The organism is Streptomyces sp. STAM6 (assembly GCF_054963715.1).
On record NZ_JBUEFZ010000004.1, the window covers coordinates 346,029 to 402,290 of the forward strand.

The 56,262-nt window shown below is 72.0% G+C and carries 49 protein-coding genes, 3 tRNA genes and 1 pseudogene (2 of these 53 running past the window's edge); 21 read left to right on the plus strand and 32 right to left on the minus strand.

Features of this window, described 5'->3' with window-relative positions; all coding sequences use genetic code 11:
- A protein-coding gene (locus ACY34K_RS08240; RefSeq protein ID WP_462745346.1) for a class F sortase crosses the window boundary here: on the minus strand, nt 1–316 show its 5' portion. Its footprint begins 305 nt before the window's first position; the window shows 316 of its 621 coding nt (coding positions 1–316); it begins with the start codon at nt 314–316; the stop codon falls past the left edge of the window.
- A 129-nt stretch (nt 317–445) separates the two neighbouring features.
- The gene (locus tag ACY34K_RS08245; RefSeq protein ID WP_462745349.1) at nt 446–955 is read right to left on the minus strand and encodes a hypothetical protein; all 510 of its coding nucleotides are present in this window, start codon (nt 953–955) and stop codon (nt 446–448) included.
- Between the two features lie 295 nt (nt 956–1,250).
- Here ACY34K_RS08245 and ACY34K_RS08250 point away from each other — a divergent pair, with 295 nt between their 5' ends.
- From ACY34K_RS08250 to ACY34K_RS08260, 3 genes are all read left to right on the plus strand, one after another.
- The gene (locus ACY34K_RS08250; RefSeq protein WP_462745352.1) at nt 1,251–1,844 is read left to right on the plus strand and encodes an NADPH-dependent FMN reductase; all 594 of its coding nucleotides are present in this window, start codon (nt 1,251–1,253) and stop codon (nt 1,842–1,844) included.
- Nucleotides 1,845–2,397: 553 nt separating this feature from the next.
- The gene (gene cutA / locus ACY34K_RS08255; protein WP_462745354.1) at nt 2,398–2,721 is read left to right on the plus strand and encodes a divalent-cation tolerance protein CutA; all 324 of its coding nucleotides are present in this window, start codon (nt 2,398–2,400) and stop codon (nt 2,719–2,721) included.
- On the plus strand, nt 2,718–3,155 hold the full coding sequence (locus tag ACY34K_RS08260; protein ID WP_462745357.1) for a gamma-glutamylcyclotransferase family protein: 438 nt from the start codon (nt 2,718–2,720) through the stop codon (nt 3,153–3,155). Before cutA ends, ACY34K_RS08260 begins: the two co-directional genes overlap by 4 nt.
- Here ACY34K_RS08260 and ACY34K_RS08265 read toward each other — a convergent pair.
- The 3 genes from ACY34K_RS08265 to ACY34K_RS08275 form a co-directional block, all read right to left on the minus strand.
- The gene (locus tag ACY34K_RS08265; RefSeq protein ID WP_462745360.1) at nt 3,106–5,190 is read right to left on the minus strand and encodes a molybdopterin oxidoreductase family protein; all 2,085 of its coding nucleotides are present in this window, start codon (nt 5,188–5,190) and stop codon (nt 3,106–3,108) included. The two genes, ACY34K_RS08260 and ACY34K_RS08265, sit on opposite strands and share 50 nt — an antisense overlap.
- Nucleotides 5,191–5,653: 463 nt before the next feature.
- Nucleotides 5,654–6,298 (minus strand): SanA/YdcF family protein, encoded by a 645-nt coding sequence (locus ACY34K_RS08270; protein ID WP_462745363.1) that lies wholly within the window; start codon nt 6,296–6,298, stop codon nt 5,654–5,656.
- Nucleotides 6,299–6,355: 57 nt separating this feature from the next.
- Nucleotides 6,356–7,069, minus strand: a complete 714-nt coding sequence (locus ACY34K_RS08275; protein WP_462745366.1) for an aquaporin — start codon at nt 7,067–7,069, stop codon at nt 6,356–6,358.
- Nucleotides 7,070–7,165: 96 nt separating this feature from the next.
- Between ACY34K_RS08275 and ACY34K_RS08280 the strand changes: the two genes are divergently transcribed.
- The 6 genes from ACY34K_RS08280 (at nt 7,166) to ACY34K_RS08305 (ending at nt 14,871) form a co-directional block, all read left to right on the plus strand.
- Nucleotides 7,166–7,852: a hypothetical protein gene (locus tag ACY34K_RS08280; RefSeq protein WP_462745369.1), complete on the plus strand. Its 687-nt coding sequence runs from the start codon at nt 7,166–7,168 to the stop codon at nt 7,850–7,852.
- Between the two features lie 89 nt (nt 7,853–7,941).
- Nucleotides 7,942–8,808 carry a sirohydrochlorin chelatase gene (locus ACY34K_RS08285; RefSeq protein WP_462745372.1) on the plus strand — a complete coding sequence of 289 codons (867 nt, stop codon included), beginning with the start codon at nt 7,942–7,944 and terminating at the stop codon, nt 8,806–8,808.
- A gap of 37 nt (nt 8,809–8,845) precedes the next feature.
- The gene (locus tag ACY34K_RS08290; RefSeq protein WP_462745375.1) at nt 8,846–10,123 is read left to right on the plus strand and encodes a deoxyguanosinetriphosphate triphosphohydrolase; all 1,278 of its coding nucleotides are present in this window, start codon (nt 8,846–8,848) and stop codon (nt 10,121–10,123) included.
- A 98-nt stretch (nt 10,124–10,221) separates the two neighbouring features.
- Nucleotides 10,222–11,490, plus strand: a complete 1,269-nt coding sequence (locus tag ACY34K_RS08295; protein WP_462745377.1) for an NAD(P)/FAD-dependent oxidoreductase — start codon at nt 10,222–10,224, stop codon at nt 11,488–11,490.
- Between the two features lie 48 nt (nt 11,491–11,538).
- Complete coding sequence (dnaG, locus tag ACY34K_RS08300) at nt 11,539–13,437, plus strand: DNA primase (RefSeq protein WP_462745380.1); 1,899 nt, start codon at nt 11,539–11,541, stop codon at nt 13,435–13,437.
- Nucleotides 13,438–13,623: 186 nt separating this feature from the next.
- On the plus strand, nt 13,624–14,871 hold the full coding sequence (locus ACY34K_RS08305) for an RNA polymerase sigma factor (RefSeq protein WP_462745383.1): 1,248 nt from the start codon (nt 13,624–13,626) through the stop codon (nt 14,869–14,871).
- Nucleotides 14,872–14,875: 4 nt separating this feature from the next.
- Here the strand turns inward: ACY34K_RS08305 and ACY34K_RS08310 are convergent, their stop codons facing one another.
- The 5 genes from ACY34K_RS08310 to ACY34K_RS08330 are packed head-to-tail and all read right to left on the minus strand — an operon-like array spanning nt 14,876 to nt 20,609.
- On the minus strand, nt 14,876–15,079 hold the full coding sequence (locus tag ACY34K_RS08310) for a hypothetical protein (protein ID WP_462745386.1): 204 nt from the start codon (nt 15,077–15,079) through the stop codon (nt 14,876–14,878).
- Between the two features lie 33 nt (nt 15,080–15,112).
- Nucleotides 15,113–17,047 carry an ABC transporter ATP-binding protein gene (locus ACY34K_RS08315; protein ID WP_462745390.1) on the minus strand — a complete coding sequence of 645 codons (1,935 nt, stop codon included), beginning with the start codon at nt 17,045–17,047 and terminating at the stop codon, nt 15,113–15,115.
- Nucleotides 17,047–18,780 carry an ABC transporter ATP-binding protein gene (locus ACY34K_RS08320; RefSeq protein WP_462745393.1) on the minus strand — a complete coding sequence of 578 codons (1,734 nt, stop codon included), beginning with the start codon at nt 18,778–18,780 and terminating at the stop codon, nt 17,047–17,049. Before ACY34K_RS08320 ends, ACY34K_RS08315 begins: the two co-directional genes overlap by 1 nt.
- Before the next feature lie 57 nt (nt 18,781–18,837).
- Nucleotides 18,838–20,277 (minus strand): FGGY family carbohydrate kinase, encoded by a 1,440-nt coding sequence (locus ACY34K_RS08325; protein ID WP_462745395.1) that lies wholly within the window; start codon nt 20,275–20,277, stop codon nt 18,838–18,840.
- A 32-nt stretch (nt 20,278–20,309) separates the two neighbouring features.
- Entirely contained in the window at nt 20,310–20,609 is a 300-nt protein-coding gene (locus tag ACY34K_RS08330) for a YtxH domain-containing protein (RefSeq protein ID WP_462745398.1), read from the minus strand.
- Nucleotides 20,610–20,803: 194 nt separating this feature from the next.
- On the opposite strand from ACY34K_RS08330, the gene ACY34K_RS08335 reads away from it, so the two are divergent.
- From ACY34K_RS08335 to ACY34K_RS08345, 3 genes are all read left to right on the plus strand, one after another.
- Nucleotides 20,804–20,876: transfer RNA gene (locus tag ACY34K_RS08335), tRNA-Asn, on the plus strand.
- 5 nt (nt 20,877–20,881) lie between these two features.
- Nucleotides 20,882–20,954, plus strand: a tRNA-Asn gene (locus ACY34K_RS08340).
- 175 nt (nt 20,955–21,129) lie between these two features.
- Nucleotides 21,130–21,203: transfer RNA gene (locus ACY34K_RS08345), tRNA-Ile, on the plus strand.
- An 89-nt stretch (nt 21,204–21,292) separates the two neighbouring features.
- Here the strand turns inward: ACY34K_RS08345 and ACY34K_RS08350 are convergent.
- The 5 genes from ACY34K_RS08350 to ACY34K_RS08370 all read right to left on the minus strand — a co-directional run bounded on the left by ACY34K_RS08350 (nt 21,293) and on the right by ACY34K_RS08370 (nt 26,134).
- A complete protein-coding gene (locus ACY34K_RS08350; protein WP_462745401.1) occupies nt 21,293–22,126 on the minus strand; it encodes a class II glutamine amidotransferase in 834 nt (277 codons plus the stop codon).
- A gap of 6 nt (nt 22,127–22,132) precedes the next feature.
- Nucleotides 22,133–22,552, minus strand: coding sequence for a DUF7144 family membrane protein (locus tag ACY34K_RS08355; RefSeq protein ID WP_462745404.1), 420 nt, complete (start codon nt 22,550–22,552; stop codon nt 22,133–22,135).
- Between the two features lie 36 nt (nt 22,553–22,588).
- Complete coding sequence (locus tag ACY34K_RS08360) at nt 22,589–23,005, minus strand: SHOCT domain-containing protein (protein ID WP_462745407.1); 417 nt, start codon at nt 23,003–23,005, stop codon at nt 22,589–22,591.
- Nucleotides 23,006–23,240: 235 nt separating this feature from the next.
- Nucleotides 23,241–23,438, minus strand: coding sequence for a hypothetical protein (locus ACY34K_RS08365; RefSeq protein ID WP_462745409.1), 198 nt, complete (start codon nt 23,436–23,438; stop codon nt 23,241–23,243).
- Nucleotides 23,439–23,530: 92 nt separating this feature from the next.
- The gene (locus tag ACY34K_RS08370) at nt 23,531–26,134 is read right to left on the minus strand and encodes a helix-turn-helix transcriptional regulator (RefSeq protein WP_462745412.1); all 2,604 of its coding nucleotides are present in this window, start codon (nt 26,132–26,134) and stop codon (nt 23,531–23,533) included.
- Nucleotides 26,135–26,396: 262 nt separating this feature from the next.
- On the opposite strand from ACY34K_RS08370, the gene istB reads away from it, so the two are divergent.
- Nucleotides 26,397–27,563 carry an IS21-like element helper ATPase IstB gene (gene istB / locus ACY34K_RS08375; protein WP_462745496.1) on the plus strand — a complete coding sequence of 389 codons (1,167 nt, stop codon included), beginning with the start codon at nt 26,397–26,399 and terminating at the stop codon, nt 27,561–27,563.
- A 64-nt stretch (nt 27,564–27,627) separates the two neighbouring features.
- Here istB and ACY34K_RS08380 read toward each other — a convergent pair whose 3' ends face one another.
- Nucleotides 27,628–28,044, minus strand: a complete 417-nt coding sequence (locus tag ACY34K_RS08380; RefSeq protein WP_462745415.1) for an organic hydroperoxide resistance protein — start codon at nt 28,042–28,044, stop codon at nt 27,628–27,630.
- A 106-nt stretch (nt 28,045–28,150) separates the two neighbouring features.
- Here ACY34K_RS08380 and ACY34K_RS08385 point away from each other — a divergent pair, with 106 nt between their 5' ends.
- On the plus strand, nt 28,151–28,645 hold the full coding sequence (locus tag ACY34K_RS08385) for a MarR family winged helix-turn-helix transcriptional regulator (RefSeq protein ID WP_462745418.1): 495 nt from the start codon (nt 28,151–28,153) through the stop codon (nt 28,643–28,645).
- A 70-nt stretch (nt 28,646–28,715) separates the two neighbouring features.
- Here ACY34K_RS08385 and ACY34K_RS08390 read toward each other — a convergent pair.
- A pseudogene (locus ACY34K_RS08390) lies at nt 28,716–29,282 on the minus strand (MBL fold metallo-hydrolase); the annotation flags it as partial.
- Between ACY34K_RS08390 and ACY34K_RS08395 the strand changes: the two are divergent.
- Nucleotides 29,188–29,577, plus strand: coding sequence for a GNAT family N-acetyltransferase (locus ACY34K_RS08395; protein WP_462745420.1), 390 nt, complete (start codon nt 29,188–29,190; stop codon nt 29,575–29,577). The pseudogene ACY34K_RS08390 and the gene ACY34K_RS08395 sit on opposite strands and share 95 nt — an antisense overlap.
- Before the next feature lie 56 nt (nt 29,578–29,633).
- Here ACY34K_RS08395 and ACY34K_RS08400 read toward each other — a convergent pair whose 3' ends face one another.
- The 4 genes from ACY34K_RS08400 to ACY34K_RS08415 all read right to left on the minus strand — a co-directional run bounded on the left by ACY34K_RS08400 (nt 29,634) and on the right by ACY34K_RS08415 (nt 34,606).
- Nucleotides 29,634–30,989, minus strand: coding sequence for a carboxyl transferase domain-containing protein (locus ACY34K_RS08400; RefSeq protein ID WP_462745421.1), 1,356 nt, complete (start codon nt 30,987–30,989; stop codon nt 29,634–29,636).
- Nucleotides 30,982–32,442, minus strand: coding sequence for an acyl-CoA synthetase (locus ACY34K_RS08405; protein WP_462745422.1), 1,461 nt, complete (start codon nt 32,440–32,442; stop codon nt 30,982–30,984). The genes ACY34K_RS08400 and ACY34K_RS08405 overlap by 8 nt, the downstream gene beginning before the upstream one ends.
- Nucleotides 32,443–32,632: 190 nt before the next feature.
- Nucleotides 32,633–33,676, minus strand: coding sequence for a rod shape-determining protein MreB (gene mreB / locus ACY34K_RS08410; RefSeq protein WP_462745423.1), 1,044 nt, complete (start codon nt 33,674–33,676; stop codon nt 32,633–32,635).
- Nucleotides 33,677–34,018: 342 nt separating this feature from the next.
- On the minus strand, nt 34,019–34,606 hold the full coding sequence (locus ACY34K_RS08415) for a hypothetical protein (RefSeq protein WP_462745424.1): 588 nt from the start codon (nt 34,604–34,606) through the stop codon (nt 34,019–34,021).
- 122 nt (nt 34,607–34,728) lie between these two features.
- On the opposite strand from ACY34K_RS08415, the gene ACY34K_RS08420 reads away from it, so the two are divergent.
- On the plus strand, nt 34,729–35,544 hold the full coding sequence (locus ACY34K_RS08420; protein ID WP_462745425.1) for an SCO2400 family protein: 816 nt from the start codon (nt 34,729–34,731) through the stop codon (nt 35,542–35,544).
- 519 nt (nt 35,545–36,063) lie between these two features.
- Here ACY34K_RS08420 and ACY34K_RS08425 read toward each other — a convergent pair.
- Nucleotides 36,064–36,483, minus strand: coding sequence for a MarR family winged helix-turn-helix transcriptional regulator (locus tag ACY34K_RS08425; RefSeq protein WP_462745426.1), 420 nt, complete (start codon nt 36,481–36,483; stop codon nt 36,064–36,066).
- Nucleotides 36,484–36,568: 85 nt separating this feature from the next.
- Here ACY34K_RS08425 and ACY34K_RS08430 point away from each other — a divergent pair, with 85 nt between their 5' ends.
- Both ACY34K_RS08430 and ACY34K_RS08435 read left to right on the plus strand, forming a co-directional pair.
- Nucleotides 36,569–37,588, plus strand: coding sequence for an NADP-dependent oxidoreductase (locus ACY34K_RS08430; RefSeq protein ID WP_462745427.1), 1,020 nt, complete (start codon nt 36,569–36,571; stop codon nt 37,586–37,588).
- A 65-nt stretch (nt 37,589–37,653) separates the two neighbouring features.
- Entirely contained in the window at nt 37,654–38,076 is a 423-nt protein-coding gene (locus tag ACY34K_RS08435; RefSeq protein ID WP_462745428.1) for an organic hydroperoxide resistance protein, read from the plus strand.
- Nucleotides 38,077–38,117: 41 nt separating this feature from the next.
- On the opposite strand, the gene ACY34K_RS08440 is transcribed toward ACY34K_RS08435, so the two are convergent.
- A complete protein-coding gene (locus ACY34K_RS08440; protein WP_462745429.1) occupies nt 38,118–40,625 on the minus strand; it encodes a M14 family zinc carboxypeptidase in 2,508 nt (835 codons plus the stop codon).
- Between the two features lie 92 nt (nt 40,626–40,717).
- On the opposite strand from ACY34K_RS08440, the gene ACY34K_RS08445 reads away from it, so the two are divergent.
- Nucleotides 40,718–41,548: an EI24 domain-containing protein gene (locus tag ACY34K_RS08445; RefSeq protein ID WP_462745430.1), complete on the plus strand. Its 831-nt coding sequence runs from the start codon at nt 40,718–40,720 to the stop codon at nt 41,546–41,548.
- Between the two features lie 78 nt (nt 41,549–41,626).
- Here ACY34K_RS08445 and ACY34K_RS08450 read toward each other — a convergent pair whose 3' ends face one another.
- From ACY34K_RS08450 to ACY34K_RS08465, 4 genes are all read right to left on the minus strand, one after another.
- The gene (locus ACY34K_RS08450; RefSeq protein WP_462745432.1) at nt 41,627–43,192 is read right to left on the minus strand and encodes a phospholipase D-like domain-containing protein; all 1,566 of its coding nucleotides are present in this window, start codon (nt 43,190–43,192) and stop codon (nt 41,627–41,629) included.
- Nucleotides 43,189–46,956: an AAA domain-containing protein gene (locus tag ACY34K_RS08455; protein ID WP_462745433.1), complete on the minus strand. Its 3,768-nt coding sequence runs from the start codon at nt 46,954–46,956 to the stop codon at nt 43,189–43,191. The genes ACY34K_RS08450 and ACY34K_RS08455 overlap by 4 nt, the downstream gene beginning before the upstream one ends.
- A gap of 109 nt (nt 46,957–47,065) precedes the next feature.
- Nucleotides 47,066–48,304 carry a pyroglutamyl-peptidase I gene (locus ACY34K_RS08460; RefSeq protein ID WP_462745435.1) on the minus strand — a complete coding sequence of 413 codons (1,239 nt, stop codon included), beginning with the start codon at nt 48,302–48,304 and terminating at the stop codon, nt 47,066–47,068.
- Nucleotides 48,305–48,363: 59 nt separating this feature from the next.
- A complete protein-coding gene (locus ACY34K_RS08465) occupies nt 48,364–48,927 on the minus strand; it encodes a TetR/AcrR family transcriptional regulator (RefSeq protein WP_462745436.1) in 564 nt (187 codons plus the stop codon).
- 119 nt (nt 48,928–49,046) lie between these two features.
- On the opposite strand from ACY34K_RS08465, the gene ACY34K_RS08470 reads away from it, so the two are divergent.
- Entirely contained in the window at nt 49,047–51,518 is a 2,472-nt protein-coding gene (locus tag ACY34K_RS08470) for a beta-glucosidase (protein ID WP_462745437.1), read from the plus strand.
- A 74-nt stretch (nt 51,519–51,592) separates the two neighbouring features.
- Here ACY34K_RS08470 and ACY34K_RS08475 read toward each other — a convergent pair whose 3' ends face one another.
- Nucleotides 51,593–52,552 carry an aldose epimerase family protein gene (locus tag ACY34K_RS08475; RefSeq protein ID WP_462745438.1) on the minus strand — a complete coding sequence of 320 codons (960 nt, stop codon included), beginning with the start codon at nt 52,550–52,552 and terminating at the stop codon, nt 51,593–51,595.
- Between the two features lie 11 nt (nt 52,553–52,563).
- Entirely contained in the window at nt 52,564–53,460 is an 897-nt protein-coding gene (locus tag ACY34K_RS08480; RefSeq protein ID WP_462745439.1) for an SGNH/GDSL hydrolase family protein, read from the minus strand.
- A gap of 250 nt (nt 53,461–53,710) precedes the next feature.
- Between ACY34K_RS08480 and ACY34K_RS08485 the strand changes: the two genes are divergently transcribed.
- The gene (locus ACY34K_RS08485; protein WP_462745440.1) at nt 53,711–54,205 is read left to right on the plus strand and encodes a DUF3145 domain-containing protein; all 495 of its coding nucleotides are present in this window, start codon (nt 53,711–53,713) and stop codon (nt 54,203–54,205) included.
- A gap of 308 nt (nt 54,206–54,513) precedes the next feature.
- Here the strand turns inward: ACY34K_RS08485 and fabF are convergent, their stop codons facing one another.
- The 3 genes from fabF to ACY34K_RS08500 all read right to left on the minus strand — a co-directional run.
- Nucleotides 54,514–55,776 carry a beta-ketoacyl-ACP synthase II gene (gene fabF, locus ACY34K_RS08490; RefSeq protein ID WP_462745441.1) on the minus strand — a complete coding sequence of 421 codons (1,263 nt, stop codon included), beginning with the start codon at nt 55,774–55,776 and terminating at the stop codon, nt 54,514–54,516.
- A gap of 64 nt (nt 55,777–55,840) precedes the next feature.
- Complete coding sequence (locus tag ACY34K_RS08495; protein ID WP_462745442.1) at nt 55,841–56,089, minus strand: acyl carrier protein; 249 nt, start codon at nt 56,087–56,089, stop codon at nt 55,841–55,843.
- A gap of 80 nt (nt 56,090–56,169) precedes the next feature.
- On the minus strand, nt 56,170–56,262 hold the final stretch of the coding sequence (locus tag ACY34K_RS08500; protein ID WP_462745443.1) for a beta-ketoacyl-ACP synthase 3. It continues 909 nt past the right edge of the window; 93 of the gene's 1,002 nt are visible here — the last part of the coding sequence; the start codon falls outside the window, past its right edge; its stop codon occupies nt 56,170–56,172.

Sequence of the window (56,262 nt, forward strand, 5' to 3'; positions counted from 1 at the left end):
CCGGCGGAGTCCCGTCCTTGTACCAGCCGGCGATGTTCGGGTTCCCCGAGGGCGGCACGTCCAGGCTGCCGTCGGGAGCCAGGCCGAGCCGCATGACCGGGGCGTCGACGTCGATCGGAGGGATGCGCACGCGGACCGGCGCGGACGGCGGGAGCGGGTCGGCGGCCGCGTCCGTGTACGCCTCGGGGCCGGCCGCGAAGGCCTCGGCGGCCGACGGCACCGGCGGAGTGACGTCCGCCGAACCGTTCTGCACGAGCCACACGCCGACGCACGCCGCGATCGCCAGCCCCCAGCCCTTGCTCTTGCCCATGCCCATGCGCTTGCCGAGCCTCCTGCGCAGCGGTCCACGAAGGTGTGGTCTCCCCGCCCCCGCGGCGGTCCCTCGAAGGACGCAGGCGGCGGGGGCGGGGAGGGGACGGCGGAGTCGCCGGGGAGAGAGCCCCCGTCAGCTGCCCTGCGCGCCGCTCGCCCGACGGCGCAGGAGCCAGACCCCGCCGACGGCGGTCGCGGCAAGCACCGCCACGCCCGCCGTGACCTGGGTGGTGTCCGGGCCGACGCTGCCGCCGACGCCCGTCCTCACATGGCCGCTCGGGCCGGTGTGGTGTTCGACCACCAGATCCCCGGTGGCCGTCTTGCCGTTGTCGCAGGCGACACTGATGGTGTAGGTGCCCGGCTTGGCGTGCGACGGCACCATGAACCGGCCGACCACGACATCCTTGTGGGTGCCGGGCGACAGCTGGAACTCGCCCGCGCCGAGCGACTCCGCGTCGCCCACACCGTGCCCGTCCTTGCCGCAGGCCGTGGTGTTCACCGTGACCGTCTCGCCCGGGGTGGCGGGGGACGGATGGACCTCCAGCGTGCCGTAGTCGCCCGCGTACGCGCCCGGGGCGGCCAGGGCGCCCAGCGAGAAGACCGTCAGCGCGGTGGCGGTGAGCAGGCGGGCAGTGGTGCGCATGGGGTCCTCCGAGGCGCGCTTCGGGCGGGTGTCCTGTCATCGAGGTAAGAGCCCGCCCGCCACGTCCGCCTGCTGAAAGCCCATCAGATTAGCCCGTCCGGGTCGGCTCGCCGCCCTGAACGGCGATCGTCGCCGCAGGTCAGATCAGGTGCGGGCGCAACAGCGGGCGCGCCGGTGCGAACGGGTGACAGCACGGTCCCACCTCCGGGTGCGCCCCGGGACTTCGCGGTGATCCACATCACGGCGGCGGAAGCCGCTTGACCTCAAGCTTGGTTCAGGTACGAGGCTCTCCGGCATGGACATCAACAACGCCGGGCCGCTCCGTCTCGCCCTCATCGTCGCCAGCAACCGTGAGGGCCGCTTCGGCCCCGTCATCGCCGACTGGTTCCTCGCCCACGCGGGACAGCACACCGACTTCACCGTCGACGTCGTCGACCTGGCCGACATCGACCTCCCCACCGCACTCTCCCACCGCCCCGGCGCCGAGGTCCGCGCCGAACTCGCCAAGGTCGGCCCCACACTGGCCGACGCCGACGCCTTCGTCGTCCTCACCCCCGAGTACAACCACTCCTTCCCCGCCGCCCTCAAGAACCTCATCGACTGGCACTTCACCGAATGGCAGGCCAAGCCCGTCGGCTTCGTCTCCTACGGCGGGATCTCCGGCGGCCTGCGCGCCGTCGAACACCTCCGGCAGGTCTTCGCCGAACTCCACGCCGTCACCGTCCGCGACACCGTCTCCTTCCACGGCGCCCACGCCCACTTCGACGAGAACGGCCGGCACAAGGACCCCACCGCCCCCGACGCCGCCGCCAAATCGATGCTCGACCAGCTCGCGTGGTGGGCCCACGCCCTGCGCGACGCGAAGGCGGTCCGCCCCTACGCCGCCTGACGCCCATCCCTGCCGCCGGCGCTGCCGCCGCCCTCCGCCCGGCGGGAGGGGCGCAGGTGGCACTCTCGGCCCGTCCGAACGCCGCGGACCAGACGCAAGGCGGACCGAACGCCGGCCGGAGGCCGCCTCGGCCGCGGCGCCGGCCGGCCACCGCGGTGGCCGAACCGCGCGGGGATCGGACGCCCGTGCTGGTTGGCCGTCGTGCTGGTCGGCCGCCGGCCGGGTCGGACGGCGCGCCGGCCGTCGCCACGGTGACCGCTCGTCGACGGGGGTCGGACGCGGTGCTTGCCGGACGGGTCGGCGCGCTGCTGGACGCGGCGGGGACAGGAACGCCGCGATGACCGAGACCCCCGGCCGGGTCGGCGCGCTGGGCGGCCACGGTCGGCCGCCCGCCGCGCACGGGCGCACGCCGGGCTGTACACGGCCCGGTTCGCCGCCGTGGCGCGGGCGGACCGCACGGCCGTACGGTGGCCGTGACCGGCGAGCGCCGGCGACCGGGCGCCGGTGCGGGCCGGCGGTACCGCGCCGGCGGACGGGACTTCGAGGAGGCAGCGTGACCCTGGCCCTGACCGTACTGACCACGACCGACAGCGCCGAGAAGGCCGAGGAGCTGGCGCGTGGCGCGGTGGAGGCGCGACTCGCCGCGTGCGCCCAGATCTCCGGCCCCGTCACCTCCGTCTACCACTGGCAGAACGCCATCGAGACGAGCGAGGAGTGGCAGGTGTTCTTCAAGACCACCGAAGCCTGCTACGACACGCTGGAAGCCCACATCGCCGCCGCGCACGACTACGACACACCCGAGATCATCGCCCTGCCGGTGGTCCGCGGCAGCGCCGCCTACCTCGCCTGGATGGGCAAGGAGACCACGGCCCCGTGAACGAGCTGCCCTTCTTCGTCTACGGGACGCTGCGGCCCGGCGAGTACAACCACGCGCGCTTCCTCCGCGGCCGTACGGCCGCCGAGGAGCCGGCCAGGCTGGCCGGCGCCCTGCTGCACCACGGCCCCGGCTACCCCTATCTGGTGCGGGGCGCCGGGGAGGTCGTCGGTGACCTGGTGACGGCCGCGCCCAACGAGTACGGCGCCGTCCTCTCCGTACTCGACCGGCTGGAGGAGTACGCCGGCCCCGGTCATCCGCTCAACGTGTACGAGCGGGAGGCCTGCGACGTGGTGCGCACCCGGGACGGGGCGCGGGTACGGGCCTGGGTGTACGTCGCCGCCACCACGGCCGCGCTCGGCGCGCCGATCCCCGGCGGCGACTGGCTCAGGGCGTCGCCGCCGGTGCTGCTTCCAGACGCACCGCGCACACCTTGAACTCCGGCATCCGTGACGTCGGGTCCAGCGCCGGATTGGTGAGCGTGTTCGCCCGGCCCTCGCCCGGCCAGTGGAACGGCATGAACACCGTGTCCGGCCGGATCGCCGTCGTGATCCGGGCGGGCGCCACCGCCCGCCCCCGCCGCGACACCACCGCGACCGGCTGGCCCTCCGCGACACCCAGGCGCTCCGCCAGCCGCGGATGCAGCTCCACGAACGGCCCGGGCGCGGCGGCGTTCAGCTCCTCGACACGCCGGGTCTGCGCACCCGACTGGTACTGCGACACGACCCGCCCGGTCGTCAGCACCACCGGGTACTCCTCGTCCGTCTCCTCAGCCGCCGCCCGGTGCGTCACCGGCACGAACCGGGCCAGTCCGTCCGGTGTGGCGAACCGGTCGAGGAACAGCCGCGGCGTGCCCGGGTGCGCGGGCTCCGGGCAGGGCCAGAACACGCCGTCCTCCTCGGCGATACGGCGATAGCTGATGCCGGCGTAGTCGGCCGGGCCGCCCGCCGACGCGCGGCGCAGCTCGTCGAAGACCTCCTCCGGATCGGTCGGGAATCCCTTCTCCCAGCCGAGCAGCTCGGCGAGCCCGTGCAGGACCTGCAGATCGCTGCGGACACCGTCGGGCGGTGCGACCGCCTGCCGGCGCAGCAGGACCCTGCCTTCGAGGTTCGTGGTCGTGCCGGTCTCCTCCGCCCACTGCGTGACGGGCAGGACCACGTCCGCGAGTTCGGCCGTCTCGGAGAGGACCACATCGGCGACGGCGAGGAAGTCCAGCGACTCCAGCCGCTCCTGGACGTGCGCGGCCCGCGGCGCCGAGACGACGGGGTTGGACCCCATGAGCAGCAGCGCCTTGATGTCCCCGCCCAGCGCGTCGAGGAGCTCGTAGGCGCTTCGGCCGGGGCCCGGCAGCGTGTCCGGGTCCACGCCCCACACGCCCGCCACATGGGCGCGGGCCGCGGGGTCGTCGAGCTTGCGGTAGCCGGGCAGCTGATCGGCCTTCTGGCCGTGCTCGCGGCCGCCCTGCCCGTTGCCCTGCCCGGTCAGACAGCCGTACCCGGACAGCGGCCGCCCGGCCCGCCCCGTCGCCAGGCACAGGTTGATCCAGGCGCCCACGGTGTCCGTGCCCTTCGACTGCTGCTCGGGCCCCCGTGCGGTCAGCACCATCGACTCGGGCGCGTCGCAGAACATCGCCACGGCCTCACGCAGCTGCGGCACCGGCACCCCGGTGATCCGCTCGACGAGCGTGGGCCAGTGCGACATGGCCGCCGCCCGGGCGTCCGCCCAGCCGGTCGTCCGCGTCTCGATGAACTCCTCGTCCGTCCGCCCCTCCGCCACCACCAGGTGCAGCAGCCCGAGCGCGAGCGCCAGATCGGTGCCGGGCCGGGGCGCGAGATGCAGATCCGCCTGCTCGGCGGTGCGGGTGCGGCGGGGGTCGACGACAATCAGCCGGCCGCCGTTCTCCTTCAGCTCGGTGAGGTACCGCAGCGCCGGCGGCATGGTTTCGGCGAGGTTCGAACCCACCAGGATCACGCACCCGGTGCGCGGAATGTCCTCCAGCGGGAACGGCAGGCCCCGGTCGAGCCCGAACGCCCTGGTGTGCGCGGCCGCGGCGGACGACATGCAGAAGCGGCCGTTGTAGTCGATCTGCGAGGTTCCCAGCACCAGCCGGGCGAACTTCCCCAGGCTGTACGCCTTCTCATTGGTGAGCCCGCCGCCCCCGAACACCCCGACACTGTCCGGCCCGTGCCCGTCCCTGGACCGCCGCAGCCCCTCCGCCACGGCACCCAGCGCCTCCTCCCAGGTGGCCGGTTCCAGCCTGCCCGAGGCGGGACGCCGGACCAGGGGCCCGGTCAGCCTGACCCGGGAGGAGAGCACCGCGGGTGCGGTACGTCCCTTACCGCACAAGGCACCCCGATTGACGGGGAAGTCCGTGCGCTCCACCACTTCGACGCCCTGGTCAACGGGACGGAGGTTCATCCCGCACTGCAGGGCGCAGTACGGACAGTGCGTGGGGGTGGTGACTGGGAGCATGCCATCGAGGGTGCGGTCCGCGTGTTACGGCCGTGGGCACGCCGGATTACAGGCCAGGTACGTCACCCTCCGGCACCGCGCGCTTTCCCGGTGAGGCGGGTGCGATGGGGGTGCGGCCACCTCCGGTGGGTGGGCCCGCCTCGTCGCGGGTGCGGGTGCGGCGACCTCCGGTGGTTGGGCCCGCCCTCTTCCTGGTGCGGGTACGTCACCTGCCGGTGGGTGGGGGTGTGGGCCCCTCCGGGCTCGACTCTCCCCCCAGAGGGGGCACCCCCACGGGGCCGGCGGCCTGGGCTGCCTTGCAAGGGAGCCGTTTCCCGGCCGCCATCCCCTGCGGGGACGACCCTGCACGGCCCCACCCCGGGCCGGTATGCCGCGTGGGCTTGTGCTCGGTTGTGGGCACAACCGGACCACGGTCCGCAGACGAAAGGCGTTCCGGGGCGGAGCCCCGGAACGTGGGCTGGGCTCAGCCCCGGGGGGAGGCCAGCGCGTCGGCGACGCCCCGCTCCCGGGGGCCCAGGAAGCGGGGATCCGGCTTCAGCACCACATCCACCGCCGCCTTGCTCGCCGCGAACAGCTCCCGCACACCCCCGTAGTACCAGACCGAGTCGTGCGGCTCCTGCACCCCGACCCCGTACGAGTCGACTCCCGCCGCCCGGCAGAGGGTGACGGCCCGGCGGATGTGGAAGCCCTGGGTGACCAGCACCGCGCGGTCCACGCCGAAGATCTTCTTCGCGCGGACGCACGAGTCCCAGGTGTCGAACCCGGCGTAGTCGCTGACGATGTGGCCGTCCGGCACGCCCCGGGCCGTGAGGTACGTACGCATGGCGTCGGGCTCGTCGTACTCGGCCCGGCTGTTGTCGCCGGTGACGAGGACGACCTTGACCTTGCCGTCCCGGTACAGCGCCGCAGCGGCGTCGAGCCGGTGCGCCAGGTAGGGGGTGGGGCGGCCGTCCCAGAGCCCGGCGCCGAACACGACGGCCACGTCGCGTGCCGGGACGTCGGCCACCGTGCGCAGCCGGCTGTCCGCGGTGGCGTGCATCCACGTCGCCGGCGCGAGCGCCAGGACGCACCCGAGCATGACCGCCTGCACCAGCCGTCGCCGCCGCATTGACCGCCCCTCCGTCGTGATCCCTGCACTGTCGGACGCGGATCCGGGCGCCGTGGTTCAGTTCGGCACGCGGGAAGCCGGCCGGCCTCCGTACAGGAGGGCGGCCAGCGCCGCGCCCAGCAGGCCGCCGAGCAGTTGGGCCGCGATGAAGCCGGGCAGGGAGACGGGCGCGATGCCCGTGAAGGAGTCGGTGAACGACCGCCCCACCGTCGCCGCCGGATTGGCGAACGACCCGGAGGAGGTGAACCAGATCGCGGCGGCGATGTAGGCGCCGACCGCGAGCGGGGTGAGCCGGGCGCGGCCGATCCGGTCCAGACCCTGGATCAGCAGGACGAGCCCGGCGGTCGCGACGATCTCGCCGAGCAGCAGATGGCCGGCCGACCGCACCTGCGTGGACCAGGTCCCGGGTGCCCGGCCGAACATCGCCTCGGCGAGCAGCGCCCCGGCGACCGCGCCGGTCAGCTGGGCGCCGATGTAGAGCGCGACCTCGCCGGCGGCCTGCCGGTCGCCTTCCCGGCGGCGGGTCCACCAGACGGAGAGGGAGACGACCGGGTTGAGGTGGGCGCCGGAGACCGGTGCGAGCAGGGCGATGAGCAGGCCGACCCCGATCGCGGAGGCGAGGGAGTTGGCCAGCAGCCGCACGCCGACGTCCTGGCTGAGCCCGGCGGCCTGGAGGCCGGAGCCGACGATGACGGCGACCAGCGCGGCGGTGCCGACGAGTTCGCCCGCGGCCCGCCGCGGCAAGGAGGTGATGTCCGGACGCCTGCGCATATGCCCCCCAAGTTTTCCCACTAGTGGAAATCTGATTCCGATGCGCGGAAATATTAAGGGGTCGCCGACAAGATCGGTTCTTGACAGGATGCGCGCATGACAGCCGCACGGGCCGCTGCCCGCAACAACGCCGAATGGTGCGACACGCTCTGCCGCGCACACGCCCTGGGCGGGACGTTCGGCGACCGGGCCTGGACGCATGCCCGCCGCACCCCGCCCTACTACCCGGACGCGGTCACCCTCGGCGAGGACGCCTCCGTACGGGACGTGCTCGACGGTGTCGACCTGGACACCCCCGGCTGCTCGGTCAAGGACAGCTTCGCCGCGCTCGACCTCACGGCCCACGGCTTCGACGTCCTGTTCGAGGCCCGGTGGATCCACCGCACCGCCGGCCTCCCCGTACCGGCGCACACCACCGACTGGCAGCACGTCACCACCCCCGACGGCCTCACCGCCTGGGAGTACGCCCAGAGCGACGGCGACCCCCTGGACCTGTTCCGCCCCGCCCTCCTGGCCGACCCCGCCACCGTCGTCCTCGCAGGGCACGACCCGGACGGCCGTGTCGTGGCAGGAGCCGTGGCGACCCACGGCGCCGGAGTCGTCGGCGTCTCCAACCTCTTCGGCCCGGACGACGAGGCCTGGCCCGGCTGCCTCGCCGCCGTCGCCGAGCGGTGGCCCGGCGTACCCGTCGTCGGATACGAACACGGCGACGACCTCGCCACCGCCCTCCACCACGGCTTCTCGGCCACCGGCCCCCTGCGCGTCTGGCTCGCCACCGGCTGACAGCGCCCGCCCCCAATCCGTGAGTGCGTGGAAAACACCCGTCACCGCCGTGCAACGACCCTGCAATGTGCGACCGCGACGATCGGTCCATGACGGAGCCGGCACACCTTCCCGACGGCACTTTCGACAGCACCGCCCAGCTGCTCACCCGCATCACCACGCAACTGGGAAGTCAGCTGACCCATCTCCACCACCACGGAACGCGCAGGCCCATGAGCACACCCACCCTCGTCGCCGTCGCCCACGGCAGCCGCGACCCCCAGGCGCTGCCCGCCGTGACCGCGCTGCTCGACCTCGTCCGCGAACTGCGGCCCGGACTGCCCGTCCGGCTCGCCCACATCGAGCTCAACGCGCCGCTGCTCGACGACACCCTCGCCGAGCTGGGCGACGGCGACGCCGTCCTCGTACCCCTGCTCCTCGGCCGCGGCTACCACGTCAAGCACGACATCCCCGGCAAGGCCGCGGCGGCCCCGCGGCTGCGCACCCGGGTCACCGCCCCCCTCGGTCCCCACCCCCTGCTCGTCGAGGCGCTCTGCGCCCGGCTCGCCGAGGCCGGCTGGAGCGCCGCCGACAACGGCAGCCGCGGCGCGGCCGTGGTGCTCGCCGCGGCCGGTTCCCGCGACCCCGAATCGGCCGAGGACACCCGCCGTACCGCCCGCATGCTCTCCGAGCGCCTCGGTGGCGTCCCCGTCGTCCCCGCCTACGCCTCCGCCGCGGCGCCCACCGTCACCGAAGCCGTCCGCTCCCTGGCCGCCCGGGGCCGCCACCGCATCGCCGTCGCGTCCTACTTCACGGCGCCCGGCCTCTTCGCCGCCCGCAGCGCCGCCGCCGCACCCTGGATCGCCGCCGACCCCCTCGGCCCCCACCCGGCCCTCGCCCGGCTCGTCCTGCGCCGCTACGACGAGGCCCTCGCCACCCGCCCCGCGACCCTCCCGCTGGATCTCGTCTCCGTGTGACCGGTTCGCTGTCAGCGCTTGGGGTTACCTTCAGGGCATGGAAGGTACGTACGACGCGTCCGCCACCGAGCGCTTCGCCCCCGAGCCGGACAAACGACCCGGCCGCACCGCGTTCCAGCGGGACCGCGCGCGCGTGCTGCACTCCGCCGCGCTGCGCCGGCTGGCCGGCAAGACCCAGGTCGTCACACCCGGCACCAGAGGACCCGCCTGGGACGCCAGCCCCCGCACCCGGCTCACCCACTCCCTGGAATGCGCCCAGGTAGGGCGTGAGCTCGGCGCCGCCCTCGGCTGCGACCCCGACCTCGTCGAGGCCGCCTGCCTCTCCCACGACATGGGCCACCCGCCTTTCGGCCACAACGGCGAACAGGCCCTCAACGACTTCGCCAAGGACTGCGGCGGCTTCGAGGGCAACGCCCAGTCACTGCGCCTGCTGACCCGGATCGAGCCCAAGCGTTTCGTCCGTGACGAGCACGGCGAGCCCGTCAGCGTCGGCCTCAACCTCACCCGCGCCGCGCTCGACGCCGCCACGAAGTACCCCTGGGCCCGCGGCGACCACCCCGGCGATCCCGACTCGCCGAAGTTCGGGGTGTACGAGGACGACCTGCCCGTCTTCGCCTGGGTCCGGCAGGGCGCCCCCGAGCTGCGCAAGTGCTTCGAGGCGCAGGTCATGGACTGGGCCGACGACGTGGCGTACTCGGTGCACGACTTCGAGGACGGCCTCCACGCCGGGCACATCGACCCCAACCTGCTCCTCGCCGAGCCCGAGCGCGCCGACATCTGGCGCGTCGCCATCGGTCGGTACGTGCCCCACGACACCGACCCCCAGGAGCTCGCCGACGCCCTCGACCGGCTCATCGAGCAGGACTGGTGGCCACACGGGTACGACGGCACCGCCGTGGCCCAGGCCCGCCTCAAGGACGCCACCAGCCAGCTCATCGGCCGGTTCTGTCTGGCCGCCGAAGGCGCCACCCGGGCCGCGTACGGCGGCGGACGCCTCACCCGGTACGCCGCCGAACTCGCCGTCCCGCGCGAGGCCCGCAACGAGTGCGCGGTCCTCAAGGCCGTCGCCGACCGGTACGTGATGCAGCGCGCCGAGCAGGAAGCCCTCCGGGCCGACCAGCGCATCGTCCTCGCCGAACTCGCCGAGGCACTCACCGCCCGGGCACCCGAGGGACTCGACCCGCAGTTCCGCGCCCTGTTCGACACCGCCACCGACGACCGTGCCCGCAAACGGGTGATCGTCGACCACATCGCGTCCCTCACCGACGCGTCCGCGAGAACGCTGCACGCCCGCCTGACGCGCCGCACCCGCTGACACGTCCCCTTTCGCCATCACGCTCCGTGCGGCACGCTGCCACCGGACTGGACGTAGCGTGGACAGTCAGGTGCCGGCAGGGAAAGAGGAGGCAACAAGTGGTCGACGCAGATCAGACCTTCGTCATCGTCGGCGGAGGACTGGCCGGGGCCAAGGCGGCGGAAACCCTCCGCTCCGAAGGATTCAACGGCCGCGTCATCCTCATCGGCGACGAACGCGACCACCCCTATGAACGGCCACCCCTCTCCAAGGGCTATCTGTCCGGCAAGGAGGAGCGCGACAGCGTGTTCGTCCACGAACCCGCCTGGTACGCGCAGGCCGACATCGAGCTGCACCTCGGGCAGCCCGTCACCGCCATCGACCGCGAGCACCGGACGGTACGCCTCGGCGACGGCACCACCATCCACTACGACAAGCTGCTGCTGGCCACCGGCGCCGAGCCGCGCCGCCTCGACATCCCCGGCACCGACCTCGCCGGCGTCCACCACCTGCGCCGCCTCGCCCACGCCGACCGGCTCCAGGGCGTGCTCAGCGCACTCGGCCGCGACAACGGCCACCTCGTCATCGCCGGCGCCGGCTGGATCGGCCTGGAGGTCGCCGCCGCCGCACGCGGATACGGCGCCGAGGTCACCGTCGTCGAACCGGAGCCCACCCCGCTGCACCAGGTCATCGGCCCCGAGCTCGGGCAGCTCTTCACCGACCTGCACGCCGGGCACGGCGTCCGGTTCCACTTCGGCGTCCGCCTCACCGAGATCACCGGACAGGACGGCATGGTCCTCGCCGCCCGCACCGACGACGGCGAGGAGCACCCCGCCCACGCCGTCCTCGCCGCGATCGGCGCCGCCCCCCGCACCGCGCTCGCCGAGAGCGCCGGTCTCGCCCTCGTCGACCGCGCCCACGGCGGCGGCGTCGCCGTCGACGCCTCGCTGCGCACCTCCGACCCCGACATCTTCGCCGCCGGAGACGTCGCGGCCGCCCTCCACCCGCTCCTCCACACCCGGCTGCGCGTCGAGCACTGGGCCAACGCCCTCAACGGCGGCCCCGCCGCCGCCCGCGCCATGCTCGGCCGGCAGGTCTCCTACGACCGCGTCCCGTACTTCTTCTCCGACCAGTACGACCTCGGCCTCGAGTACTCCGGCTGGGCACCGCCCGGCACGTACGACCAGGTCGTGCTGCGCGGCGACGTCGGGAAGCGGGAGTTCATCGCCTTCTGGCTGAAGGACCGCAAGGTCCTCGCCGGGATGAACGTGAATGTGTGGGACGTCACAGACGACATCCAGAACCTCGTCCGAGCCGGTGCGCCCGTGGACCCCGAGGCCCTCGGCGACCCCGCGACCCCGCTCACGGCGCTCCTTCCCCACCCGTAGGCCCCGTCTCCCGGGGAACGGACGCCACAGCCCCCGTAGAATTCCTCCGTGGCAGGCAGGATCAACGACGACGACGTGAAGGCGGTACGGGACGCGGTCCCGATCGACGCCGTCGTGTCCGAATACCTCCAGCTGCGTAACGCCGGCGGCGGCAACCTCAAGGGGCTGTGCCCGTTCCACGACGAGAAGTCCCCCTCCTTCCAGGTCAGCCCCAGCAAGGGCCTCTTCCACTGCTTCGGCTGCCAGGAGGGCGGGGACACCATCGCCTTCGTGATGAAGATCGACCACCTCTCCTTCTCCGAGACGGTCGAGCGCCTCGCCGCCAAGGCGGGTATCACGCTGCGGTACGAGGAGGGCGGCTACAACCCCGGCCACCAGCGCGGCGAGCGGATCCGCCTCATCGAGGCCCACCGGGCCGCCGCCCAGTTCTACATCGACCAACTCGACAGCCCCGAGGCCGAGATCGGCCGCAAGTTCCTCGCGGAGCGCGGCTTCGACCAGGCCGCCGCCCAGCACTTCGACGTCGGCTACAGCCCCGCCGGCTGGGACCACCTCACCCGCTACCTGCGCGGCAAGGGCTTCTCCGACAAGGAACTGATCCTCTCCGGCCTCTCCCAGGACGGCCGCCGCGGCCCCATCGACCGCTTCCGCGGCCGGCTCATGTGGCCCATCCGGGACGTGGGCGGCGAGGTCGTCGGCTTCGGCGCGCGCAAGCTCCGCGACGACGACAACGGCCCCAAGTACCTCAACACGCCCGAAACCCCCATCTACAAGAAGTCCCAGGTGCTGTACGGCATCGACCTGGCCAAGAAGGACATCGCCAAGTCCAGCCGGGCCGTCGTCGTCGAGGGCTACACCGACGTGATGGCCTGCCACCTCGCCGGCGTCACCACCGCCATCGCCACCTGCGGCACCGCCTTCGGCGGCGACCACATCAAGATCCTCCGCCGGCTGCTGATGGACAACGGCTCGGCCCGCGTCATCTTCACCTTCGACGGCGACGCGGCCGGACAGAAGGCCGCCCTGCGCGCCTTCGAGGACGACCAGAAGTTCGCCGCCGAGACGTACATCGCCATCGCCCCCGAGGGCATGGATCCCTGCGAGCTGCGCCTCGCCAAGGGCGACGAGGCGGTCGCCGACCTCGTCGAACCCCGCACACCGCTCTTCGAGTTCGCGCTGCGCCAGATCGTCGGCCGGTACGACCTGGAGACCCCCGCCGGACGCGCCGCCGCGCTCGACGAGGCCGCGCCGATCGTCGCCCGCATCAAGAACGTCGCCTCCCAGCACGAGGTCGCCGTCCAGCTCGCCGGCATGGTCGGCATCCTCGACACCCAGTTCGTCGTCAAGCGCGTCGCCCAGCTGGCCCGCTGGGCCCGCGACCGCGGCGGGCGGGGCCCGGCGCCCACGCCCCAGCGACCGGCACCCGCACCGATCCAGGCGCCCGTCGCCCCCACCGGCGCCGCGCTCAACCTGCGCAACCCCGTCCACCAGACCGAGCGCGAGCTGCTGAAGCTCGCCCTCCAGCACCCGGCCCTGGTCTCCCCGGCCTTCGACGCGTACGGCGTCGACGAGTTCACCGCCCCGCCGTACGCCGCCGTGCGCCAGACGATCGCGGACGCCGGTGGCGCCGAGCAGGGCATCGACGCGGCCGCCGACTATCTGGCCCGGGTCAGGGACGCCGCACCCGACGACCGGGTCCGCTCCCTGGTCACCGAGCTGGCCGTGGAACCCCTCCACGGGCGCACCGTGGACGAGGCGTACGCGGGCAACCACCTCGTCGCGGTCCGCCTGCGCGCGGTCGACCGCCGTATCCGCGACGTCCAGGGCTCCCTCACCCGCCTCGGCGGCCACGGCGATCCGGAACACCTCGCCGCGGTCCAGAACGAACTGTGGGTGCTCCAGCAGTACGGCCAGTCGCTCCGCAACAACGGCGCGGCAGCGCTCTGACCGTGGCGGGGCGGGTCCGGGCGGCCCCCGGACCCCGGCGGTGCGTCGGGGGGCGACCGCCGAATCCCGGCGGGGGCGCGTCGCCGGCGCTCGTGCGGTGCCGTAACCGCCCGGTCACGCACCGGTCTCAAAAAGTGGTCGCACGCCCCTCGTGGCGGTGATGTGTCGTACCCCACACTGGGGGCGGTGCCTGAGTCCTCGGAGCGCGGCCGGTCCATGTGGAATGGGCCGCTCACCCGCGTGGATCCACTCATCGTGTACGGGACGGAAACCGGCGGCACGGCCGCAGCCGTCCCGCTGCCGCACGTCCCCGATCCGGCAGCGATCACCCTGGAGGTCGCCCCCGTGCAGACCCTGACCGACATCGACCCGGCCGCTGTCGTACCCGTACAGGGCCTCCCACCGCACCACCCGGAATCCGTCCCGGACGCCGGGCCGGAGCCGGTCGAGGCGGAGCCGGAAACGGCCGGGCCCGAGCAGGCGCTGACCCGCCGCAGCAAGGCCGCAGAGGCCGCCGGGAGCGGGCCCTCCTCCGATCTCTTCCGGCAGTACCTGCGCGAGATCGGCCGCATTCCCCTCCTCACCGCCGAGGAGGAGGTCGAACTGGCCCGCCGCGTGGAAGCCGGCCTCTTCGCCGAGGAGAAACTCGCCAGCACCCCCGACCTGGACTCCCAGCTCGCCCTCGACCTGGACCGGCTCGTGGTCATGGGCCGGATGGCCAAGCGCCGGCTCATCGAGGCCAACCTGCGCCTCGTGGTCTCCGTCGCCAAGCGGTACGTGGGCCGCGGCCTGACCATGCTCGACCTGGTGCAGGAGGGCAACCTCGGCCTGATCAGGGCGGTCGAGAAGTTCGACTACGCGCGCGGCTACAAGTTCTCGACCTACGCGACCTGGTGGATCAGGCAGGCCATGTCCCGCGCCCTCGCCGACCAGGCGCGGACCATCCGCGTCCCCGTCCATGTCGTCGAACTGATCAACCGGGTCGTCCGCGTGCAGCGCCGGATGCTCCAGGAACGCGGCTACGAACCCACGCACGACGAGGTCGCCGTCCACCTCGACCTGCCGCCCGAGAGGGTCGGCGAAGTACTGCGCCTCGCCCAGGAACCGGTCTCGCTGCACGCCCCGGTGGGGGAGGAGGACGATGTCGCGCTCGGCGACCTGATAGAGGACGGCGACGCCGCCTCACCCGTCGAGTCCGCCGCCTTCCTGCTGCTGCGCGAGCACCTGGAGGCGGTCCTCTCCACCCTCGGTGAACGCGAGCGCAAGGTCGTCCAGCTCCGCTACGGCCTGGCCGACGGCCGGCCCCGCACCCTGGAGGAGATAGGGCGGATCTTCGGCGTCACGCGCGAACGCATCCGCCAGATCGAGTCCAAGACCCTCAACAAGCTGCGGGACCACGCCTTCGCCGACCAGCTGCGCGGCTATCTGGACTGAACCCTCAGGAACTCTCGCCCTTCCTGCGCTTCGACACGTCGATGCCGAGGCCCATCGCCGCGCCGATGCCCATGCCGAGCGCAATGCCCAGGCCCATGTTGTCCGTGAGCTGGCCCAGGCTGATGCCGACGGCCAGGCCGATCGGCATCCACAGGGCGGTGGCCGACCCCACCGGGCCCGCGGTCTTCTTCTCGTTGTCGTCCGTCATGGATCGTCCTCCCCGAAGTCCCCGTTTCGCGGTCTAGTCGACCTCGGCCACCGCCTGGGCGAACTGGGCCGCGTACAGACGCGCGTACGCGCCGTCCGCCGCCAGCAGCCGGGCGTGCGTGCCTTGTTCGACGATCGAGCCATTCTCCATCACCAGGATCACATCCGCGTCCCGGATCGTGGAGAGCCGGTGCGCGATGACGAACGACGTACGCCCGTGGGCGAGCCGGGCCATCGCCTTCTGGATGAGCACCTCGGTACGGGTGTCCACGGAGCTGGTGGCCTCGTCCAGGATGAGGATCACCGGGTCCGAGAGGAACGCCCGGGCGATCGTGATCAGCTGCTTCTCGCCCGCGCTGACGCCCGCGCCCTCGTCGTCGATGACCGTGTCGTAGCCGTCGGGGAGGGTGCGGATGAACCGGTCGGCGTGCGCGGCCCGCGCCGCCTCCTCGATCTCCGCCCGGGTCACCTCGCGCGACGCGCCGTAGGCGATGTTGTCGGCGATGGTGCCGCCGAAGAGCCAGGTGTCCTGCAGGACCATGCCGATACCGGACCGCAGCTCCTCGCGGGACATCGTGGCGACGTCGACGCCGTCGAGGGTGATCCGGCCGCCGCTCACCTCGTAGAACCGCATCAGCAGGTTCACCAGCGTCGTCTTGCCCGCGCCGGTCGGGCCCACGATCGCGACCGTCTGGCCCGGCTCCACCGTGAGCGACAGATCCTCGATGAGAGGCTTCTCCGGCTCGTAGCGGAAGGCGACCTTCTCCAGCGAGACCCGGCCCGCCGGCTCCCCGGCCCGCGGGCGCTCGGCGCCCACCGCGTCGGGCTCCTGCTCGTCCGCGTCCAGCAGGTCGAAGATCCGCTCGGCGGACGCCACTCCGGACTGCACCAGGTTCGCCATCGACGCCACCTGCGTCAGGGGCATCGAGAACTGCCGCGAGTACTGGATGAACGCCTGGACGTCACCGATGGACAGGGTGCCGGACGCGACCCGCAGTCCGCCCACCACGGCCACCAGCACATAGTTGATGTTCGAGATGAACAGCATCAGCGGCTGCATCACCCCGCTGTTGAACTGCGCCCGGAAACCGGCCTCGTACAGCGCCTCGTTCTGCTCCCGGAAGTCGGCCGCCGACTCGTCCTGCCGCCCGAAGACCTTCACCAGCGTGTGCCCGCTGTACATCTCCTCGACGTGGGCGTTCAGCCTGCCCGTCGACTTCCACTGCTGCACGAAGTGCGGCTGCGACCGCTTGCCGACCCTCGTCGCCACGACCACCGACAGCGGCACCGTCACCAGCGCGACGAGAGCCAGCAGCGGCGAGATCCAGAACATCATCACCAGCACACCGACGATGGTGAGCACCGAGTTGATCAGCTGACCCATGGTCTGCTGCATGGTCTGCGAGATGTTGTCGATGTCGTTCGTCGCCCGGCTCAGCACCTCACCGCGCTTGGCCCGGTCGAAGTACGACAGCGGCAGCCGCGACAGCTTCGCCTGCACGTCCTCACGCATCCGGTACACGGTGCGGTTGATCACCGTGATCGACAACCGGGTCGACACCAGCATCAGCAGCCCGGCCACCACGTACACCGCGAGCACGAGCAGCAGGACATCACCGACGGCACCGAAGTCGATGCCCTGCCCGGGAATGAAGTCCACCCCGGACAGCATGTCCGCGAGACCGTTGTCGCCCTTGGCCCGCAGCCCTTCGACGGCCTGCTCCTTGGAGGTCCCGTCCGGCATGCCACGCCCGACGACCCCCGCGAACACCAGGTCGGTCGCCCGGCCCAGGATCATCGGACCCACGACCGACAGCGCCACGCTCGCCACACAGGCCACCAGCATCCAGAGCAGAGTCGTCCGCTCCGGCGCGAACCGGCGCAGCAGCCGCTTGCCGGACCCCTTGAAGTCCATGGACCGCTGGTCGGGCCCGCCCCCGGCCATCATCCGTCCCGCCGGCCCCGCCATCAGGCAGCCTCCGCTTCCGTGAGCTGGGAGAGCACGATCTCCCGGTACGTCTCATTGCCGTCCATCAACTCGGCGTGCCGGCCCGTCCCCACGACCCGGCCCTCGTCGAGCACGACGATCCGGTCGGCGTCGCGGATCGTCGACACCCGCTGGGCGACGATGACCACGGTCGCCTCGGCGGTCTCCTCGGAGAGCGCCGCACGCAGCGCCGCGTCCGTGGCGTAGTCCAGCGCCGAGAACGAGTCGTCGAAGAGATAGATCTCCGGCCGCTGCACCAGCGTCCGCGCGATCGCGAGCCGCTGCCGCTGCCCGCCGGAGACGTTCGTGCCGCCCTGCGCGATCGGCGCGTTCAGCCCGTGCTCCAGCCCCCGTACGAAGTCCGCCGCCTGCGCCACTTCCAGCGCGTGCCACAGCTCCTCGTCGGTCGCGTCCGGCTTTCCGTACCGCAGGTTCGTCGCGACCGTGCCGGAGAACAGATACGGCTTCTGCGGCACCAGGCCGACCGTCCGGGCCATCACCACCGGGTCGAGCTCCCGCACGTCCACCCCGTCGACCAGCACCTGACCGCCCGTGACGTCGAACAGTCGCGGAACCAGACCGAGCAGCGTCGACTTGCCACTGCCCGTCGATCCGATGACGGCCGTCGTCTCACCGGGCCTGGCCACCAGATCGACCCCGCGCAGCACCGGCTCCTCGGCTCCCGGGTAGCGGAAGTCGGCACCCCGCACCTCCAGGTGCCCGCGCAGCACCGGCTCCCGCACCGGCGCGACCGGCGGCACCACGCTGCTCTCCGTACGCAGCACGTCCTCGATCCGCTCCGCACAGACCTCGGCCCGCGGCACCATCATGAACATGAAGGTGGCCATCATGACCGCCATCACGATCTGCATCAGATACGCCAGGAACGCGGTCAGCGCGCCGATCTCCATGCCGCCGCCGTCGATCCGGTGCGCACCGAACCACACCACCGCCACGCTCGACACGTTCACGACCGTCATCACGGTCGGGAACATCAGCGCCATCAGCCGGCCCGTGGACATCGACACGTCCGTCAGCTCCGTATTAGCCCCACGGAACCGTTCCTGCTCGTAGGTGTCCCGCACGAACGCCCGGATCACCCGGTTGCCGGTGATCTGCTCACGCAGCACCCGGTTCACCATGTCCAGCCGCTCCTGCATCGTCCGGAACAGCGGCCGCATCCGCTTCACGATCAGACCGACCGACACACCCAGCACCGGGACCACGGCCAGGAGGACCGCCGACAGCGGCACGTCCTGCCCCAGCGCCATCACGATGCCGCCGACGCACATGATCGGCGCCGACACCATCAGCGTGAACGCCATCAGCACCAGCATCTGGACCTGCTGGACGTCATTGGTCGTACGGGTGATCAGCGAGGGAGCCCCGAAGTGGCCGACCTCGCGTGCCGAGAACGACTGGACCCGCTCGAACACCGCCGCCCGGACGTCCCGTCCCAGCGCCGCCGCCGTCCGCGCGCCGTAGTACACGGCGCCGATGTTGCAGACGACCTGCACCACGGAGACCGCGATCATCAGCGCCCCGAACCGCAGGATGTAGCCGGTGTCACCGGTGACGACACCGTTGTCGATGATGTCCGCGTTCAGGGTGGGCAAATAGAGGGTGGCGCACGTCTGCAGGAACTGGAGCGCCACCAGCAGGGCTATGGGCCGCTTGTACGGCCCCAGGTGGTTGCGGAGTAGTTGTCTGAGCACACCATCAACTATCGCCCGCGCCCCGGGGCTGTTACGACTCGTTTTCGACGGCGCGCCTCAGACGCCGAACGCCCCCGGGTGCAGCTGGTCGCGCGTCGCGCCGTACTGCTGGCGCACGGCCTGCCCGACGGGAAGATCCTCACCCGGCTCGAAGACCTGGGCGGCCGCGCCCTGCCAGGCCGGCGGCGCCTGCGGCGACAGGGCTCCGTGCGAGACACCCAGCGCCCACGCCGCCTGCCTGGCCGCGCCCAGCGCCGCGTAGTCCGCCGGCTGCGGCACGACCACCTGAGCACCGAAGATCGCCGGTGCCGAGGCCTGCACCGCGGGCAGCTCGGCGGCCGCCCCCAGCAGGAACACGCGCCGCACCTCCACGCCCCGCCCGCGCAGCACGTCCATCGCGTCGGCGAGCGAGCACAGCATGCCCTCGAACGCGGCCCGCGCCAGATGCTCCGGCTTCATCGACTCGCGCCGCAGCCCGCTCAGCGTCCCCGCGGTGTGCGGCAGCTGCGGCGTCCGCTCGCCCTCCAGATACGGCAGCAGGACCAGCCCGGACGCTCCCGGCGTCGACTTCAGCGCCAGCGCCGACAGCTCCTCCAGGCTCCCCACCCCCAGCATCTCGGCCGCACCCCGCAGGACCCGCACGGCGTTGGAGGTGTGGACGACCGGCAGGTGCATCCCGGTGGCGTCCGCGAACGCGGTGATCATCCCGCGGGCGTCGGCCAGGGCCTCGTGGTGTACGCACATCACGGAGCCCGACGCCCCGAGCGACACCACGGCGTCCCCGCTCCCGAGCCCCAGCCCGAGCGCGGCGGCCATCGTCTCGCCGGTCCCGGCCGAGATCAGCAGCCCCTCGGGCGTCATCCCGGCCGCCTCGGCCGGGCCGAGCACCTCGGGGAGCGCGGCCTGGTGGCCCAGCGCCAGTTCGACGAGGTCCGGGCGGTACGACCCGCTGGCGGCCGACCAGTAACCGGTCGCCGACGCGGCACCCCGGTCCGTCGTCCGTCTGACGGGGCGTCCCAGCAGCTGCCAGACCAGCCAGTCGTGCGGCTGCATGATCATGGCGACCCGGGCGGCGGCCTCCGGCTCCGTCCGGGCGAGCCAGCGGAGCTTCGACACCGGCTGCGCCGCCTGCGGAACGACGCCGACGGCCTCGGTCCAGGCCTGCCGGCCTCCGAACGCCTCGACCAGATCCGCGGCGGCGACCTGCGCCCGCTTGTCATTGCCCACCAGCGCCGCCCGCACCAGACCACCCTGCCGGTCCAGCGGCACCAGCCCGTGCTGCTGCGCGGAGACGCCGATGGCCTGCACACCTTCCAGCAGCCCGCCGGACGCGGCCTCACCCAGTGAGAGCAGCCACGCCTGCGGGTCGACCTCGGTGGCCTTGGGGTCGACGGGATGCGCGGCATAGCCCTGACGCAGTACGGCACCCGTGTCCGTGTCACAGACGACGATGCGCGTGAAACCCGACGAACTGTCCAACCCGGCGACTATCCCCATGAGGATAGATTCTGCCGCACTCCGCCCCGTGCCTAGGTGTTACTGGTGCCCCAATCGTCCTCCGTGCCCTGGCTGCGTTCCCGCAGCGACCGCACCCGCTCCGCGACCGACTCGGGCACCCGGTCGCCGACCTTGTCGCTCACCGCGTGGAACGCCTTGCCGGCCACCTGGCGACTCGTCTGCGCGGCCGACTCGGCGGCATTGCGCACGGCCGGGTTCTGCGAGATCTGGCGCGCGGACTTCCGCAACTGCTCGTACCGCTCGCGCCCGGCACGTGTGCCGATGACGTATCCGAGGGCCAGTCCTACGACGAACGTGAGCTTGTACCGCATGGCTGCCACCCTTCCGTAGGCGTCGGTGCTGGCCGCCTACCCGTGATGGCCGGAGATCACCCGGGAAGGACCTGCCGGTCGCCCCGGGGATACCGATTGGCGGAGCACCCCCCTGCTTGCGCTAATGTATGTGTCGCAGCGAGCGAGCGCCGCCCGGGAAGCCCCCGGTAGGTACGTTCGGTGCAACGCAGCAATCCCCTGTAGCTCAATTGGCAGAGCAGCCGGCTGTTAACCGGCAGGTTACTGGTTCGAGTCCAGTCGGGGGAGCGCGATCCCCTGTAGCTCAATTGGCAGAGCATTCGGCTGTTAACCGGAGGGTTGCTGGTTCGAGTCCAGCCGGGGGAGCGGACGAGAGAGGACCCTACGGGGTCCTTTTTCTTGTTCTTCGTCCCGTCAGGGAACCGCGCGGGCCTCAGCGCGGTCCTCAAGGTCGTGCGATGCCGACCATCCGGAGCAGGAGATCGTATGAGCGGCTATGCTGCGGCAGACGGCGCGCACAAATGTGCGCGACGCGCCGTAAGGGGCGGTAGCTCAGCCGGTTAGAGCAGCGGACTCATAATCCGTCGGCCGTGGGTTCGAGTCCCACCCGCCCCACTCGGCACCGCCTGCGCAGAATCCTTTCTTCTGCGGTGAGGGCGACAGCGGCCGCCATCCGCGAGGACGGCGGCCGCGCCCGTGTCCGGCTACGCCGGGGCGAAGTCGTGCAGCTCGTCCCCACCCGGCCCCACCACTCCGTAGCTGTGGTCCGGCACCTCGTTCCACGCTCCCGGCAGATCGCCCAGCGGCTCCGACACGACCAGACGGGTCTCGTCGGAGACCTCCCGCAGGAACGCCACGTCGGGGTGGAGCGCCCGCAGGGACTGCACGCGCGTGCTGTAGAAGAGCGAGCGCGACACCCCCGCGCTGGAGTGGCGGAACGCCCACACACTCTCGCCGTCGGTGGTCGCGACCGTCATCTGCAGCGGGTCCTTCACCCCGTGCGCCTCCGCGGTGCGCTCCACCAGGCCCGCCATACGGGCCACGGCGCCGGGCGGATCCTCGTCAAGCCCCAGGGTGAGCGCCAGGTAGAACATCACCTCCGAGTCGGTGGAGCCCTCGATGTCCGCGAACAGGCCCGGCTCGACCGCCATGCAGAGTTCTCTGCGGAGGGTGTGGAAGCCGGCGATCGCGCCGTTGTGCATCCACAACCACCGGCCGTGCCGGAAGGGATGGCAGTTCGTCTGCTGCACCGCCGTGCCCGTCGACGCCCGGATGTGGGCGAAGAACAGCGGGGACCTCACGGTCCTGGCGATCTCCCGCAGGTTGCGGTTGTTCCAGGCCGGCCCGACGTCACGGATCACCGCCGGTGCGGCGAGGTCGGTGTCCGCCGCGTACCAGCCGGCCCCGAACCCGTCGCCGTTCGTCGTCTCCACACCCATCCGGGCGTGCAGGCTCTGATCGATCAGCGAGTGGGCCGGCCGGTACAGGATGGTTTCGAGCAGGACGGGCGTCCCGGAGTAGGCGAGCCACCTGCACATGGGACGTCACATTCCCTGGCGCCCTGTATCAGGCTTGACCACGCACAGCGCCCAGATGATGAAGCCGTACATCGCGATGGCCACGATCGACCACAGCGGGTAGTACGGGATCGAGAGGAAGTTGGCGACGAGCAGCAGGGCCGCCATGCCCACCCCGATGACCCGCGCCCACATGGTGGGGCGGAAGAGCGCCACGCCCACGAGGATCGCCAGCGCGCCGAAGATCATGTGGATCCAGCCCCAGCTCGTCAGGTCGAACTTGAAGATGTAGTTCGGGGTGGTGACGAAGACATCGTCCTCGGCGACGCCCATGATGCCCCGGAAGAGGTCGAGGAACCCGGCCACCACCATCATCACGGCGGCGAAGACCACCAGTCCGGAAGCGAGCTGTGCGTGCTTGTGCTCGTGCTGTACGTGCGTCGACATGTTTCGTCTCGTTTCACTCGGTCGGTGGATACGGCGTCAGTGCAGGATCTTTTCCTTGGCCCGCTGGAACTCCGCGTCGGAGATGTCACCCCTGGCCCTGATCTCGGAGAGCTTCGCGAGCTGCTCGGCCTCGCTCGGGCGGCCGGCCGTGCCCGCGGTTTCCCGGATGTAGGCGTCCATGGCCTCCTGGCGCGCCAGCACGGCCTGCGACTCGCGCCGGCCCATGGCCTTGCCGCGGACGAAGACGTACACGAGGACGCCGAGGAAGGGCAGGACGATCACGAAAACGATCCAGCCGGCCCTGGCCCAGCCGCTGAGGGACTCGTCGCGGAAGACGTCCCCGATGATGCGGAAGAGCAGGAAGAACCACAGGACCCAGAGGAAGATCCACATGGTCGTCCAGAACGCCCCGAGCAGCGGATAGTCGTAGGCCAGCGACACGTAACCGTCCATCGCTCACTCCTCGTGTTGTCTTTCCCGGCTATCTCCGACTGTCGCTGTCGGCCGTTTTCCCGGCATCACCCCCGGCGGGTGACCCGGGTGCTCCGAGCCCTCCGTGCGGACCCCGAGCAGCAGCTGCGCACCGGCGTACCGCGGGGCCCGCAGACGCACGGCGGCCCCCATGATCCGGGGGCACTGACCGTTCCGACCGGGGGCAGTGACGGCGCCATGACGCCCTCGCCGCCACTCAGTCGGGGAGGCGCCGCATCTCCTCGATGCGCAGGCCGAGATCACGGAACCGGCCGAGCAGGCCGAACAGGTGCGCCTCGTCGGTCACGGTGCCGTAGAACAGGGTCTGCCTGGAGGCAGGCACCGTCTCCAGCTCCGGGAACGCCTCGGAGAGGGGCACGGACACCCGGCCGGTGACACGGAATTCGTAGCGCATGCCCATCCGTACCTCCCGACCAGAAGAACGTCCGACAAGGCATGCTGCCTCCCGGAACGGCCCCATGGCCTCACCCGGCACAGGTGACCGGTTCACAGGAGGGAGAGCTCGCGGCCCCGTTCGACGGCCTCGCGGCGGCGGGAGACACCCAGCTTGCGGTAGATGCTGCGCAGGTGGGTCTTGACCGTGTTGGTGGACAGATGCAGTTCGGCCGCGATCTCGTCGGTCGACATCATCCGCGCGACCTGCTGCAGTACATGGTGCTCCCGGGCGCTCAGCGCCACGGACACGGGCGGCTTCCCCCGCGGCGCGGCCGCGGTCAGCCAGTCGGCCTTGCCCGGTTGGCCGTTCACGTCCGCGAGCAGATGCCGCACCCAGGGCCCGGCCTCCGTGAAGGGCCGCACCAGCCGCTCCGGGCGGGCGTCGTCGACGGCCCGGACGAGCAGCTCACCGGCGGTGGCCCGGTCCCCGTCCAGGAGGGCGGCGCGGGCCCGCAGCAGTCCCAGGCGGACCCGGTCCGGGAGCGCCAGTTCCGCGCCGTCGAGCCCGTCCGCCAGGCTGAGCGCCGGCGCGGCGCTCCCGGCGGCCAGCCGGGCCTCCGCCAGGGCCACTGTCCGGGCGGGCCCTGCGTCCCCCTCACCGTCCAGCACGGCGATCGCCGTGGCGGTGTCGCCCTGCGCGAGCGCGGCGGTGGCGCGCGCCACCGCCAGGCGTTCGGCGGCCCAGGCGGGAACGGCCGGTCCCGGTTCCGCGAGCGCGGCGAGAGCCGCCTGCTTCCGGCCCCGCGCCAGCTCGATCCGCGAGCGCACGATCATGTGCTCCGTCGACAGCACCGGATCGGCGCCGGTGTCGGCCGGTGTGTCCGCCCCGGCCAGCAGCTCGGCGGCGGTCCACGCGTCTCCCCGTTCGACTGCCGCCGAGGCCAGTGCCAGGTGACCGGCGCCCGAGCGGCGGTCCTCGGGCACCCCGTGCCGGTCGGCGACGCCGAGGCAGGCCCGACCGTGCTCCTCGGCGGCGGACAGCGCCCCGTCCACGGCCTCCGCCAGGGCCAGCCGGCCCAGCGCCTGGTGACGCACCATGTGCGTGGCGTTCCCCGACGAGGCCAGGACGGTCTCGTCGAACGCCGTGCGGGCGTCACGGAACCGGCCCGCGCGCAGGAAGGCGCATGCCCTGCCGTACCGGCGCAGTGCCTCGATCTCGGGGTGCCGTGCCACCGCGCCCGCGGGCAGCAGCGCCATCAGGCCGGCGACCTCCCGGGCCGCCGCCTCCCCCGCGTCGCCCGTCTCGTCCCCGTCGTACGGCTCGGAGAGCAGCCGCAGCAGGGCCAGCGTGAGCGGCTCCTCCGGCCCGCCGTCCTCGCCCGGCATCCGCGCCTCGGCCACGGCCAGTCGGCGGCGGCACCCCGCGGGGTCCGGCAGGGACAGCCGGCGGGCGGCCGCCACCAGCGCCGGAGCGCTCCCGTCCACCTCGTCGGGCATGTGCGCGAAGACGCGCGCGGGGGAGCCGGAACCGGGGCCGGTCACCAGATCCCCCACCATCAGGTGCCGTACGGCCTGGCGGGCGGCGTAGTCCCAGTCGCCCGCCGCCGCGGCGTGGTCCAGGGCGGCGCCGACCCGGCCGGAGGACGAGAACCAGTGCGCGGCGCGGCGGTGCAGGCGTCGTTCGGCACCGGGCAGCTCACTGCGCAGGTGCGCGCGGAGCACCTCGGCGAACAAGGGGTGGAAGCGGAACCACCGCGTATCGGCGATCGGATCGACGAAGGCGTGCGCCCGCACGAGGTGGTTCAGGACGCCTTCGGCGTCGTCGCCACCGGTCAGCGCGTCGGCGAGGTCCGGATGCACCCGGTCGAGCACACTGGCCCGCAGCAGCAGCTCCCGCGTCGCCGGCGGCTGGGCGTCGAGCACCTCGGCGAGCAGATAGTCGGCCACGGCGTGCTCGGACGCGGTGAACGACCGGGCGAAGGCGACCGGGTCGTCCGATCCGGCCATCGCCAGCGCGCAGAGCCGCAGCCCCGCCGCCCAGCCCTCGGTGCGGTCGAGCAGCGCGTCCACCACCTCACCGCCCAGCCCGTACTCGTCCAGCAGCGCCGTCGCCTCGCGCCGGTCGAACGCCAGGTCCGCGCCCCGGATCTCCGCCACGCGGCCCTCCGCGCGGTAGCGGTGCAGGGGCAGCGGCGGGTCTTCCCGGCTGATCAGGACCACGCGCAGGTTCGGCCCGGCGTGCTCCAGGAGGAAGCGCAGGTCGGCGGGGACCTGTCGGCCGGGGAGCTTGTCGAAGCCGTCGAGGACCAGGACCACCGGCGTGGTCAGCCGCTCGACGGCCGCGGCGAGCCGGACCAGCAGTGAGTGCCCCACGCTGTCCGCGCACGCCGGCGTACCGAGGCCGCGCCCGAGGTCGACGTCCCCGCGCCGGAAGGCCTCCAGGACGTACGACCAGAAGATGCCGGGCGCGTCGTCGGCGTCCACGGTCACCCACAGCAGCGGGCCCGGCGGGGCCTGCGAGCGGGCCCATGCGGCGGCCAGCGACGTCTTCCCGACGCCCGCGGCACCGGTGATCACGGTCAGCCCGCCACGGGCCCCCTCGGTGAGCCGGTCCAGCAGCCGCCGGCGGTGTACGAGGCCGGAGGCGTGGACCGGTACGGTGAGCTTCGCCGCGAGGAGCGGATCGCCCGACGGATCGAGTTGCGAAGCGGTCATGGGCCACTCCGGATGTGCGTGCCGCCACCCGGACGGCCGGGCGGCCTGCTCCTCCATGGTCGGGTCACCGGCCGGTGATCGCCACGCGACACCGTCCCGGTATATCGACACATCGACATACCGTAGGGGTTCTCGGTGCTACTGGAATTCTATTAATCCCAACGGGTGGCGCGAATTCAGATTGTCGGCGGCTGAGCACAAGAATGACGAGCCCCCGCTCGTTGGAGGCGCCTTGTCCCGCTCAGCCCCGTCCGCGTCGAACATGACCACCCTCGGCTGCGCCCTGTTCGCGACCCGCTGGCTCCAAGCACCTCTCTATTTCGGCCTGGTGGCCGCGCAGGGGGTGTACGTCTACAAGTTCTTCAACGAGCTGTGGCACCTCATCCACCATGTCATCAGCGGGCACGCCGACGAGACGCACGTCATGCTCGCCGTCCTCAAGCTCGTCGATGTCGTGATGATCGCCAATCTGCTGATCATGGTGATCGTCGGGGGGTACGAGACCTTCGTCTCCCGGATCGGGCTGCAGGGCCACCGCGACCAGCCCGAGTGGCTGTCGCACGTCAATTCCAACGTGCTGAAGGTGAAGCTGGCCACCGCCATCGTCGGCATCTCGTCGGTGCACCTGCTGCAGATGTTCGTCGACGTGCACCACACGCCCCGGCACGACCTGCTCTGGGGCACCGTCATCCACATGGCGTTCATCGCCTCCGCCGCGATCCTCGCGTACATGTCGGGGCCGATGGCCGCCCACGAGAGCAAGGTGCACCCCGCTGCCAAGGAGGCGGAGGCGGATCCGCTGCCGCGCCAGCGGGACCGCGGGGAGCCCGTGTCCGAGGAGCGAATCGTGGCCGCCGGTTTTCCCGCCCGGAAGACGCTGGAGACGTTCGACGAGGGTCATCTGCGGGCCCCGGAACCTCAGGTGATCGCCCGCCTGGGAAAGGTCGACTTCGTCGCGCGCAAGGAGAACGTCGTGTTCCTCGGGGGGCCCGGAACCGGCAAGACCCACCTGGCCGTCGCGCTCGGCGTGCGGGCCTGCCAGGAAGGGCACCGGGTGCTGTTCGGCACCGCCGCCGAGTGGGCCGCCCGGCTCGCGGACGCCGGGGCGGACCTCGGCGGGGAGCTGGCCCGGCTGGACGCGTACCAGCTGCTGATCGTCGACGAAGTCGGGTACGTGCCCTTCGACGCCGAGACGGCGCACCGCTTCTTCCGGCTCGTCTCGCACCGCTACGAGCGGGCCTCGATGATCGTCACCAGCAACCGGCCCTTCGGCCGCTGGGACGAGGTGTTCGGGGACGCCGCCCTCGCCTCGGCCACCGCCGACAGGCTCGCCCACCACGCGGAGGTCATCACCCTCGACGGCGACAGCTACCGCACCCGCCGCCTCGACGGCGCCGCCGTCGCCGGGTGGAGCGGCTCTTCCTTCTGACGCCCCGGCTCACTGACGTAGAAAGGGCCCCGGACGCGAGTCCGGGGCCCTTTTCCGTGCGCGGTCACTCGATGACGAGCTCCACCGGGATGTTGCCGGCGGTCGCCTTGGAGTACGGGCAGTACGCGTGGGTCTTCTCCAGCAGGTCACGGCCCGCCTCGCCCTGGAGGTGGTCCGGGAGCTCGACGCGCATCACGACCGCGAGGCCGAACCCGCCGTCCGCCGCGTCCTTGCCGATGCTGACCTCGGCGGTGACCGAGGCGTCCTTGACGTCGATCTTCTCCTGGCGGCCTATCGCGCCCATCGCGCTGGCGAAGCACGCGGCGTAACCGGCGGCGAAGAGCTGCTCCGGGTTGGTGCCCTGGCCGTTGCCGCCCAGCGCCTTGGGGAAGCCGAGCGGGAGGTCGATCTGGCCGTCGGAGCTCACGGCGCGGCCTTCACGGCCGTTGGCGGTGGCGACAGCGGTGTACAGGGCGTCCATGGGGTTCCTGTCCTCTCGGTGTGCGGAACGATGATTCATTTGTAGTGCACCATTCAGTTGGACACAACTAAATGGCGTGTGAGCTCCGTCGCGTTACCCTGGAGCCATGGACACGCTCGACACGGTGCGGGACGACGACTTCCTCCGCCTCGACCATCAGATCTGCTTCTCGCTGCACGCGGCCACGCGCGCGTTCAACAGCGTGTACCGCACCGCGCTCAAGGACCTCGGCCTCACCTACCCGCAGTACCTGGTGATGCTGGTGCTCTGGGAGCACGGCGAGCTGCCCGTCAAGCGGATCGGGGAGTACCTGCGGCTCGACTCGGGCACGCTGTCACCGCTGCTGAAGCGGCTGGAGGCGGCCGGGTACGTCGAGCGGCGCCGCAGCCCCGACGACGAGCGCTCCGTCACGGTCCGGCCCACCCCCGCCGGCGGCGAACTGCGGGAACGGGCCCTCGGTGTACCCCGCCACATCGCGACGGCGACCGGCATGTCCCTGGACGAGGTCCGGGAACTGCGCGCCCGCCTCAACAGGCTGACGGCCGCGCTCGACCTGGCCGAGGCCGAGGCGGGCGCGTGCGTCACGGGCCCCGGCCTCTAGGCCGCGCAGTCCCTCTGCCCGGCGGCGCCCGGTATGCACGGCTCCGGACGCAGGCGGCCCCGCCCGTACCTCACCAGCGGACGGCGGTGAAGTCGATCGGCCGCGGCCTCATCAGCAGCGTGCGGTCCGCCAGGTCCGCGAGGCGCCGCGCCATCTCCCCGGCGGGCAGCCTGCGCCGGTCGCCGTGTCCGGGGAGGATCCACTCGAAGCGGAACAGCCCGGCCGTCCGGGCCAGGGACGCGGCCAGCTCCTCGATGGAGTACCAGGTGACGCTCTCGGCCACTTCCAGGTCGCCGGTGGTGCGCGACCAGTAGACGCTGTCGCCGCTGAAGCAGTACCGGTCGTCCGCGACGTAGAGAACGCTGCCCTCGGTGTGTCCGGGCAGGGGGTACGCGCTCACGCCTTCACCGATCACGACGGGGTCGAGCCCCCGGATGATCCGGTCGGCGTCCGGCGCGGCGTCCAGGTCGCCCTCGTGAACCCACAGCCGGGCCCCGAAGCAGTCGGCGTAGCGCCGCCCGTACGCCGCGTGGTCCCGGTGGGTGAGCAGCACATCGGTGACGGGGCCCCGCTCGGCGTACCGCTCGGCCAGTGCGCGGCTCCAGCGCGGGGTGTCGATCATCATCGCGGTGCCCGCGGCGGTCACCGCCCACGGCGACGTCCTCGGGTTCTACGCACTGCTCCTCCCGGACGCCGAACTCGACCTCGCCTTCGTCGCCGACGAGGCCCAAGGCCTGGGCGTGGGACGCCTGTTGATGCAGCACATGCTGGACCGGGCCCGCGCGGCCGGGCTCCTCCATGTGCGGGTCGTGTCCCATCCGCCCGCGGAGGCCTTCTACCGGCGCATGGGCGCCCGCCGCGTCGGCACCGCCCCGCCCGCCCCGCCCCGGATCACCTGGGAGCGGCCCGAGCTGCGGTTCGAACTGACCTGACGCGCACCCGAAGGTCCCACCGGGCACCCGGCCCGACGGACTCGCCCGGGCCGAGCTCACTCGACGGCCCCCACGACCCCCCTGACCACACCGAGCTCCCTCAGATCCTGCGGGCGCAGCCGCAGTTGTTCGGCCGTCTCCGGCGCCCGCTCCGGCGGCCGTTTGAGGATCGCCGCCGCGAGCTCCGGGGCGATCACCGAGAAGTAGCTGTCCGGAGTCGCCCACGTGTGGCCGGGCGCGGCGAGAGCCAGCGCCCCGCCCGAACCGCCCTCGCCGATCAGCAGCGTCGTCACGGGCACCCGTGCGCCGGCCACGGCCGCGAACGCGTCGGCGATCGCGGCACCCGCGCCGGCCCGTTCCGCGTCGGCGTCGTTCGCCGCGCCCGGGGTGTCCACGAGCGTCAGCACCGGTATGCCCAGCCGGTCGGCCAGCCGGATCACCCGCGCCGCAGTCCGGTAACCGGCGGGCCGTGTCGCGGTGCCGCACTGCGCGACGTACGCGACCGGCCGCCCGTCGCGCATCCCCACACCGCACAGCAGCCCCGGGTCCGTACCGCCGCAGCGGTCGCCCGCGAGCGGCAGCCGGGCGGCGAAGTACGCGTCGAGGTATGCCTCGGCCCGGGGCCGCGCGGCATCCCGGGCCCGGCGCACCGCGTCCCAGCCGCTCCCCGGCAGCCCCGTACCGGACAGCGCGTCCGGCACCGGCGCGGGCCCCGTCCAGGGGCTGTCCAGCGCGGTCACCCAGAACGCGAGGGTGTCGCGCAGCTCCTCCGGGCGGACGACGGCGTCGATGTGCCCCGACGCCAGCTGCCCCTCCGCGCTGTACGCCGCCGGATCCGCGTCCGCCGGCCGCACGCGCGACCCCGCGAACCCGATCTGCGCGCCGGGCAGCGCCAGGATCACATCGGCGCCCGCCCCGAGCGTGGCCCAGCCGCCGCCCGTGGTGGGGTCGCGCAACACGGCGATGTGCGGAACGCCCGCGTCGCGCGACAGCACCGACTCGCGGGCCACCCGCTGCAGTTGGGTGAGGGCGAGCATGCCCTCCTGCATACGGCTGCCGCCCGTCGCCACCAGAGAGACCAGCGGGCAGCGCCGCTCGCGCGCCAGCCGGTGGGCCGCCTCCAGCCGGTCGCCGGTGTGCTCGCCCAGCGACCCGCCCAGGAAGCCGAACTCGAAAGCGAGCACCACGCACGGCCGGTCCGCGACGGACGCCGTCCCGTACACGACCGACTCCTCCTCGCCGGTGCGCTCCACCGCGCGGGCGCGCGCCGCGCCGTAGCCGTGCCAGGCGAGCGGCCCGTCGGGCGCCGTGGGCCGGGCCGGCGGCGGCCGGTGCGCGGTGAAGTCGTCGGTGAGAAGCGCTATGGCCTCACGGGCGGTCAGCCGCCCGGGCCCGGCGTGCCGCTCAGCCATGAAGCGCCCGCTTCATGATCTTGCCCAGGTCGTTGCGGGGCAGCACGTCCAGATAACGCACCGTGCGAGGGCGCTTGTGCGGGGCCAGTTGAGCCGCCACATGGTCCGCCAGCTCGCTCTCGGCCGGCGGACTCGCCGGGTCGGCCGGAACGATCCACGCCACGATCCGCTCACCCAGATCGGCGTCCGGCTCGCCGGTCACCGCCGCCTCCCGCACGCCCGGATGGTCCAGCAGCGCGTTCTCGATCTCCCCGGCACCGATCTTGTAGCCGCCGCTCTTGATCAGGTCGGTGGCCTTGCGGCCCACGATCCGCACCGAACCGTCCGCGTCCCGCACCGCCATGTCGCCGGTGCGGAACCAGTCCCCGTCGAAGGCGGCGGCCGTCGCGTCCGGCCGGTTCAGGTATTCCGTGAACAGGTTCGGACCCTGCACCTGGATCTCGCCGACCGTCTCCCCGTCGTACGCCGTGATCTCCGACCCGTCCTCCTCGACCAGCCGCAGCCGGACACCGCGCAGCGGGACGCCGACCGAGCCGGGCCGCGGCTCCCCGTCAGCCACCCGCACGCTGGTGTTCATCAGGGTCTCGGTCATGCCGTACCGCTCGATCACCCGCCGCCCGGTCGCGGCCGTGATGCGCACATGGTCGTGGACGGGCAGCGCCGCCGACCCGGACACCAGCAGGCGCGCGCCGGCCAGGGCCTTCACCAACTCCGGTTCCGAGGGCAGCGATTCGGCGAGACGGTGGTACATCGTCGGCACGCCGAACAGCATCGTGCCGCCCGCGGCGAGCTCCGTGGCCACCCCGTCGGTCGTGAACCTGCCCAGGTGCCGCACGGAGCCGCCCCGGCGCAGCGGGCCGAGGACGCCCAGGATCAGCCCGTGCACGTGGAACAGCGGCAGGGCGTGCACCAGGACGTCCCGGTCCGTCCAGGCCCAGGCCTCCTGCAGGGCGTCCAGCGTCGACGCGATCGCCCGGCGGGGAAGGACGGCGCCCTTGGGCGGGCCGGTCGTGCCCGAGGTGTAGACGATCAGCGCGGGCGCCTCGGGGTCCCCCGGTTCCTCGGGCAGCGCGGGACCCGGCCGCGCGCTGTCCGTCCACGCGTCCACGACGACGTCGAGGCGGGGCACACCGCTCAGCGCGGCGGGCAGTTCGTCGTCCGGCGCGGCCAGCACCAGCGAGGGCGCGCTGTCGGTGACGATGTGCGTCAGTTCGCGCTCCCCGGTCTTCGGGTTGAGCGGTACGGCCGGGACCCCGGCGAACAGCGCGGCGACCACCGCGACCGCCGTCTCCGGAGCGGGCGTGGCCCACACCGCGACACGACCCGCTCCGCCGAGCCTCGCCGCCAACCCGCCCACGGCCAGTGCCATTTGCCGGTACGTCAGCTCCAGTGATCCGAAACGCAGTGCGGGCCGGTCCGATCCGGCGGCCAGGGCCGGGAAGAGCGCACTCACTCGTCGTCCTCCTTGGGTGGCTTGCTGATGCCACATTGTCCACCCCGGGAGGGCACCCCGGCCGGGCGGCCGGCGGGATGTGCCACCGGTCAGGCCGTGGGATCACCAACGACGGCACGAAGCCGCGCGGGCCGCCCGCCTCGCTGACGACGCCCTTCGAGGACGGCCGGCGGCCCGTGCGGCGGTGAGATCACTCCGCTTCGGCGAGCGAGTTCAGCGAGAGGGGCTGGATACGCCCCTCCAGCATCGCGCCGAGTCCCAGTACGGCGCAGATGTCGGGCCGTTCCGCGATGTGCACCGGCATGCCCGTCGCGTCGCGCAGCATCTGGTCCAGCCCGGGCAGCAGCGCGCTCCCGCCGACCATCATGATGCCGCGGTCGACGAGGTCGGCGACCAGATCGGGCGGGCAGTCCCGCAGCACCTTGCCGATGCCGTCGAGCACGGCGGTCAGCGGGGTGTGGATCGCCTGGCGCACCGCGGCCGTGTCGACCTGCACCGAGCGGGCGAGGCCCGTCGCCACGTCCCGGCCGTGGATCTCGGTCGAGGCCGGCCCGTGCGGGGTCAGCCCGTTGCCGTGCAGGGCCAACTGGAGCGGGCGCACCGCCTGACTCGGCAGCATCAGCTCGTGCTGGTGGCGCAGGTACTGGATGACCGCGTGGTCGATGGCGTTGCCACCCACCGGGATGCGCTCCGCGGTGACGATCGCGCCGAGCGAGAGCACGGCGACCTGGGTCGTCGCCGCCCCGCACACAATGATCATGGTGGCGGTGGGCTGTTCCACCGGCAGACCGCAGCCGACGGCGGCGGCGATGAGCGTGTCGACCAGCTCCACGCGACGCGCGCCGAGCCCGACCATCGTCTCGATGGCCGCCCGCTGCGCCAGCGGGTCGCTTCCGTGCGGCGTGCAGACGGCCGCGCGCAGCATCGGCTTGCGGCGCAGCTGGCGGCGGAGCTTCTCACCCAACAGGTGCCGCAGCATCCGCTGAGCCATCTCGATGTCCACGACGGTGCCGCCCGACACGGGACGCGCGACACGGATGTAGTCCGGCGTCCGCCCCGTCATCTTCTCCGCGAACTCGCCGACGGCGATCAGTGAGCCGGTACGGGTGTTGACGGCGGCGACGCTCGGCTCGTCGACGACGAGGCCGACTCCCTTGACGAACACCCGGGTCCGGGCGGCCCCCAGGTCGACGGCGACGTGGCAGCGGCGCAACTGCTCAAGACTGACGGTCACGGCGGATCCTCCCAGAGCGGTTCGTCTTCGCATCGTGCGATCGCCCGGTGCCCGGCGCGCGCTGGGCTGAGCCGGTCGGGGGGACCGCTCACCCGGCGGGGTGGTGGGTTGTTCATCCGGCGGGGTGGCGGGGGCCGTTCATCCGCTCGGGCGGTGGGGGTGGTCGTTCGCTCGGGCGGGCGGGGGGCGTTGATCCGTCCGGGGCGGCGGGTTGATCATCCGGCGGGCGGGTGGGGGTGGTCGTTCGCTCGGGCGGTACGGGTCGTTCATCCGCCCGGACGGCGCGCCGTTCATCCGCTCCGGCGGCGGACGGTGTTCATCCGCCTGGGCCGCGTGCGTCGTTCATCCACCGGGGCGGTCCAGGTGGACCAGACGCTGGAGCAGGCCCCAGGTGAACTCGGCGACGCACTCCGTCCCTTCCGGCGTCGTGAACGCCAGGCGCCACCGGGTCGGCGCGTCGCCCTCCATCGGCCTGGCCGGCGCGAAGGCCCGCGACACCTCGTCCACGGTGCAGCTCCAGGGGCGCAGATCCGCCGCCGTACGCAGCTCGGGGACGGGCGCGCCCGGCGCCCTGACGAGCCACTCGTTCCACACCGCGCCGCCCGGAGCCGCCAGCACCTCGAACCGGAGGTCCGGCCACAGCGGCACCCGCCACAGCAACGCGTCGCACTCCAGGTCCCCGATCCTGCGACGGGTGCGGGACTCCGGCTCGCCCAGTACCGACCGGTAGCGCGAGAGCGCCCCACGGCCCCTCGGCGAGCGCACCATGGCCTGCCAGCGGCGGTTCGCCTCCCTCATGTCGGACAGGGAAACGCCCAGCTCACGCCGTGCGTCCTCGACAAGGTCCGGCTGGTGGTCCGCCATCCGGCGCAACAGGACCAGTTGGAAGTCGAGCGGCCCGAAGGGCGAGGCGGGCGTCGTGGAACTCATGCGGACATCCTGCCCGTTCCGGCTCAATCGAGCAGCCACGCCGAGGGAAAGCCCTTTCCACACAGGATCCTCACAACCTCACCTATCTCTGTTGTCCCGCCGCCGCATACTCTGCGGGCGCCATGGACTACTGCCACCAGTGTCAGCGGCACCTCAACGGAGCTCTGGCCTGCGCCGGGTGCGGTACCCCGATCGAGGAGCTGCGGCACCAAGCCCCCCAGGAATCCGCGGCGGACCACCACGTCTACGAGCTGGAACGGGACGAGGACGAGCCGCCCGCGGTGCACCGACGTGCCCGCACCGCTCGGCCTGCCCGCCCGCAGCCGGCGCGGCGCGCCCGCAAGGCCGGGGTCCGCCGGGCCCGCCGGCGCCGCGGGCGCAAGGTGCTGATCGGCGTGCTGGGGCTCGTCCTGGCGGCCGGGGCGCTGAGCCTGGCCGAACTCGCCATCGAGGACCCCGACGAGGGTCGCGAGGCGACGGCCGTTCGGGTGGAGGACCCGGTCACGGCCGAACCGGCGCCCGACCAGCCGTCGAGCGACGCGGAGCAGCCGGACGGATCGGCCGGACCGGACGAGCCCAGCCCGGTGGACGAACCCGTCTCGGTGGAGTCACCGCCGCCCGGCCCGACCGAGGACGGCGACGGCGAGGGCCGCGGCGGTGAGGCCGCCGGAGGGGGCGACGGCGAGTTGACGGGATCCGGCGGCGGTGCGCCGGCCCGCTCGGGCGTACCCGGTGGCGAGCGGCCGTCGTCCTCGTCCGACCCCGGTCCGCCCGGAACCGACGGGCCCGGCAAGGGCGACCCGGGTGCCGGAGGCTCGGACGGCGACCCCGCGGACCCGCCGGCCGGCGACCAACCACCGCCCCCGCCTGCCGCCCCCAGCCCGACGCCTTCGGAGCCGGCCGAGGAGTGCGACTACTTCCTCTGGTGGTGCATCTAGCTCCGCGAGCGCGCGGGTGCGACCTCCGGTGGGTGGGCCTGCTCCGTTCCGGGTGCCGGGTGCGGTGCCTGCCCGGTGGGTGGGGCCGCCCGTTCCCGGGTGCGGCCTGTGTGCCTGCCGGGGGTGGGGGGTGTGGCCCCTCCGGGCTCGACTCTCCCCCAGAGGGGGCACCCCCACGGGGCCGACGGTCTGGGGTTACTTGGTGAGGGAGCCGTTTCCCGGCCGCCATCCCCTGCGGGGACGACCCTGCACGTCCCCACCCCTGCGTCGACTGCCGCCCGCGGCTCGTGTCTGGTTGTGGCCCGTCGCTCCGGTTGCCGACTGGGTGCGGTCCGGTGCTCCGGTCCGGTTGTGGGCCACTCGGGTGGTCGGCGGGCCGCCGAGTCCACCCCGTTGTGGGCAGTCGTTCCGCTGGAACGACGGGGTCCCCCTGCTCGCGTGAAGCTGGGAGCTCGGGGGAGGGTGGGCGCGGCGGGACCGCGGTCCGCGGACGAACGGGGGGCCGGGGCGGAGCCCGGGTCAGCCCAGGACGCGGCGCAGGAGATCCCGCAGCACCGCCCGCTCCTCCTCCGACAGCCCCGCCAGCGGCTCCCGCGCGAAGTCCAGCGATTCCCGCAAGTGCCGTGCCGTCCTGCGTCCCTCTTCCGTCGGGGCCGCCAGCTTGACGCGGCGGTCCGCCGGGTCCGGGCGGCGCTCCACGAGCCCGCGTGCCTCCAGGCGGTCCACGATTCCCGTCACGTTCGACGGCTCGCAGCGCAGCGACTGCGCGATCCGCCGCATCGGCATGGGGTCCAGCGCGAGCAGGCTCAGAACGCGCGCCTGCGCGCCGGTCAGCGCGTGCTGCGCCGCGGCCTCCTCGTACTCCTCGTGGTAGCGGGCCACGATCGTGCCGATGAGCTCCACCACTTCGAGGGTCAGCGGGTCTGTGCGTCTGGGCATGGAACGAGGATAGCCGTTTGGTTGACAACCTGAAATATTGAGGGGCATGGTTGTTTCAGGTAGTGAAGCTTTTGGAGGCACCACAATGTCTGCTCTTCCCGCGTCCGGCCGTGAATGGCACCTCGTCGCCCGTCCCCACGGCTGGCCGAAGCCCGAGGACTTCGCACTCCGTGAGGCCCCGGTCACCGCGCCGGGCGAGGGGCGTGTCCTCGTCCGCAACCTGCACTTCTCGGTCGACCCCTACATGCGGGGCCGGATGAACGACGTGAAGTCGTACGTGCCTCCCTTCAAGCTGGACCACCCGATGGAGGGCGGCGCGGTGGGCGAGGTGATCGCCTCCGAGGCGGAGGGCTTCGCGGTGGGCGACCATGTGCTGCACGGGCTGGGCTGGCGCGAGTACGCCGAGGTCGGCGCCAGGCACGCGGTGAAGGTGGATGCCTCCGTGGCGCCCCTCTCCGCCTACCTGGGTGTGCTGGGCATGACCGGGCTGACCGCGTACGCGGGCCTCTTCGACGTCGCCTCCTTCAAGGAGGGTGACGTGGTCTTCGTGTCCGGCGCCGCGGGCGCCGTCGGCAGCCAGGTCGGCCAGATGGCCCGGCTCAAGGGCGCCTCCCGGGTCATCGGCTCGGCCGGCTCGGACGAGAAGGTCAAGCTGCTGGTCGAGGAGTACGGCTTCGACGCGGCCTTCAACTACAAGAGCGGCCCGGTCGCCCGGCAGCTGAGGGAGGCGGCGCCCGACGGCATCGACGTGTACTTCGACAACGTCGGCGGCGACCACCTGGAGGCCGCGATCTCGTCGTTCAACGTCGGTGGCCGCGCCACCATCTGCGGCATGATCGCCCAGTACAACGACACCGAGCCGGCGCCCGGTCCGCGCAACCTCGCGCTGATCATCGGCAAGCGGCTGCGCCTGCAGGGCATGCTGGTGAACGACCACGCCGCCCTTCAGCCGCGGTTCGTCAGGGAAGTGGCGGGCTGGCTGGCCGCAGGGGAGCTGAAGTACAACGAGACCGTGGTCGAGGGCATGGAGAACGGCGTCGACGCCTTCCTCGGTCTGCTCCGGGGCGACAACACCGGGAAGATGATCGTTTCGCTCACCCGTTAGGCTCACCTCCAGGCCGTCGCGATCGTGGGCGCGAGTCGCGGCGCATCACAGGAGGAAACCTCTTCATGTCGATCCAGCAGTCCGACGTCCTGTACACCGCCGTCGCCACGGCCGAGAACGGCCGGGACGGCCGCGTCGCCACCGACGACGGCAAGCTCGACGTCGTCGTCAACCCGCCCAAGGAGATGGGCGGCTCCGGCGAGGGCACCAACCCCGAGCAGCTGTTCGCCGCCGGGTACAGCGCCTGCTTCCAGGGCGCGCTCGGCGTGGTCGCCCGCCAGGAGGGCGCCGACATCTCCGGCTCGACGGTCACCGCCGAGGTCGGCATCGGCAAGAACGCCGAGGGCTTCGGCATCATCGTCCGCATCTCCGCGAAGATCCCGAACGTGAGCGCCGCCACGGCCCGGGAGCTCGTCGAGAAGGCCCACCAGGTGTGCCCGTACTCCAAGGCCACCCGCGGCAACATCACGGTCGAACTGGCCGTCTGAGCGGACGAGGGCCGCACCCCGCGCGGGGTGCGGCCCTCTGCTCACTTCAGCAGCGCCCGGCCCACCTGGGCGAACAGTCCCTTCGGATGGTCGCGGAAGAGCGGCTGCGTGCCGAAGAGGACCACGGACGCGCCGCCGGCGGTGCCGCTGACGACGGACGGCTTGCCTGCCGCGTCCGAGGGGCCGCCCTTTCCGTCGTCGCCCGGACGCCAGTGGCCCGACGCGAGCGGGCCGCCGGCGGCGTACTTCTGGTCGACCCGGACTCCGGCGCCGAGGCCGGTGAACCACAGCGGCGCGTAGACGAAGGTGTGCGGCGGGGCGCCGCCCGTGACCGCACCACCCGCGTTGGTCACCCGCACCACACCGTTCGCGTCGCCGTTGCCCGCGACGGGCTTCGCCGGAAGCAGGCCCGCCGCCGTGTTGAACGCGGCCCCCTCCGCCCCGACGCCGACCACATCGACGCCGCTCGCGTGGAAGGCCTTCTTCGCGGCCGGTGTCAGGTCGCCGTAGTCCAGTCCGGCCGATACATAGAGCACGTCCGCCCGGGCCCAGTCGAAGCCCCCGTTGAGCACGGCCGTCGACACGGGCAGCACCTCGAAGCCCATCTCGCGCAGCGCGAACCGCTCACCGGCGGTCAGCGCCGCCGCCACCCGCGTACGGTGCAGCGGCGCGACGCCCCGCTCCCGGGTCGCCTCGAACCGCACCCCGAGCCGGTCGGCGAGCACTCCGGCCACACCCCGCACCGTGCCGGGCACCAGTGCCGAGCCGTCGGCGCTCCTGCGCACCCCGATGCCCTGCGCGAGCAGGGCGTTGACCGCCGCGATGTCCTTGGGGTCCCGCAGCCGCAGCTTCAGATCGCCCCGCGGGGCGACCCCGCCGGCCGGCGCCGCCGCGGTGACCTGCCGGCCCGGGGCGTGCAGCGGGCCGGTGCCGACCTTCTCGACGGTGGCGCCCCAGAGAAGACCGAGACTCCAGCCCGAGATGTCGTACATGGTCGATACATCCGCGCTGATGTCGCGGCCCTCCGCCAGGATGGCGTTGGCGAGCCCCCGCTTGGGCTGGCGCATGTCGACGACGTACGAACCGGCCGGGTAGGTCCGCCCCGCCGCCCGGAAGGACGTGCTCGCCCGGCGGACCCGGACGTCATTGGCGACCAGGTGGTCCACCAGCCGGGCCGCCGCCGTCGCGGAACGCTGGCTCCGGCCCGCCGGGATCACGTACGCGCGCGGGAAGGTCGTGGTGTACACGTCCTCCGGCCCGATACCCGGCACGCCCGGCACGGTCTTCTCCGACACCGGCCGCTGGGCCTCGCCGGCCGCACCCCGCCGAAACGTTTCGATCTGGTCGGCGATCAGGGAGGCGCGGTGCCTGCGGGTGTGGTCGAGGGTCGCGCGCATGGCGGCTCCCGCGATGTCCGTGTTGACGGCGGCGCGCCGGCGCAGCTCGGCGACCGGCAGCGAGTCGTACTCCGAGTTGTTCACGGCCATCGGGAACTCGACGGTGTGCGCGGCGACCGCCCCCTGGAACGGCATGTACTGCGGGGTGAAGATCGGCGGCCAGTCGTCCCAGCCCTCCTGCTCGTCCCGGAAGGGGATGACGGCCGGCTCGACGCCGTCCTTCCCGGGGGTGTAGCCGAGGCTGTTGACGGCCTTCTCCATGCCGAGCGCGTTCGCGTAGGCGTTCTTCAGGAAGAGGTCGTACTCGTAGTTCTCGCCGTGCGGCGGGGTCGTCGGCTCGATCAGCGTGCCGTTGACGTACCCGTGCAGGTCCAGCATCACGGCCGGCTGCTTGTCGATGGCGATCCGGCGGATCGCGAGGGCCTCGGGCTGCGAACCCGTGATGAAGTCCCGGTTGAGGTCGAAGCCGTTGCCGTTGGCGCGGGTGCCCGCGATGCGCCCGTCCGGGTTGGCCGTGACGTTGAGGTACACGCGGGTGGTGCGCAGCAGCTCGGCGGTCGCCCGGTCCTTCGCCGTCGCCAGCCGCTCGATGAGCCTCAGGGCGGCGTCGGTGCCTTCCCACTCGTTGCCGTGGATGTTGTTGTTGATGAAGACGGGGGTCTTGTACGCGGCCTTGACGCGGCGGTCCTTGGCGGCGGCAGCGGGCGCGTTCTCGATGAGCTCGCGCATCCGTTCCTGCTCGCGGGCCTGTCCGGCGCTCTCCGGCGCGGTGACGGTGACGAGGTACAGCTCGTGCCCGGCGGCCGAGTGGCCGGCGACCTCGACGCTCACCCGGTCGCCGAGCCGCTGCAGCTCGTTCAGTTGGGGCGCCAGCCCGTGGTAGGGGGTGAGCCCCAGCTTGATGGACTTGTCGGCCGGGTCGGCGGGCGGGACGTCGAGGACGGTACGGCGCGGGTAGCCGGTGTCCTTGTCGAGCTCCACGGCCGGAGCGGTCCGCGCGGCGGGCAGGGGGAAGCGCGCTTGTTCCTCGCCCCGTTCCCGCACCGGGCGGGGCTCGTCGTGGCCGGGGGCGGCCGCGGCGGGGAGCGGCGGCAGGAGCAGAACGGCACCGGTGACGGCGGTCGTGATCAGTAATGGTCTGGGTATCGCCATGCGTATGGACCTCCGAAGGTGATCAGCAATGATCAGTAGGCAGGGTCTACCGTGTTCGCGGGACGGGAACAAGAGGCCGATACAGTGACCCCATGCGTGATCTCGGGGTGGGCTTCGGCTATCTGATGAAGGGCCAGCGGTGGGTCGGCCGGCACGGCCGGTGGTTCGGTTTCGGGCTGCTGCCCGGCCTGGTCGCCCTGGTGCTCTACGGCGGCGCGCTGGTCGGTCTGGCGTTCGGCGCCGACGACCTGACCGCGTGGGCCACGCCTTTCGCGGACGACTGGTCCTCGCCCTGGCAGGGTCTCTTCCGCGGCTTCCTGACCGCTCTGGTCTTCGTCTTCGGCCTGTTCCTCGCCGTGATCACCTTCACGGCGGTGACGCTGCTGGTCGGCCAGCCCTTCTACGAGTCGCTCTCCGAGGAGGTCGACCGCACCGAGGGCGGCGACGTCCCCGAGTCGGGGCTGCCGCTCTGGCGCGAGCTGTTGATCTCCGCCCGGGACAGCCTGTGGGTGCTGCTTCGCGTCGCGTTCTACGGGGTGCTCCTCTTCGCGTGCGGCTTCATCCCGGTCGTCGGCCAGACGCTCGTCCCCGCGATCGGCTTCTGCGTCTCCGGGTTCTTCCTCGCCCAGGAGCTCACCTCGGTGGCGCTCCAGCGGCGCGGCATCGAACTGAAGGAGCGCCTGGCGCTGCTGCGCGGCCGCCGCATGATGACCCTGGGCTTCGGCGTGCCGCTGACCCTGGCCTTCCTGGTGCCGTTCCTCGCGGTCTTCCTGATGCCGGGCGCGGTGGCGGGCGCGACGCTGATGGCCCGCGATCTTGTGGGGCAGCCGGAGCCGCGGCAGCCGCAGTATCCACCGACGGCCCCGGCCCCGTCGGTGTACTCCATGGACAAGCAGGGGCGGCCGGGCGCACCAGGGATCTGATCGCCGCGCCCGCCCCGTCCCAGGTGCCCCAGCGGGAAGATCCCGCTGGGGCATCCGGCGTACCGCAGCCCACTTTCGTCACCCCATGGGAGCGTGTGCGGGGTCGCGGTCCCAGGAAGGTCCGTTGACCTGCACGGCGATGGCGCCGTCCGGTACCGGCCTCTCATTTTCCGGCGTCCGGGCATAGGCGCGGACAACGTGCCCCGTCGGGGCCGTATCCACGTCGAGCAGGGCACAGTTGCCGTCCAGGACGATGCGCACGGTGTTCGTGTTCTCCGTCACGTCGTCGGCGAACGGAGTCTGCCGCGCACTGGTCGCGGCGGCTTCGCCCCACTGTGAGGCCAGGTGCCGCCAGCGGTCGGCGGCCGAGTGGACCTCTCCCGGCAGCGCCGACCACCAGCCGGCCGCGGCACGGGCCACGTGAGCAGCGGCTCGGGCGTCGGACAGCAGGAGGGCCTCGGATTCCCGCGTTTCGGGCTCGGAGCGGTGGAGCAGCGGAGGTCCGCCGATCAGCGCGGTGACCTGGTGCGGGTCTCCCGTGCCCAGGCCTCCGTCGGTGATGACGACCTGGCTCACGATGCTTGCGGGGCGGTCGTTGAACCTCAGTCTTCGCGTAGGGCCCGATGCCGTGGCGGCGGCGATGCGCACCAACTGGGCACGACCGCCCCCTTTCAGCCCGGGCGAATCCTCGTCCTCGACGCCCCACAGCAGGTCGACGGCCACCCCACGACGGACTGCGGCGCTGAGTGCCTGCTCCCACTCGGTCACCACCGCCCCGTTCACGGCCGGAGCCGTGATCAGGACCGACGACTGGGCGGACTCGATGGCCCGCAGTACTGTTTCGCGGTACTCCCGCTCCGTGGTGAGCAGCCTCGCCCCACCCGGACAGAGCGGCAGCGCGGGAGGCTCCGACCGTGTTCCGCGGGACTGCTGCGGGAGCAGGGACCGGACGTCGGTGGCCGGGACATCGCCCTCCAGGTCCTCCGCCCGCTGCTCCGCCTCCCGCAGCAGGACATCGGTCAACAGGGGTTCCCAGGTTCGGGGGAGCCCGGTGACGATCCGGTCCTCCAGGTCCACGTGCACCGGCACGAACTCATTGTTCCGCGTCCACATGCTGGGTTCGCCGACCCAACGGATCCACTCGTCGGGCCTGTGGCGCAGCAGGCCCTGTGCCTGGCCGATGGACACGCTGTTGCGCGGATTACGCACCCGCATCGTCGACCTTTCGAACCGTTCACGCCCCAGCACGCGCCTCAAGTCGTCCTTCTTGCGGACGTTCAGCCCGGCTTGCGCTTCCCGCTCGACCAGTCCGCAGACCCGTTCCATGTACAGGCTCGCATGCGCCTTCCGTACGACCTGGGTCTGTGGCCGCCGGCCGGAGGTCACGGACTCGGCGCCCTGCTCGGTGATGACCAGCCCCTCGCCCGTTGCCATGGCGGCCCAACCGGCTCGGACGAGGGTCACGACGCTCTCGATGAGCAGTCGGTCGTGCACGGCGAAGGTCTCCCGCAACCGGGTGAGAGTCACCGGCTGGGACGCCTCGGCGATCATCCGGCACACCAGTACCTCGAGCTCGGAGTACGGTCGGCCGGCCCCCACCTCGTAGGGCACGCTGAACCGGCTCACCGGCACCAGAAGGATCATCGTCGTGCCCCCGAGTGACGGCCGCCGAGGACCTCGCCCACCGTCGGCTCCTGGTAGGAGGTGAGATCGGCGGGCAGGCGGAGCACACGCTTCTCCGACTCGCCCGACCACGCCTCCAGGTGTGTCAGGACCCGTTTCCAGTGCCACAGTTCGCGCTCCTGTTGGTCGATCTCAATCAGCGCTGTTTGATGCTGGAAGAAATCCCACGAGCCGACGAGTACGAGCAGCCGCTCCGCACGCGAGAGCAATACGTTCAACCGGGCCGCGTCCCTGAGGAAGCCCATGCTCTGACCGCGGTTCTCGGTGGCGTCCCGGTTGTTGCGCACGAGGCTGACCGCGATGATGTCCGACTGGTCTCCCTGGAACGAGTCGACGGTGAAGAAGCCCGTCAGTGTGGACCGGTCGGAGCGCTGCCGTTTCCGCTCGGCGAACTGCACTCCACGCGGCAGTCGAGTGCCGCGCAGCGTGCGCTGGAGGTAACCGACTTGCTGGCTGTAGGGCGACAGGACGCTCAGGCTCAGTTCCTTGTCGAGAACCGCACCCTGCGCGACTCCCAGCTGTTCGATGAAGGCGCGCAGTGCGTGGGCCTCCGCCGGATTGATGTAGCGAGGGACCCGCCTGCCGCTGGCGGACGAGCCCCATTCCCCGGCGTGCTGTCCGGCATCGCTCCATGGGGTGTCGATCCACACGATGGCCTTGCCGCCGATCCCGGAGGGCTCGACGAAGGGATGGGTCACACGCGGGAGCGGCTGGCCTTCCGGCCCTCTCGTCGAGCCACGCAGGGAGCCTCCGTAGTAGGCGTCGGAGATCAAATCCCCGATGTCCGGATGCATCCGGTGTTGCACCGACAGCATTCCGGCCGCTGCCGCTTGCCCGGGGAGATGGCCGGTCATGATGCGTTTGGCCTTGCTGCGTCCCCCCAGGGCGTAGCCGCAATTGTCGAAGATGGTCTCGAAGACCTTCAGCCAGTCCTTGCAGTACGCCGTGAATTCCTCACGCTCGGTCTCGTCCCAGTCCCGCCATGTCCTGATGAAGTCACGGTCCAACAGTCGCGCGGCGTTGTCGGGCAGTGCACTGAGGCTCTCGACCACCTGGTCCAGACGATCCACAGCATCGAAGTAGTTCTTGTCGCGGTACGGAGGGAGCTGCTTGTGGTCGCCGATGAGCAGCCAGCGGTGCCCCGCCTGGAGGGGGAGGGCGAGGTCGAAGCCGTGTACCTTGCCGGACTCCTCGACGATGGACCAGTCGAAGCTCAGCTCCGCGGACAGGCCCTCCAGCTCACCGGCGTTGGTGGTGCAGAAGGTCAGGCTCGCGCCGCGTTTCACCAGCTTGCGGAAGTCCGGAAGAGAGGCTCCGTGCTGCTGGGTGCTCAGCTCGGCCAGCATGGCACGGCAGGCGGTCAGCCAGGAGTCCTGGATCGGTGACCGCTGGGGGAGCCGTTCGAGCCTTGCCACCGCGCCCGTGAGGATTTTGCGGACGACCTGGTCCACGGAGCCTTCGGGCGGTGTGTCGTCGTTGGTCCGCTTGTGGCCCAGCCGCACGGCCAGCGGCTTTCGGTCGTCGGGTACGCCGCTGAATGCCTCGTCCGTGACCTTCGACCAGAGCACGTCCACCGCGCCGTGCGCCTGAGCGGTGACGAGGATCTGAGCCACCGGGTCTTCCTGCAGGATCTGCCGCAACAACCACGCGACTGTGGTGGTCTTCCCCGTACCGGGTGGCCCCTGGAGCGCGTAGATGGGCCGCACGCGCAGGACGTCCTGGATGACGGCCTGTTTGCTGTCGTCGACCTTCTTGCCGTCGAGCCGGACCGGAAGCTCGGCCTCTCCGGTATCCATGAAGATCTCGCCGGGGTTGGCCAGGCTGCGCAGCAGGTACGTGTGGTTGTGGAGTTGGTCGATGGCCTCCTTGCGCCGCTTGATGGCCCGGATCTGGCCTTCCATGCCGCTGCTGCGCAGGAGTCCGTACTCCGGCACGGGTACGGAGTTGAGTCCGACTTCCGTCCGCACGAGCTGGGCCTGGCGGCGCCCGACGTCCACGCGCGTCACCGACCACACGGATGAGATCCCGGCCGGCGGGGTGGCCAGCGAATCGTGTTGCAGTCCCGTGAGCATGACGAGATCGGCATCGATTTTGGTGGTGTTCTCCCGCTCGCGCTGAAGGTACTCGGCCATGCCGCCATCCACTTGCAGCAGCCGCATGACCGGGCGGGACCGTTCCATCTCCTCGATGGTGATCTCTTCCTTGCCGTCCGGGGTGACGGACTGGTCGATCACTCGGTAGGCGAAGAGTTCGGCATCACGGAAGAGGAGTTCGATCTGATTGGTGACCCGTACGAAGTCGCAGAATTTCTTCAGCTCCTTCCGTTGCTCGGCTGCCTCGTCGTGCCGTGGGAGCCGGCGTTCCCAACTTGTCGCTGTCAGGAGCAGCGTCGGTTCTGTGGCCCGAATGTTCTGCAGAATGTTGAGGACGGTGATGCTGCCCTGGGGAAACGCCGTGACGCCGTCTTCCGAAGCGCCGCGCAGTTCACCGACGCCCAGGCAGCGCGCCCGTTTCCAACTCGGCTCGGTTTCGCCGGCGCCATGGTCCGCATAAGGGCCGATCTTGAGCTGGAGCATGTTCCCCACCAGAATGAGGAAGTTCTGGTTGCGGACCGTGTACAGGCGGGCGCCCTGTTCGTTGAGATCCCGCTGGATGAATCGCACCAGAGAAGCCGCGTGTTCCGCATCGCGCCAGTTGAACATCGCCGTGGATTTCAGCCCCAGCTCTTCCCTGAGACCGGCGTCCAGGGCGGCGTCGACGAGTGCTGTGTTCTTCGGGTCGACCATGAGGAGATGGCGTTCCTCCGCGGTGGTGAGACCCGCGGGGCGGCCCAGCCGGTTGCTGATGTCCTCAATGCACGCGGCGATGTCCTCGTGACGGGTCAGCCGGTCCTGCGGGGACGGCGCGATCAGTCGTAGCAGCAGGTCCCGCTCCGCGTCGGTCAGGAGCGACTTGGCCTTCTCGACCTTGCTGAGGACCTGACTGTGCCGCGCCTGCGGAGTGGGCGCGTTCCGGTTGAGGTGCTCCAGGGGCAACAGGCACCTGGCTGCCAGCATGCCCAGGCCGAACCAGTCACCGTCGGGGCCGTAGACGCGCCCGCTGCCGACGGCCTCCGGGGGCGTCCCCCAGTGCGGTTCGGCGCCCCGGATCGTTCCGGTTCCCAGGCGCATGCTCCATTCGAAGCCTCCCAGCCGAAGCGACTCGGCTCCTTCGACGGGGTCCAGGAAGACGTTCTCGGCCGACACCCCGGTGTGCAGTACCTGTTGTTCGTGGAGAAGGTGCAGTCCCTCGACCAGGTTCTGGAGCCCCTTCCATAAGTCCTTGCGAGCGTCCGCGTTTTCCGGAGCCAGCCACGGATGCGCCTCCCGGTTGTCGGCGAGTTCGGTGGCGAGACACGCGTACCCCGGCGCCTCGAGAACCATGACAAGGAGGTTGTTCTCCTTGTCCACACCTGCTTCCGTGAGGACGAGCAGTGAATTCTCGGCGCCGGGGGAACTGCAGGCCCGGTAAAGCGTGCGCAGCTCGGCGTCCCAGAGTGCCCGATTGACGTCCAGTGCGTCGGGGTCGTCCTTGTTGTAGGGCCACGCCTTCAGCAGATAAGGGCGGCTCTCGCCAATGGCGAACCAGGTCTGCACGCCGGCTTGTTCTTTCGCGTCACCCCGGACGATCGGTTTGATGAGCTCGTAGCGACTGTGCAGAATCCGGTCGCCGGTCTTCAACCCCATGTACACCCCCACGCGCATGAGTTGCCGAGAAGGCCTGAGCGTACTGGAGCGACTGGGTACCGGTTCGGGGTTCGGGAAAGATGGATCTCAAGGGTGAAGGCCGTCGGCGTCAGCCCGCCGCCACCGCGATGATCGTCCTGACCTGGGCGGTGATCGCCGCCCGTTCGCGCAGGAAGTCGGGGTCCGTCACCGCGTCCGTGTTGCCCGCGCCGAACCGCAGGACGGGTGTGTGCACATGGCCCCCCGGCAGTTCCGTCAGGCCGAGGCGGTCGCGCAGCAGCGTCGCGCGGTAGGCGATCTCGTTGGAGAGGTAGTCCCCGCCGCCGCCCGCGCGGGCCGCCGAGCCGGGGGTCGGGCCGTCGGGCCGGACCACCGGGCCCGTGCCGCCGGCCGGGACCTCGGTCACCGACGTGTTGTCGTACACCGGGAAGCCTCCCGTGTCCGCCGCGACGATCTCCCGGTGGGGGAGCGTCGTGGTGGTCCACTGCGGCTGGGTCGCCGGGTCGCCCACCGGCACCCCGCCCGTCACGGAGAGGTTCTCGTTGTCGGGGAAGCCGCCCCGCCACGCCCCGTTGTACCGCTCGATGTCGAAGCGGCCCACCCGGCCCTGGCTCACCGTCGTGAAGGCGTCCAGCCGGGACAGGTGCGGGCGCAGGGTGCGTTCGACGGTGCCGTCGGCGAAGTCCTGCCAGCGCACCGGGAAGACGGCGGTCTCCACACGGGCGAGCCGGCCGTCCGCGGTGCGGATCAGCGTGCCGTCCAGCGCCAGCGCCGCCGCGCCCGACGGATTGCTGATGCGGATGTCCCGGTCCAGCGTGAACGGGTCGAAGCCGGTCATCAGGACCCGCTTGACCCCCTTGCCGGACGGGTGGCGGATCGTGTCCTGTCCCCGGGAGGTGACCTCCAGCCGGTCCAGCAGACGGGCCCGTTCGTCACCGGTGAGAGCGAAGCGGGGCTGCCAGGAGCGCAGCTCGCGGGTCATGCCGAGCCGGGACCAGTACAGCGGGCGGTCGTCGTCGCGGGCCAGATCCCCGCCGGCCGGCCCACGGCCCTGTGCCCGGTCCACGGCCCGCTGCCACAGCCGTGACCCGTGCCGTACGACGGCCCGCTCGGCCGCGGTGTACGACCGTGCGTCCGACAGCGCGGCCGCGAACTCCGGTGCCACGCCGTCGAATCCGCTGCGGCGCAGGATCTCCCGCGGCACCGCCTTGTCGAGGCGGGCCTCCTCGACCGTGGGGGAGAGGGGCGGGGCCGGAGCGGCCGAGGCGGGGGTCACCGCCGGCAGCCCCAGGATGCCCAGGGTGAGTGCGGCGAGGGTGGCGCCGATGGCCGTGCGTAAACGTGACACGGGAGTCCTTCCGTCGGATGCGGGGTGCCGGAAGTATCCCGGCACACCCGTAACTCCCGCTACCGCGCCCCCAGTAGCCTCATGAAGTCACGGAACGCGGCGGGCATGTCGACCGCCTCCGGATCCAGCAGCCACTGGTACTGCAGCCCGTCCATCACCGCCGTCAGCAGCGGCGCGGCCTGCTCGGGCGTGAGGCCGCCCGGCAGCCGCTCGCCGAACTCCGCGCGCAGCACCTTGGCCATCTCGCCGCGCACCTGCGTGTACCGGTGGGTGAAGAACTGCCGGGCCGGGTGCCCCTCCGTCACGCTCTCGCCGAGCAGCGCGGAGAAGGTCTGCACGATGCCGGGGCGCATGGCGTTGTACTCGACGAGCGCGTCGAGCAGGTCCAGACGCCAGCCCTCCCGGGTGCCGCCGGTGTCCCACTGGTCCCGCTCCTCCAGGACCGCGACGAGCAGGGCCTCCTTGGTCGGGAAGTAGTGCAGCAGGCCCTGCTGGGTGAGGCCGACGCGCTCGGCCACCGCCCCCAGCGACGCGCCCCGGTAGCCGCGTTCGGCGATCACTTCGAGGGTCGCGCGCAGGATCTCCGCGCGCCGCTCCTCGCTCCTGGCCCTGGCCGCTGCCATCTCCCTCGTCCCTCCGTCCCCGCGGTTCCGCCACAGGTCCCGCGGGACAGGACCGTACGTCATCCTGTAAGTCACGAAAGGATAACGACGCCTACCGAGGTACAGGCGCTGGGTCCACCATGGGCGGCACCCCCGCTCCATGCCGACGAGGAGGCACGACGGTGACCGACGACGCCCGCCGCGAACAGGCCGTGGAAGCGGCACTCGGCAAGCTCGGCCCGGACAGCAAGGCCCGGCTGCTCGCGGGCCAGGACATGTGGTCCCTCCCGGCCCTCCCCGAGATCGGACTCCGGTCGCTCGTCATGTCCGACGGACCCATCGGGGTGCGCGGCGTCCGCTGGACCGTCGACGACCCGTCCGTCGCCCTGCCGTCCCCGACCGCCCTCGCCGCCACCTGGGACCCCGCGCTCGCCCGCCGCGCCGGCCGCCTCCTCGCCCAGGAGGCCCGCCGCAAAGGTGTCCACGTCCTGCTCGCACCGACCGTCAACCTGCACCGCTCACCCCTGGGCGGCCGTCACTTCGAGGCGTACAGCGAGGACCCCCACCTCACCGGAGAGATCGGCACCGGCTATGTCCTCGGCGTCCAGGACGGCGGCGTCGGCACCACGGTCAAGCACTTCGTCGCCAACGACGCCGAGACCGACCGCTTCACCGTCGACAACCGGATCGCCGCCCGGCCGCTGCGCGAGCTCTACCTCGCCCCCTTCGAGACGATCGTCAAGAACGCCCACCCCTGGGGCATCATGACCGCCTACAACCAGGTCAACGGCACGTCGATGACCGAACACCGGTACCTGGTCAACGAGGTGCTGCGCGGCGAGTGGGGCTTCGACGGGTTCAACGTCTCCGACTGGATGGCCGCCCGCTCCACCAGGGGCGCACTCGAAGGCGGCCTCGACGTCGCCATGCCCGGACCCCGGACCGTGTACGGCGAGGCGCTCGCGGCGGCCGTCCGCCGCGGCGAGGTCGAGGAGGCGGCCGTCGACGACGCCGTGCGCAACGTGCTGCGGCTCGCCGCTCGCGCCGGCGCCCTGGAAGGCGCCGAACCCGTCGTCACCGAGCCGCCGGAAACGATCGACGGCGACGCGCTCGCCCGGGAGATCGCCCGCCGCGGCTTCGTCCTCCTGCGCAACGAGGACGGGGCCCTGCCCCTCGCCCGGGGGCACACCGTCGCCCTGCTCGGCGCCGCGGCCCGCGACGCCCGCGTCCTCGGCGGCGGCTCCGCCCAGGTCTTCCCCGCCCACACCGTCTCGCCGCTCGACGGCCTCACCGCCGCCCTCCCCGAGGGCGCCCTGACCTACGCGGCCGGCGCCGACCCGAGCGACGAACTCGCCCCCGCCGGCCAGGGCTTCGCGCTCCACGCGGTGTGCCGCGACCTGGCCGGCAAGGTCATCGGCGAGGGCTCGTTGCCGAGCGGGCAGGTCCAGTGGATCGGTGACGACCTGCCGTCCGGCGTCACGCACGAGACACTCGCGAGCATCGAGATCAAGGGCACCTTCACGCCCCGCGAGAGCGGCGAACACTCCTTCGGCACCCGCGGCCTCGGCGCCTTCACCCTCACCGTCGACGGGCGGGTGCTCTACGACGGCGTCCAGGAGATGGGCGACGAGACCGACCCGTTCGAGGCGTTCTTCGGCGCCCCCACCGAGCGCGGCAGGGCCGACCTCACCGAGGGAGTCCCCGTCGAGGTGTCCCTGCTCCACCCGCTCGACCGGGAGTACGCCGCCCCCCTGCCGGGCGTCATGTTCTCCTTCGTCCACCTCGGCCCGCGCCGGGACCCCGACGAACTGATCGCCGAGGCGGTCCGGGCGGCCCGCGCCGCCGACACCGCGATCGTCGTGGTCGCCACCACGGAACGCGTCGAGTCCGAGGGCTTCGACCGCACCGACCTGAGGCTCCCCGGCCGGCAGGACGACCTGGTCGCCGCCGTCGCCGCGGCCAACCCGAACACGGTCGTGGTGGTCAACGCGGGCTCGCCGGTCGAGATGCCCTGGCGCGACGACGTCGCCGCCGTACTGCTCAGCTGGTTCCCCGGCCAGGAGGGCGGCGCCGCGCTCGCCGACGTCCTGCTCGGCACCGAGGAGCCCGGCGGCCGGCTGCCCACCACCTGGCCGGCCGCCCTCGCCGACGCGCCGGTGTCCGAGGTCGCCCCCACCCGCGGGGAACTGCGCTACGAAGAGGGCCTCTTCATCGGCTACCGCGCCTGGGACCGAGCCCGGGCCGCGCCCGCGTACCCCTTCGGCCACGGCCTCGGCTACACCACCTGGGCGTACGAGTCCCTGCGGGCCACCCCCACCGGTGCCACCGTCCGCGTCCGCAACACCGGCACGCGCCCCGGCCGCGAGGTCGTCCAGCTCTACCTCGCCCCCGTGGACGACCCGGTGGAGCGCCCGGTGCGCTGGCTCGCCGGCTTCGCGGGCGCCGAGGCGGCGCCGGGCGAGTACGCCGAGGTCGAGATCACCCTGCCGCGCCGGGCATTCGAGATCTGGGACGAGCGGGCGGGGGAGTGGATCTTCGTCTCCGGGGCATACGACATTCAGGTGGGCGGCTCGCTCACGGACCGCCGGCTGAGTGCGACCCTGGAGGTATGAGCCTCCTCCCGGACGGGTCCCGGGGCGGTACCTGACAACCGCCCCGGGGCTCCCGGACCCCGGGCCGGAACCGGCTACGACCGGTCCGCGCCGCGCAGCCCGAACGCGTACACCGTCTCCGAGGTGTAGACCTCGCCCGGCCGCAGCACCGTGCTCGGGAAGTGCGGCCGGTTCGGCGAGTCCGGGAAGTGCTGCGTCTCCAGCGCGACGCCGGTCAGCCCGTCCGCCGCGTACACCTGGAGTCCCGGCTCGGTCGTCGAGACCGTCACCAGCCGCCCCGTCACCGGCGAGTACAGCTCGGCCGCCGGGCCACCGCCGAGCGCCTCGCCGTCCAGGACGAAGTTGTGGTCCAGCCCGGTGCCGACCGGACGGGACTCCCGGAAGTCCAGCCGGGTGCCGTCGACCGGCGCGATCTCCCCGGTCGGGACCGCCGCCCCGTCCAGCGGCGTGAAGTGCCCCGCCGCCAGCCGCAGCTCATGGGCGCCGCCGAGGTCCCAGTACGTGTGGTTGGTCAGGTTCACCACCGTCGGCGCGTTCGTCACCGCCCGGTACGCGATCCGCAGCGCTCCCCCGGCGTCCAGGGTGTACGTCGCCGAGACCTCCAGCCGCCCCGGGAAGCCCTCTTCGCCGTCGGGCGAGACCCGCGAGAGCCGGACCCCGCCCTCGGTCTCCTCGGCGGTCCACACCCGCTTGTCGAAGCCGCGCTCGCCGCCGTGCAGGCTGTTCGGCCCGCTGTTGAGCGCGAGTCGGAAGCGACGCCCGTCCAGCGTGAAGCGGCCACCCGCGATGCGATTCGCGTACCGCCCCACCAATGCCCCGTAGTACGGCTCCGGATGAGCCGTGTAACCGGTGAGCGAGTCGAAGCCCATGACGACATTCGCCCCCGCGCCGTCCCGGTCCGGCACCTCCACCGACTGCACGACGCCGCCGTACGTCAGCACGCGTACCCGCGTGTCACCCCGCTCCAGCAGCCAGCGGTGAACCACCGAACCGCCGGCCGTCCGGCCCCATTCCTCAGCCCTCACCACGCTCATGACCGGCGAGCCTACGCGGGCGGGAACTCCGCCGTGACGTTGCGGTACGCGATCTCCGCCAGCCGCTCCTGCCCGTCGAGGCTGGGGTGGAACCAGTCCCAGGGGCTCAACTGCGCACCGGTGAACCGGTAGTCGAAGACCGCGCCGCCGTCGTACCGGCAGCGCGCGTCCTTCGCACAGACGTCCTTCAGAACCTTGTTGTAGGCCACGACCCGCTCGTACACCGTCGCGCGCCGCGCCTCGGCGGCCGGTCCCAGGTCGTCGGCGTCGGCGAGCATCGAGCGGCAGATACCGAGCTTCCAGATCTGCTTGCCCAGCGCGTTGCCCCGGCCCGTGGACCACAGCCGCTTCAGGTCCGGCACGCTCGAGACGTACACCTGCGTCCTGGGCGCCGTCTTCCGCAGCTGCCGCAGGGACGCCTCGAAGGAGGCCCGGAAGTCGGCCACCGGCGTCATCAGTTCCGTGCTGTCCCGGCAGGCGTCGTTGGCGCCCACCATCACCGTCACCAGCTCCGGCTTCCGGCCGGCCGCCCGGGCCATCTGTTCGGGCAGTTCCGCCATGCGTGCACCCGACCGGGCGAAGTTCCAGCTCCGCGCGGACACGGCGGGCGCGCCGAGCAGCCGCACTGCGAGGCTTTTCACCCGTGTGTCGGTACCCGTCGCCCACGACACCTCCGGGCAGTCGGCCAGCAGCACGCACGCGTCGAATCCCCGGGTGATGGAGTCACCCACGGCGGCCACCGAGGACGGGCTGCGGTCCCACAGGGGTGTACGCGTGGGAGAGGGGCGCGGCGACGCGCCCGGGCCGCTCGTGGTGGAGGCCTCACACCCGGTCAGCGTGCCGATGGCCAGCAGAAACGCCGCGGCAAGAGCGCGTGTTCGTATCCGGCTGTGTCGGCTTTCGGGCATCCCCCGCCCCTTCTCTCGGCGTCCTGGCGAGTGAAAGCTTGGTGTCGACGGCCCCTGGGACCGACCGTACGTCATCCCAATGTCCCCGCCGCACGGTAGCTTTTCCCCGTCGAACCAGAGGCGCCATCGCCAACCGGCTCCGGTAAATTACATCACGTCACATGCTGTCCCTTTTGTGGAGTTTTACTCCCGATGCTGTTTACTGAGGCCGCTGGGAAAAGGCGAACCTCGTCCCACACTGGAGGTCCCGGTGACGACACGTGGAGTTCTGTACGTACACTCCGCACCGCGCGCGCTGTGTCCGCACGTCGAATGGGCGGTGGCGGGAGTGCTCGGTGCGAGGGTCCAGCTCGACTGGATCCGGCAGCCGGCTTCACCGGGCACATGGAGAGCGGAGTTCTCCTGGCAGGGCGAACCGGGCACCGCCTCCAAACTGGCGTCGGCGCTGCGCGGCTGGCAGATGCTCCGCTTCGAGGTCACCGCCGAACCGTGCCCCACCGCCGAGGGCGAGCGCTACAGCGCCACGCCGGAACTGGGCATCTACCACGCCGTCACCGGCATCCACGGCGACATCCTCGTCCCCGAGGACCGGCTGCGCGCCGCACTGGCCCGCTCCGCCCAGGGCGAGACCGACCTGGAGGCGGAGATCGCCAAGCTGCTGGGCAAGCCGTGGGACGACGAGCTGGAGCCTTTTCGGTACGCGGGCGAGGGCGCGCCGGTCCGCTGGCTGCACCAAGTGGTCTGACCCTCCCGACCCGGAACGCCGAAAAGGCCCCCACCAAGCGGTGGGGGCCTCGTCGTGCCGGACCCCGGCGCCGCCCGGACGTCACGCGACACCCGGCTGGTGCGGAAACCCGGACGGTGCGGACGCGCGTACCACGGTGCGACCGCCGAGCCGAAGCCGAAGCAAAAGCTGTTGGTCTCTTCTTCGTGCGCCCCTCGCGGTGTTCGGCCCCTCGGGGCTTCGCAGGCTTCGGAGCACCGTGCCGGACTCCGTCCGGCACGGTGGCTGCGGGCCGCTCCGCCGGAGCGGCCCCGCCTCACGGGGGTGGCTCAGACGGTGCGGAACGCGAGCACCACGTTGTGGCCGCCGAAGCCGAAGCTGTTGTTGATCGCGGCGATCGTGCCCTCGGGAAGCTTCCGGGGCTCGTCGCGGACGATGTCGGCGTCGACGTCCTCGTCCAGGTCGTAGACGTTGATCGTCGGAGGGGCCGTGCGGTGGTGGAGGGCCAGGACCGTCGCGACGGTCTCGATACCGCCCGCGCCGCCCAGCAGATGACCCGTCATCGACTTGGTCGCCGAGATCGCGACGTGCTCCAGCTCGTCGCCCAGGACCTTGCGCAGCGCCTTCACCTCGGCGACGTCGCCCTGCGGCGTGGACGTCGCGTGCGCGTTGAGGTGCACGACCTCCGACGGCTTCAGGTCCGTCGCGTCGAGCAGGTTCTGCAGCGCGGTGGCGATACCGCGGCCCGTCGGCTCGGGCTGCGCGATGTGGTGGCTGTCGGCCGACAGGCCCTGACCCAGCACCTCGCAGTAGACCCGGGCGCCACGCGCGGCGGCGTGCTCGGCCGACTCCAGGATGACGACACCGGCGCCCTCGCCGAGGACGAAGCCGTCACGCGCCTTGTCGTACGGACGCGAGGCCTTCTCGGGCTCGTCGTTGTTCTTGGACATCGCCATCATGTTGGCGAACGCGGCGACCGGCAGCGGGTGGATCGCCGCCTCGGTGCCGCCCGCCACGACCACGTCGGCGCGGCCGGTGCGGATCATCTCGACGGCGTACCCGATCGCCTCGGCACCCGACGCACAGGCCGACACGGGGGTGTGCACGCCCGCCTGGGCGTTCACCTCCAGGCCGACGTTGGCGGACGGGCTGTTGGGCATCAGCATCGGCACGGTGTGCGGGGAGACACGGCGTACGCCCTTCTCCTTCAGCACGTCGTACTGGTCGAGCAGGGTGATCACGCCACCGATGCCGGACGCGATGACCGAACCGAGCCGCTCCGGCCGGACTTTCGCGTCCTCGCCGGCGGGCGCGGTGAAGCCCGCGTCCGCCCAGGCCTCGCGGGCCGCGATCAGCGCGAACTGCGCCGAGCGGTCCAGCTTGCGGGCCAGCGGACGGGGCAGGACCTCGCCCGGGTCGACGGCCGCGGGGGCCGCGATACGGACGGGCATGTCGGCGAAACGCTCGCCTTCGAGGGGCTTGACGCCGGAACGTCCCGCCAGAAGACCTTCCCAGGTCGAGGCGGAGTCGCCACCCAGCGGTGTGGTTGCGCCGATACCGGTGACGACCACGGTGCGATTGGTCGAGCTCACAGGAATTCTTTCTCCAGGTATGAGGTATGCGGAATGCGGCGCCACCGCCGGGTGGCGATCCGGATCAGGCCTGGTGCTTCAGGATGTAGTCGGCAGCGTCGCCGACCGTCTTGAGGTTCTTGACGTCCTCGTCCGGGATCTTGACGTCGAAGCGCTCTTCGGCGGCGACGACGACCTCGACCATGGACAGCGAGTCGACGTCCAGGTCGTCGGTGAAGGACTTGTCCAGCTGGACGTCCTCGACCGGGATGCCGGCGATCTCGTTGACGATGTCGGCGAGACCCTCGACGATCTCTTCCTGCGTGGCGGCCATGTGGCGCTCCTTCGGTGTGTTTCTCAGAGGTGTTTCTCAGAGGATGTGAGGCTGGTCGTCCGGAAAGATCCGAACGGTGCCTAGGGGAGGGTAACGACCGTCGCGGCGTAGACGAGACCCGCCCCGAAGCCGATGACGAGCGCGGTGTCACCGCTCTTCGCCTGTCCGGTCGC

What these genes read in the sequence shown, in the direction of transcription:
- ACY34K_RS08450 (WP_462745432.1), bottom strand. Translation starts at nt 43,192, where the DNA reads ATGATCCTTCTGGTGCCGGTGAGCCGGTTCAGCGTGCCCTACGAGGTG.
- ACY34K_RS08285 (WP_462745372.1), top strand. Translation starts at nt 7,942, where the DNA reads ATGACGGAGCCGGCACACCTTCCCGACGGCACTTTCGACAGCACCGCC.
- ACY34K_RS08275 (WP_462745366.1), bottom strand. Translation starts at nt 7,069, where the DNA reads ATGCGCAGGCGTCCGGACATCACCTCCTTGCCGCGGCGGGCCGCGGGC.
- ACY34K_RS08325 (WP_462745395.1), bottom strand. Translation starts at nt 20,277, where the DNA reads ATGGGGATAGTCGCCGGGTTGGACAGTTCGTCGGGTTTCACGCGCATC.
- ACY34K_RS08425 (WP_462745426.1), bottom strand. Translation starts at nt 36,483, where the DNA reads ATGCCCAGACGCACAGACCCGCTGACCCTCGAAGTGGTGGAGCTCATC.
- ACY34K_RS08480 (WP_462745439.1), bottom strand. Translation starts at nt 53,460, where the DNA reads ATGCCCGAAAGCCGACACAGCCGGATACGAACACGCGCTCTTGCCGCG.
- ACY34K_RS08440 (WP_462745429.1), bottom strand. Translation starts at nt 40,625, where the DNA reads ATGGCGATACCCAGACCATTACTGATCACGACCGCCGTCACCGGTGCC.
- ACY34K_RS08495 (WP_462745442.1), bottom strand. Translation starts at nt 56,089, where the DNA reads ATGGCCGCCACGCAGGAAGAGATCGTCGAGGGTCTCGCCGACATCGTC.
- ACY34K_RS08385 (WP_462745418.1), top strand. Translation starts at nt 28,151, where the DNA reads ATGGACACGCTCGACACGGTGCGGGACGACGACTTCCTCCGCCTCGAC.
- ACY34K_RS08475 (WP_462745438.1), bottom strand. Translation starts at nt 52,552, where the DNA reads ATGAGCGTGGTGAGGGCTGAGGAATGGGGCCGGACGGCCGGCGGTTCG.
- ACY34K_RS08245 (WP_462745349.1), bottom strand. Translation starts at nt 955, where the DNA reads ATGCGCACCACTGCCCGCCTGCTCACCGCCACCGCGCTGACGGTCTTC.
- ACY34K_RS08415 (WP_462745424.1), bottom strand. Translation starts at nt 34,606, where the DNA reads ATGAGTTCCACGACGCCCGCCTCGCCCTTCGGGCCGCTCGACTTCCAA.
- ACY34K_RS08365 (WP_462745409.1), bottom strand. Translation starts at nt 23,438, where the DNA reads ATGCGCTACGAATTCCGTGTCACCGGCCGGGTGTCCGTGCCCCTCTCC.
- ACY34K_RS08430 (WP_462745427.1), top strand. Translation starts at nt 36,569, where the DNA reads ATGTCTGCTCTTCCCGCGTCCGGCCGTGAATGGCACCTCGTCGCCCGT.
- ACY34K_RS08455 (WP_462745433.1), bottom strand. Translation starts at nt 46,956, where the DNA reads ATGGGGTTGAAGACCGGCGACCGGATTCTGCACAGTCGCTACGAGCTC.
- ACY34K_RS08355 (WP_462745404.1), bottom strand. Translation starts at nt 22,552, where the DNA reads ATGTCGACGCACGTACAGCACGAGCACAAGCACGCACAGCTCGCTTCC.
- ACY34K_RS08330 (WP_462745398.1), bottom strand. Translation starts at nt 20,609, where the DNA reads ATGCGGTACAAGCTCACGTTCGTCGTAGGACTGGCCCTCGGATACGTC.
- ACY34K_RS08315 (WP_462745390.1), bottom strand. Translation starts at nt 17,047, where the DNA reads ATGGCGGGGCCGGCGGGACGGATGATGGCCGGGGGCGGGCCCGACCAG.
- ACY34K_RS08370 (WP_462745412.1), bottom strand. Translation starts at nt 26,134, where the DNA reads ATGACCGCTTCGCAACTCGATCCGTCGGGCGATCCGCTCCTCGCGGCG.
- ACY34K_RS08350 (WP_462745401.1), bottom strand. Translation starts at nt 22,126, where the DNA reads ATGTGCAGGTGGCTCGCCTACTCCGGGACGCCCGTCCTGCTCGAAACC.
- ACY34K_RS08280 (WP_462745369.1), top strand. Translation starts at nt 7,166, where the DNA reads ATGACAGCCGCACGGGCCGCTGCCCGCAACAACGCCGAATGGTGCGAC.
- ACY34K_RS08435 (WP_462745428.1), top strand. Translation starts at nt 37,654, where the DNA reads ATGTCGATCCAGCAGTCCGACGTCCTGTACACCGCCGTCGCCACGGCC.
- ACY34K_RS08265 (WP_462745360.1), bottom strand. Translation starts at nt 5,190, where the DNA reads ATGCTCCCAGTCACCACCCCCACGCACTGTCCGTACTGCGCCCTGCAG.
- ACY34K_RS08465 (WP_462745436.1), bottom strand. Translation starts at nt 48,927, where the DNA reads ATGGCAGCGGCCAGGGCCAGGAGCGAGGAGCGGCGCGCGGAGATCCTG.
- ACY34K_RS08270 (WP_462745363.1), bottom strand. Translation starts at nt 6,298, where the DNA reads ATGCGGCGGCGACGGCTGGTGCAGGCGGTCATGCTCGGGTGCGTCCTG.
- ACY34K_RS08310 (WP_462745386.1), bottom strand. Translation starts at nt 15,079, where the DNA reads ATGACGGACGACAACGAGAAGAAGACCGCGGGCCCGGTGGGGTCGGCC.
- ACY34K_RS08250 (WP_462745352.1), top strand. Translation starts at nt 1,251, where the DNA reads ATGGACATCAACAACGCCGGGCCGCTCCGTCTCGCCCTCATCGTCGCC.
- ACY34K_RS08380 (WP_462745415.1), bottom strand. Translation starts at nt 28,044, where the DNA reads ATGGACGCCCTGTACACCGCTGTCGCCACCGCCAACGGCCGTGAAGGC.
- ACY34K_RS08445 (WP_462745430.1), top strand. Translation starts at nt 40,718, where the DNA reads ATGCGTGATCTCGGGGTGGGCTTCGGCTATCTGATGAAGGGCCAGCGG.
- istB (WP_462745496.1), top strand. Translation starts at nt 26,397, where the DNA reads ATGACCACCCTCGGCTGCGCCCTGTTCGCGACCCGCTGGCTCCAAGCA.
- ACY34K_RS08470 (WP_462745437.1), top strand. Translation starts at nt 49,047, where the DNA reads ATGGGCGGCACCCCCGCTCCATGCCGACGAGGAGGCACGACGGTGACC.
- ACY34K_RS08290 (WP_462745375.1), top strand. Translation starts at nt 8,846, where the DNA reads ATGGAAGGTACGTACGACGCGTCCGCCACCGAGCGCTTCGCCCCCGAG.
- ACY34K_RS08400 (WP_462745421.1), bottom strand. Translation starts at nt 30,989, where the DNA reads ATGGCTGAGCGGCACGCCGGGCCCGGGCGGCTGACCGCCCGTGAGGCC.
- ACY34K_RS08360 (WP_462745407.1), bottom strand. Translation starts at nt 23,005, where the DNA reads ATGGACGGTTACGTGTCGCTGGCCTACGACTATCCGCTGCTCGGGGCG.
- ACY34K_RS08420 (WP_462745425.1), top strand. Translation starts at nt 34,729, where the DNA reads ATGGACTACTGCCACCAGTGTCAGCGGCACCTCAACGGAGCTCTGGCC.